Here is a 57,023-nt window from a genome sequence, read left to right on the forward strand (position 1 = left end):
GGCTTGAGCTTGGCGGCTTTTTCGAATGCGCCGGCGGCCGCGTCCTCGCGCTTGTCGCCGTGCAGCAGCAACAGCACGTTGGCGTATTCGACATGTGCGATCGGCGCATCCGGCGTCAGCTTCAGCGCTTGCTGGATATGCTGTTCGGCGGTCGCGGCCTTGGCGCCGTAGGTGAGTCCGCCGATCATCGCGCCGACCTTGCCGATGATTTCGGCGTGGTACAGCGCCAGCGCCATGTGCGCCTCGGCGTGCTTGGGCTCCAGTTCCAGCGCGGCCTCCAACGATTGCCGCACCTTGCCGGCGATGCCTTGCTTGAGCGCCTTGACGATGCTCAGCCCCTGGCTGTAACGGCCCAGCGCGAACGCGTGGCGATAGTGGCTGTTGGCCTCGTCCGGCAGCGCGGCGATCGCCGCTTCGGCCAGCGTCGCGGCCTGCTGCAGGCGTTGCAGTTTTTCCTTGTCGTCGTCGACCAGGTAGCTGGCGTGGATGCCCAGCGCCTTGACCGCGACCGAGGCGCCGAACACGCCCAGCGCCTGCCCGGCGCTGTAGGCCTGCTGGAACTGGCCCTGGTGGAAGGCGCGCCAGGCCTCGATCAGCGCTGCTGACAGCGTCTGCGCATCGTGGCCCTTGCCGGCCTTGCCGGCGGCAGCGAGCAGCGCCTGCGCGCGGGCCGGGTCCGGGAACGGCTCGCGGTCGCCGGCGTGCAGCTTGGGCCAGGCTTTCTTCAGCGCCTCGCCCGGGTAGGCGTAGGCGTTGGCGTCGTACGGAAACGGCGCCCATGCGGTCGGTTTTGCTGCCATGCCTGGCCTCCCTGGAGTTCGCGCCGAGCATGGCGCCGCGATGGCCGGCTGGCAAGCTGCACTGCGGATAGTGTGTTTGCTCAAGCCGCTGCCGCCAGCATGCGTCGCATCGGTGCCGCTGTCGGCATCCAAGGAGACCTGCGATGGCGACCAAGAAGCGTTCCACCTCTGCATCCCGATCCGAGACCCTGGCGCCGCGGCACCTATGGCTGGCCGGCCTGGGCCTGGTGTCGCTGACCCGCAAGCGTGCGCTGGCCGCGGCCGCCGATGCCGCCAGCGGCGCAACCACGTTGAAGGCGCTGGTGGCGCAGCTGGCCGACGGCGCCGAAAGCAGCGTGCGCGAGGGCGCCGCGGCGCTGCGCGGCCAGGTGCAACCGTTGAGCGCCGAGGTCGAGGCGCGGCTGCAGCCGGTGCTGGTCAAGCTGGGCCTGCAGCCCAGGCCACGCGCCACGCCGCGCAAACGTGCGGCGGCGACCAAGACCGCGAAGCGGGCGACGAAGAAGACCGCTGCGCCACGCCGCGCGGCGAAGCGCAGCGCACGCTCGCCATAACAGCGCACGGCATCGCTGCCGGATGTGGGGCGCGTCGGGTGCGGGCACGGCGATCCGCGTGCCGCGTGCTGGATGCTGTCGCGGCTGAAGCCGCTCCTACAGGGGCTTGCGGCAGGTCTGCCGGGTGCGCTGTGGGAGGGAGGTCAGTCCGGACTGTGACCGGAGCCGGGAAGATCCGCCGCTGTGCCGGTCGCGGCTGGCGCCGCGCTTGAAAGGACGGTTGCGTGCCGGGTGGAAGGCGAGTCTACAGAGGGGCGCCGCGAGCTGCTTGAACGCGTTGCGGTAGCAACAGGGCTATGCGGTCGATCCGCCAATGTGCCGATGGAGGCCGGCCACCACGTCGGCGCGCTAGCGCGGCGTCCTGACCATGCGTTCGAGCAGATGCTCGACCACGCGCTCGGGCTGGGTGGTGCGACCGACGTGCGCGGAGGACATCTGGATGATGGAGCTGCGCCGCGCGGTCAGCCAGTGGAAGCGCGCGCGCGGCGGCAGCAGTGCGATCGGGCCGGCATCGGCGTCGCCGCGGCAGATCGCCGGGATCGCGTCCAGGTACGGACGCAGGCGTTCGATGTCCAGGGTCGGGTCCAGCGCGTGCAGCCGTGCCGGCGCCAGTTCGATCGCCGCATGCAGCAGCTTGGAGGTCGGGCACGACACGATCACCCCGACGTTGACGAATTCCTCGCGCTCCACCCGCGGCACCACGCGGATGACCGCGTAGTCATACGTGTGCAGCGTGGGCACGGAGCGCCTCCTCGACGAACGCCGCGCGCAGTACCAGCCGCTGCTTGAGGTAATCGGCATAGGCCTGGCGATGCGCGTCCACGCTCGCGAAGCTGGCTTCGGCCTGCAGCCATGCGTCCGGGATCTGCGCCACGATCGCGTCGATGACCGCATCGGTCAGCCGCGGCGCCAGTTCCGCGTCGGCCTGGGCGATGGCGCTGGCGTAGGGCAGCAGCACGTGGTCGCGGATGCGCGCGAACGGCGAGGCGCAGGCGCTGCCGGCGTGCTCCCAGTCGTGGTGGAAATACAGCGCCGCGCCGTGGTCGATCAGCATCAGCTTGCCGTGCCAGACCATCAGGTTGGTGTTGCGCGCGGTGCGGTCGACATTGGTGACGAAGGCGTCGAACCAGACGATCGCCGAGGCCAGCGCCGGGTCCGGGCGCAAGGCGGCCGGGTCGTAGTTGATCGCGCCGGGCAGGTAGTCCAGCGCCAGGTTCAAGCCCTCGCTGGCGCGGATCAGGTCCTGGATTTCCGGATCCGGCTCGGTGCGCGCGAACTCGCGGTCGAGCAGCGCGAACACCAGTTCCGGCATCGGCAGGCCCAGCGCACGCGCCAGTTCGCCGCCCAGCAGTTCGGCGATCAACGCCTTCGGGCCTTGGCCGGCGCCGCGGAACTTCAGCACGTACAGGCCGTCGTCGTCGGCCTCGACCACCGCCGGCAGCGAGCCGCCTTCGCGCAGCGGGGTCACGTAGCGGGTGGCGACGACGGTTCTCACGCGGATTCCGGGCGGCGAGGGCAGGGCGGCAAGCCTAGCCGATGCCGGCCGCGCTTGGCGAATCGCTGCGCGCGGCGCACCTGGGACCTGGCGTCGCGTCGTCGCCTGCTGGGTGGGCGCGTTCCCCGCGCTCAGTCCAGATAGGCCTGCATCAGCGTGGCCAAGTGCGCGCGCTCGGCCTCGCGCAGGAACGGACTGATCAGCAGCATCACCTGCACGATGCCGTGGCGGATCGCCAGTTGCTCGTCCTTCTCGCCGCGCGCGGCGGCGTAGTTGAGCCAGAACGTGGCCACCACCAGCACGTTGGTGGCGATGCCGCCCAGTTCCTGCGCGGTGGCGCGCATCGCCCCGGCCTGCGCCAGGCCCTGGAACACCGCCTGGGTGCTGTCGTCGGCGCGGCGCAGGATGCGCGCGAAGCGCAGGCGCAGGCGTCGGCTGCGGCTGAGGATCTCGATCAGGTCCCGGTACAGGAAGCGGTAGTCCCAGATGCACTCGAACACCAGGTGCAGCTGCAGCCAGATGTCCTCCAGCCCGGGCAGGCGCGCGCTCGGCAACTCCAGCGCCGCGTCCATGCGCTCCTCGTAGCGCGCGAACAGGTGCTCGATGATGTCGTCCTTGTTGCGGAAGTGGTAGTACAGATTGCCCGGGCTGATCTCCAGCTCGTCGGCGATATGGTTGGTGGTGACGTGCGGCTCGCCCTGTGCGTTGAACATCGCCAGGGCCGTGTCGAGAATGCGCCGGCGGGTGTCGCGCGCCATCAGGCCAGCAGCTTCTTCACCAGGTCCACGTACTTCTTCTGCGCCTCGGCCTGCGGCATGCCCTTGAGCTTGGCCCAGGCCTCGTACTTGGCGGTGCCGACGAAGTCGAAGAACCCCGGCTTGGCGCCGGCGACGTCGCCTTCCGCGCCCTGTTTGTACAGCGCGTACAGGCGCAGCAAGGTGTCGTTGTCGGGACGCTCCTCGCGCTGCTTGATGTCCTTGGCCGCTTTTTCGAAGGCCGCCTTGATGTCTGCCATGTCGCTGCTCCCACCCGGATCGGGACGCATCACAGCACGCGCGACCGGTCCGGTCAACGCGGGCGCCAGGGGCGCGCGTTCGCCCGGTGGTGGTACGTCAGGCGACCGGTGCCGCGTGCAGTTCCGCGCTGGCCTGGGTCTGCGCCTGCCGCGCCAGCGATGCCTTGGCGGCGATCGAGCGGATGGCGTCGGTCACATCGGCGAGCGGGACGTGGCTGCTCAGCCGCTGGAACGTGTCGCGGCTGTTGTAGCCGGATCCGTCCTTCAGATATTGCTCGTACATCGCCAGCAGTTCGGTGCAGGCGGCGGTCAGGGTGTCCACGTTGCCCCTGGCCAGGGCGTGGCCGATCTGGTCCAGGCTGTGCAGGCAGTCGGAGAGCCAATGCAGGTCGTAGCGCGCGCTGCTCAGCTCCGGCGCGTTGTGGCCGCGGCTGTAGGCGCTGTAGCGGCGGATGCTCCGGGCCACCCGCGCCACGTGCGCGAGCAGCGTGCCGATCTCCGCGGAAATGTCCAGGCGTTCCATCACCAGGATCGGCACCGGTGGCCGCTCCACGGCCTGCTCGGCCGGCGGCGCGTCCTGCTGCGCCTGCAGTTCCAGCGTCTGCCGCAGGCTGGCGTAGGCCTGTTGCAGCGCCTCCAGCTCGCGCGCGCTGACGGCCGCACGCGCCTTCATCTGCGACAGCGCGGCCTGGTGGCGGGCGAGGCTGTCCTGCACGCTCGCCTGTTGTTGTTGTTCGCGGCGCAGGCGGCCGAAGAAAACCCAGGCGAGAACGGTGGCGGTGATCGCCCAGAGCGCGACGGCGGGAGTCAGGTAGATCAGGATGCCCATGAAGGCTCCTCGAAACGTTGCATCTCTTGTCGGCGCCGGTTCGGCGATCTTGAGCCCGCGTGTCGCAAGGCGTGACCGCGTTCCAGTTGCGCGCCGTTCGCGCGCGATCCGGGTGGCCGCGGATGCGGCGCCCGCCAGCGCGGCGGCTTGGCCTGCGCTATTTGCCCAGCCTGGTCAGGACCGCGTTGACTTCGTATTCCCTGGGCACCTCCCCGGTACAGCCGCCGGCGCGCCGATAGACGCAGTAGGCCTTGCTGGAGCACCCCAGCAGCGCGTATTCCGGGGCCAGCGGCGGGGCCTGTGCCACCGACAGCACGGTGTCGTAGGCGCTGCGGTAACGCAATGCGGCGGCGTGGTCGTCGCGCGTGTCGAACAGGTAGATCGGGGTCTGGCGACCGTACAGGGCGTAGGCGGCGCTCAGTGGATTCGGTGGCCGGTACAACGCCATTCCGCAGGTGTCAGGGTCGGCGCCGGCCAGTTGCATCGCCGCGATCAAGGGGCGCCCGGATTTCCAGTAGCGTTTCACCGGCCCGGTGGTGGCCACCAGCAGCGAGGCCAGCAGCCACAGCAGCAGCGCCTGCCCGCACAGAAGCTGCAGACGCAGATCGTCGCCGGCGGCGCGGCGCTGCAGCGCGTCGACGGTGCCGAACGCGGCCAGCACCACCAGCAGCGTGGTGGAGAGCAGGACGAAGCGGTATTCCTTGTGCGGGATCAACGAATGCATCAACAGGTTGACCAGCGCTACCGCCAGCAGGACCGGGTAGCGCCGCGCGCCGAGGATGGCCAGCGGCAGGATGCCCAGCGCCGCGAGCCGCCACTGGTTGCAGATCCGGGTCAGATACCAGTACGCCGGTTTGGTGCCGAAGCTGGCGCTTTTCTGCTCCACCAGGTTGATGTGGAAGTTGGCGTAGATCCAGCGCAACGGCGGCTGTCCTGCGACCAGCATGTCCACCGCCGCATCCACGCCCAGGCCGAGCAGGCCACCGGCTGCCAGCCACAGCCAGGCACGCCAGCGCAGGCCGCAGGCCCAGGCCGCAAGCACGAACAGCGCCGGCGCCAGCTGGAAGCGCGCCGAGAAGCACAGGCCGAGCAGCAGCCCGGCGCCTGCATAGGTGGCCCGGGTGCGCTGCGCCAACGGCCGCGTGAGCAGCAGCGCGGCCGGAAAGAACAGCGCCATCGCCACCGGTTCGGACATCGCCCGCGGCCCGAAATAGACCAGTTCGGCCCAGATCGCGGCGACCACGCCGGCCATCGCGCCATGCAGCCGCGACAGGCGCATCCCCATGCCGGTGGCGCAGGCGACGGTGGACAGCGACAGCAGCACCAGCATCAGGCGCGGCAATGCCAAGGTCAGGCCGCCATCGGGCGCCAGCCAGGCGCCCAGCCGCATCGGCATGGCCAGCAAGGCGGGGATCAGCCAGGTGCGGATGCCGTCGCGGTATTCCCATGCCACCACCCAGTGCCCGAACACGAGGCGATGCGCCGGTTCCAGGTATTGCCAGATCTCGTCGGGGTGGTGGTAGTTGCTCGGCACCATCGCCAGCAACCGCAGCAGCAGCGCCAGCCCCAGCACGCCTGCGAACATGCGCCGATCGGTGGACCACCACCACGCCAGGCGCGAGACGCCTGGCGTGCCGCCAACCGGCGGCTGGAGTTGGGCCGCAGGCGAACCGGACATGGGCGCGTGCATCAGCGCGACGACACGCGCAGCTCGACCGCCACCGCCTCGGCTTGCGGCGGATTCAACGTCGACGACCATGCCGTGCGCTTGGCCGCATGATAGTTCCACAACGCGGCAGCCACGCTGCCGGCGCCCGTCGCCAGCGCCCAGTTGACGCCGGCCGCGTGCAAGGCCCAGCCGATGCTTTCGTTGACGAACGCACCGAACATGCAGGCCAGATAGAACATCAGCAGGCCGCTGAGCATGCGTGCGCCACGTAGGCGGCAGTGGCGAAACGTCAGGATGTTGTTCATCAGGAAATTGCAGGTCATCGCCGCCATGATCGCCACCAGTTGCCCGACCCAGAACGGGCAGCCGGCATGCAGCAGCGCCCACAACGCAGTCAGATGCACTGCCAGGCCGCCCAGCCCGACCGCGAAGAACAAGGCCATCTGCGCCGGCAGCAGCCCGCGCGTGCGCTTTTCCAACAGCAGGGTCAGCAGGTCGGCCACCACGCGCGGATCCATCTTGGACACGCCGCCGCGGCGCTCGCCCAGTTGCGTGGGCACCTCGGCGGTGTTCGGGCGGCGGCGGCCGGAGGCCACCACGTCCACCAGGATCTTGAAGCCGAGCCCGGACAGGTGCGGACGCACGTCGGCGTACCAGTCGCGGGTCATCGCAAAGCAGCCGCTCATCGGATCGGCCAGCCGCGCGCCGAGCAGCAATTGGGTCAGGCGGACCGCACCGCGGCTCATCGCATGCCGCACCAGGCCCAGCCCGGAGCTGCGGCTGTGCAGATAGCGGCTGGCCACCACGACGTCCTGTCGGCCCTGCTCGAGGAGCCGGAACATCTGTGCGATCAGGCGCGGATCGTGTTGGCCATCGCCGTCCATGATCGCCAGGTACTGTCCACGCGCCGCATCCCATCCGGCGATCGCCGCGGAGGCCAGTCCTCGGCCTTCGCGCCGGCGCAGCAGGCGGATCTGGGGCGTGTGCGCGGCACAGGCCAGGACCGCCTGCGCGGTGAGCTCGTCGTGCGAATCGTCCACCACCACGATCTCGTGATCGATGCCGGCCATCGTTGCGGAGAGTTCGTCCAGGACGCCAGCGATGGCGTCCGACTCGTCCAGCGTGCAGATCACCACGGACAACCTTGGACCGGAAGAGCAGGGGGAAGCGATGCCGATGGACGACATGGATGGCCTTGGCGGACTGGAGTTCGCCGAAGGTTCAAAACCGTCTGTTGCGCTCGATTGGCGAATTGCGCCGTCCGCTGCGATGCGCCAGCACGTGACGGCGCGTGGCATCCGCAAAGCCGCCGCCGATCCGCCCGCGACCCTTGTGCCTGCAATCGATCGGCGTCCGCAGGGCGCGTGCGCGGGCATGGCCGAAAAGCTTGAATCGCCCCTGACTGCTTCGACCGGCATCCTCTCCAGGCCGACAGCCGCAGACCGCTATTGCGCGTATTTGCGCAATGTGCACAGGCTCTGGATTGGCGCGACGATGTCCGGTTTGTGGCCAATACAGCCGCAGCATCGCGGTCGGCGCCGCAGGCTGCCCGGGTCGGGCGGTCGGTGTCGGTCGGCAGACGCGTTCGCTTGCGATGTACGGCGTGTCGCTGTGTGTCCGGCCTGTTGCCACTGGCCGTCACCGGCCTCCAGCGGCTCGCGCAATCCAGCGTTCGGATCGGCCGCGCGTTTCTGCGCGGTAGGCGCGTTGCGTTGATGCCCGCGATGTCTGCGATGCGAGCCGGCATGCCATGCAGCCCCTTGCGAGGCCATGCGCACCCCGCTGCCCCGTGACGCTTGCTTGAGCACGATTGTCGCGATGCGTGGCGGCGGTCCGGTTACGCTCCAGTCGGCGCGCTTTTCGTTGCGTTTGCGCTCGCTCGAACGCGTGGACCGGCATGCAATGCATTCTGCGCAGATCTGGTTCGGGGCGGGCGGCTGTCCAGCAAACGCGACCCTAAGGAATGGGCTTGGACAGCGCCTTCGACTTCGCGTACAGCGCCTTGGCGATCTCGGCATCGCCCAGCGCGGCGCGGCATTCGGCCAGGCTGTCCCAGGCATTGACCGAGTCCGGATACAGGTCGGTGTTGAGGGTGAACACCTTCAGCGCCCTGCCTGCACCGAGACTCTCGCGGATGGCGTAGCCGCTGGCATTGATCGCGCGTTCCCGCTCACTGGCGGGGACGCCGTCGCCATCGCGCAGCCACGCACGCATGGCGTCCGCAGCGCCGGCGCGTTCGTCCATCGCGTAGGCGATCAAGCGTTCGGCGAGGACCGCATGCGGGAACTCCTTCGGCGCGACCTGCGCCATCGTGCTTTCCAACAGCGTGCTGGACCAGACATTGCGGGCGCTGCCGTTGGTGAAGTACACGAATACCCAATAGCCGCTGGCCAGGGTGCCCTTGTAGGCCAGTCTCGCCCGCACGCGGGTGCCGCCATCGTGGCCGACCTGGGTATAGCCATCGCTGCGGGTGGTATCCCATCCGGTGGAAAAGAAGTTGCTGCCGCCGCCGGTCAGCATCTGCGGTTGCCACAGTCTTTCCAGGGTTGCCGTGCGCACCAGCTTGCCGTTGGCCAGCGCCTGCAGGAATCGGTTGATGTCGCCTACGGTGGTCTGCAGGTCGGCGTGGCCCCAGCCGTAGCTCGGCCAGGGGTCTTCATTGGCCGGCTGCAGCGTGCCGTCCTTGCCGATGTACGGCACGGCCGCGCGATCCGGCGGGACGCTGGCCAGGCCCCACGACGTGCTGCGCATCTTCAGTGGCTGCAGGATGCGTTCGCGTGCGATGGCCGGGTAAGGCTTGCGGTAATGCGCTTCCAGCAGGGCAGTCAGCACCAGGTAGTTGGCCTGCGTGTACTGCACACGGCTGCCGGTGGCGAACTGCATCGGTGCCGCGCCGGCAACCTTCAGCGCAGCGGCGAGGTCGGGCGCCACGCCGGGGTAGCCCTTGCTCACCCAACGGTTGTCCACACGGTCGTAGTACTCGGCAATGCCGGAGCTGTGATTGAGGAAATCGCGCACGCGGATCGCCTGCCACGCGGCCGGCAGGTCCGGGACGTAGCGGCTGGCTGGGGCATCCATATCCACCTTGTCCTGATCCACCAGCTGCATCACCAGCGTGCTGGTCAACAGCTTGGCCATCGACTGCGCGGCGAAGATGGAATCGACGGTGGCCGGCACGTGGGTGGCCGGATCGCGTTCGCCGCTGGCGCCCTGGTAGAGCACCTGGCCATTGTGTGCGACCAGCACCGCCTGACCGGCGATGCCATAGCGTTCGCGGTTGGCCTGCAGCTGGGCGTCCAACTGCGAGGCGAGGTCGTGCGGTGTATCCCGAGCCGAAGCAGGCAGGCTGCCGAGCAGGGCGCAGAGCAGTGCGGCAGCAAAGGCGCGAGACATCGCGGTGATCCGTCAGCGGCGATCGCGCATCATCGTCACGACCGGGGACAGGGTCAAGCGTGCGTAGCCGAGCCTTTGCGCGGCTGCTCCTGGATGAGGCAGCGTGCGCCCGGATCCATTGAGCCGATGCCCGGCTCTACGGAAAGAGGGCGCTTGCAGGCAAGCGACCTGCAAGCGCCCAGCGGCACTCGGTCAGCCCACAATCCCAGGCAGATCCAGTCCCTTCTCCTTCGCGCATTCCACCGCGATCTCATACCCCGCATCCGCATGGCGCATCACACCGGTCGCCGGGTCGTTCCACAGCACGCGCGCGATGCGCTTGGCCGCCGCCTCGCTGCCGTCGCAGACGATGACCATGCCGGCGTGCTGGGAGAAGCCCATGCCGACGCCGCCGCCGTGGTGCAGCGAGACCCAGGTGGCGCCGCTGGCGGTGTTGAGCAGGGCGTTGAGCAGCGGCCAGTCGGAGACGGCGTCGGAGCCGTCGGCCATCGCTTCGGTCTCGCGGTTGGGCGAGGCGACGCTGCCTGAATCCAGATGGTCGCGGCCGATCACCACCGGCGCCTTCAACTCGCCGTTGGCCACCATCTCGTTGAACGCCAGACCCAGGCGGTCGCGGTCGCCCAGGCCGACCCAGCAGATGCGCGCCGGCAGGCCCTGGAACTTGATCTTCTCGGCGGCCATGTCCAGCCAGCGGTGCAGGTGCGGGTTGTCCGGGATCAGCTCCTTGACCTTGGCATCGGTCTTGGCGATGTCCTCCGGATCGCCGCTCAGCGCCGCCCAGCGGAACGGGCCGATGCCGCGGCAGAACAGCGGGCGGATGTAGGCGGGCACGAAGCCGGGAAAGTCGAAGGCATTCTCGACGCCTTCTTCCAGCGCCATCTGCCGCAGGTTGTTGCCGTAGTCCACGGTCGGCACGCCCAGCGCGTGGAAAGCGAGCATGGCGCGGATGTGGTTGGCCATCGAGTCGCGCGCGGCGGCCTCGACTTCCTTCGGCGCGCTGGCGCGCTTTTCGTCCCACTGCTCGACGCTCCAGCCCTGCGGCAGGTAACCGTTGACCGGGTCGTGCGCGGAGGTCTGATCGGTCAACAGGTCCGGCTTGACCCCGCGGACCAGCAGCTCGTCCAGCACGTCGGCGACATTGCCGAGCAGGCCGACCGACAGCGGTTTCTTCGCCGTGCACGATTCCTCGATCAGGCGCAGCGCTTCGTCCAGGTCGTCGGTCCAGGTGTCGAGATAGCCGGTGCGCAAGCGCATGTCGATGCTGCTCTTGCGGCATTCCACCGCCAGGCACGAGGCGCCGGCCATCACCGCGGCCAGCGGCTGCGCGCCGCCCATGCCGCCGAGGCCGCCGGTGAACAGCCACTTGCCGGCCAGGCTGCCGGCGTAATGCTGGCGGCCCATCTCGACGAAGGTTTCGTAGGTGCCCTGGACGATGCCTTGCGCGCCGATGTAGATCCAGCTGCCGGCAGTCATCTGGCCGTACATGGCCAGGCCCTTTTTATCGAGCTCGTTGAAGTGGTCCCAGGTGGCCCAGCGCGGCACCAGGTTGGAATTGGCGATCAGCACGCGCGGCGCATCGGCGTGGGTGCGGAACACGCCGACCGGCTTGCCGGATTGCACCAGCAGGGTCTGGTCGTCGTCCAGGCGCTTGAGCGCGGCCACGATCGCGTCGAAGGACTCCCAGTCGCGCGCGGCGCGGCCGATGCCGCCGTACACCACCAGTTCCTGCGGGCGTTCGGCCACGTCCGGATGCAGGTTGTTCATCAGCATGCGCAGCGGCGCTTCGGTCAGCCAGCTCTTGCAGGTGAGGGTGCTGCCGGTGGGCGCTTGGATCGTGCGGGTGGTGTCGAGGCGGGTCATGCGGATTCCTTGATCTGAAGAGTCCGCACATGCAGGTGCGGGGTTTGCGAAGGATTCGCAGCGTCAAACGTTCGTGGAGGGCGGTGCGGGTGCTGGCGAGGAATGCGCGCTGTCGCGGGCGAAGTCCAGGCACGCCTGCAGCACCTGCTGCAGCACCGCGCGCAGCGGCGCGGCGTAGTCCGGCTGCCACGGCGAGGGCCAGTTGTCCGGCGCCACCTCGGCCGGTTCGTGCATGTAGCCGCGGCAGGCCAGTTCCATCTGGATCGCATGCACGCCGCGCCGCGGCGCGGCGTGGTGGCGCGTGCTCCAGCCGCCCTTGAAGCGGCCGTTGCGCACGTGGCTGAAGCCGCTGCCGGCGCAGACCCGTTCGACCGCATCGGCCAGCGCGGGGGCGCAACTGCTGTCGTTCGCGCCGGAGGGCCCGGCGCTGCCGATATTGAACTGCGGCAGTTCGCCGTCGAACAGGTGCGGGATGCGCGAGCGGATCGAATGCGCGTCGTAGACCACGATGGCCGGGTGATGCGCACGCAGGCGCTCGATCTCCGCGTCGAGCGCGGCATGGTAGGGGTCGAACCAGTGCGCACGGCGCGCCGCGATCTCGTCCGCGTCCGGCTCGGCGCCGGGGCGATACAGCGGTTGCGCGTCGAAGGTGGTCAGCGGGCACAAGCCGGTGGTGTTCTGCCCCGGATACAGCGACGTGCCGCCGGGATCGCGATTGACGTCGATGACCGACCGCGAGATCGCGGTGCGCACGGTGGTGGCGCCGAGCGCGGCGGCGAAGGCGTACAGCTGGTCCACCCACCAGTCGGCATCGCGTTGCGCCAGCCACGGCGACACGAAGCGATCGGCCAGCGCTGCCGGCAGCTCGGTGCCGGTATGCGGAAAGCTGACGATCAGCGGCGCATCGCCGCGATGGAGGGTGAGCCAGTCGGGGAGGGTGGTCATGCGGGGCCTCGCTTTTTTTTGTAGGAGCGGCTTCAGCCGCGACCGGGTTTTACCGGTAAGGCCCGGTCGCGGCTGAAGCCGCTCCTACAGGGTCATGATCCGGACGTTGCGTCGGGCAGGGACACATCGACCGCTTCGGCCAGCGCGCCGCCGCGCACCAGCGCCGTGGCGGCCAGCATGTCCGGATGGAAATAGCGGTCGTCCTGCAGCGCCGGCACCTGCGCGCGCAGCAGCGCGCGCGCCGCTTCCAGCGCGGCGCTGGAGGTCAGCGGCGCATGGAAGTCGCAACCCTGCGCGGCGGCCAGCAGTTCGATGCCGACCACGTTGGCCGCGTTCTCGGCCATCGCCAGCAGCCGCCGCGCGCCGTGCGCGGCCATCGACACGTGGTCTTCCTGGTTGGCCGAGGTCGGGATCGAATCGACGCTGGCCGGGTAGGCGCGCTGCTTGTTCTCCGACACCAGCGCGGCGGCGGTGACCTGCGGGATCATGAAGCCGGAGTTGAGCCCCGGCTTCGGAGTCAGGAACGCCGGCAACCCGGACAGCGCCGGATCCACCAGCATGGCGACGCGGCGTTCGCTGATCGAGCCGATCTCGCACACCGCCAGCGCCAGCATGTCGGCGGCGAAGGCCACCGGCTCGGCGTGGAAGTTGCCCCCGGACAGCGCCTCGCCGGTGTCGCTGAACACCAGCGGATTGTCGGACACGCCGTTGGCCTCGATCGCCAGCGTGGTCGCGGCCTGGCGCATCACGTCCAGCGCCGCGCCCATCACCTGCGGCTGGCAGCGCAGGCAGTACGGATCCTGCACGCGCACGTCGTTGTCGCGGTGCGAATCGCGGATCGCCGAGCCGTGCATCAGTTCGCGCAGCGCGGCGGCGGTGGCGATCTGCCCGCGCTGCCCGCGCAAGGCGTGGATGCGCGGATCGAACGGCGTGTCCGACCCCTTCGCCGCTTCGGTGGACAGCGCGCCGGCGACCAGCGCGGCATGGAACACGCGTTCGATCTCGAACAGCCCGGCCAACGCGTAGGCGGTGGAATACTGGGTGCCGTTGAGCAGCGCCAGACCTTCCTTGGCGCCCAGCGCCAGCGGCTGCAGCCCGGCCTGCGCCAACGCCTGCGCGGCGGGCAGGCGCTGGCCGCCGACGAAGGCCTCGCCGACCCCGATCATCACCGTGGCCAGATGCGCCAGCGGCGCCAGGTCGCCGGAGGCGCCCACCGAACCCTGGCACGGCACCACCGGGATCACGTCGTGCCGCAACAACGCTTCCAGCAGCGCCAGCGTGGCCGGGCGCACGCCGGACGCGCCCTGCGCCAGGCTGGCCAGCTTCAGCGCCAGCATCAGCCGCACCACCGGCACCGGCATCGGCTCGCCGACACCGGCCGCATGCGACAGCACGATATTGCGCTGCAGGGTATCCAGGTCTTCGCGCTCGATGCGCACGCTGGCCAGCTTGCCGAAGCCGGTATTGATGCCGTACACCGGCGCACCCTTGGCGACGATCGCCTCCACCGTCTGCGCGCTGCGCAGCACCGCCTCGGCGCAGGCAGGATCCAGGCGCACGCCGGCGCCGCGGTACACGGCGCGCCACTGTGCCAGGCTCACTGCGCCCGGGCGCAGCACGATCTCGTTGCTCATTGTCCCCTCCAGATGCGCGCATGCAGCGGGTTGAAGCCCATGCGATAGACCAGTTCGGCCGGTTGTTCGATGTCCCAGATCGCCAGGTCGCACTGCAGCCCGGCGCGCAGCCGGCCGACCTGTTCGTAGCGTCCGAGCGCGCGCGCCGCCTCGCGGGTGAAGCCGGCGATGCATTCGGCCACGCTCATGCGGAACAGCGTCGCCGCCAGGTTCATCGCCAGCAGTGGGCTGGTCAGCGGCGAGGTGCCGGGATTGCAGTCGGTGGCCAGCGCGCGCGGCACGCCGGCGGCGCGCAGTGCGGCGATCGGCGGCAGCTGCGTGTCGCGGGTGAAGTAGAACGCGCCCGGCAGCAGCACCGCCACGGTGCCGGCGGCCGCCATCGCGGCGATGCCGGCGTCGTCCAGGTACTCGACGTGGTCGGCCGAGCGCGCGCCGTAGCGCGCCGCCAGCGCCGCGCCACCCTGATTGGATAGCTGTTCGGCATGGATCTTCAGCGCCAGGCCATGCCGCTGCGCGGCCTGGAACACCTGCTCGGTCTGCGCCGGGGTGAAGGCGAGATGCTCGCAGAACACGTCCACCGCCTCGGCCAGGCCTTGTGCGGCGACGGCGGGAATCATCCGCTCGCAGACTTCGTCGATATAGGCCTGCGCCTCGGCGCCCGGCGGCACCGCGTGCGCGCCGAGGAAGGTCGGCGCCACCGCGACCGCGCGCAGTTCGCCCAGGCGCCGCGCCACCCGCAGCATGCGCAGTTCGTCGTCCAGAGTCAGTCCGTAGCCCGACTTGATCTCCACCGTGGTTACGCCTTCGGCGAGCAGCGCGTCCAGCCGTGGCAGGCTGGCGGCGAGCAGTGCAGCTTCGTCCGCGGCGCGGGTGGCGCGCACGGTGGCGACGATGCCGCCGCCGGCACGGGCGATGTCGGCGTAGCTGGCGCCGAGCAGGCGTTGCTCGAACTCGCCGGCGCGGTTGCCGGCGTAGACCAGGTGGGTATGGCAGTCGATCAGGCCCGGGCCGATCCAGCGTCCGCCGCAATCGACGCTGTGCTGCGCGGCCAACGGTTCCGGCAGCGCCGCGGCGGCGCCGGCATAGACGATGCGTCCGTCGCGGCAGGCGACCACGCCGTCGCGGACCAGGCCCAGGCCGCCGTCGTCGGCGTCCAGGGTCATCAGGTGAGCGTTGTGCCAGAGCGTGTCGCAGGGCATGGTCACGGGCGGGCTCGTCGGTTATTTTGTATATACAATATTGTGGTCGACGGAGGGTGTCCAGTGCAGACCCTGGCGCAGCAACAGGCAGGCGGGAACGAGGCGGCGAGCGGTTTCTGGTGCGCGCAGGCGCTGCTGCCGGACGGCTGGGCGCGCGACGTGCGGATCGAGGTGCGTGGCGGGCGCATCGCCGCGGTGCAGTCCGGCGTGGCCGCGGCGTCCGGCGACCATGCGCTGGCGATCGCCGTGCCCGGGCTGGGCAACCTGCACAGCCACGCGTTCCAGCGCGGCATGGCCGGGCTGACCGAGGTCGGCGGCCGCAGCGGCGACAGTTTCTGGAGCTGGCGCGAGCTGATGTACCGCTTCCTGCAGCGGCTGGACCCGGACAGCATGCAGGCCATCGCCGAACAGGCCTACGTGGAAATGCTCGAGGCCGGCTTCACCCGGGTCGGCGAATTCCATTACCTGCACCACGCCGCCGATGGCCGGCCATATGCCGACCGCGCCGAAATGGCGCAGCGCCTGGCCGCCGCCGCGCACAACAGCGGCATCGGCCTGACCCTGCTGCCGGTGTTCTACGCGCATGCCGATTTCGGCGGCGCCGCGCCGAACCCGGCGCAGCGGCGGCTGATCCACGACGTGGACGGTTACGCCGAACTGCTCGACGGCAGCCGCCGCGCGCTGCGCGGCCTCGACGACGCGGTGCTGGGCATCGCCCCGCACAGCCTGCGCGCGGTGACCCCGGACGAACTGGCCGCGCTGCTGCCGCTGTGCGACGGCCCGGTGCACATCCACATCGCCGAGCAGACCCGCGAGGTCGAGGCCTGCCTGGCCTGGAGCGGGCAGCGGCCGGTGCAGTGGTTGCTGGCGCATGCGCCGGTGGACGCGCGCTGGTGCCTGGTCCATGCCACTCACGTCGACGCCGCCGAAGTGCAGGCCATCGCCGCCAGCGGCGCGGTGGTCGGCCTGTGCCCGATCACCGAGGCCAACCTCGGCGACGGACTGTTCCCGATGCGCGCGTTCGTCGAGGCCGGTGGCCGCTTCGGCGTCGGCTCCGATTCCAACGTGCTGATCGACGCGGCCGAAGAGTTGCGCCTGCTCGAGTACGGCCAGCGCCTGCAGCTGCGCGGGCGCAACGTGCTCGCTGGGGACGCCGCGCAGTCCAGCGGCCGTTTCCTGTTCCAGTCCGCGGCGCAGGGCGCGGCGCAGGCGCTGTGCGTGGAACAGGGCCTGCGCGTCGGCGTGCCGGCCGATCTGGTCGAACTGGATCCTGCGCATCCTGCGCTGTGCGCGCGCAGCGGCGACGCCTTGCTGGACAGCTGGATCTTCGCCGCGCGGCGCGGCGCGGTGCGCTCGGTCTGGCGCAACGGCCGCGCACTGGTGCGCGAGGGCCGCCATCCTCGCCGCGATGCGGTCGCTGCGGCTTATGCGCGCGCGCTGACCGCGCTGTTGGACGCATGATCCGGCAGCGCCTGCGGCACGCTGCCGCGCGGACGCGCCGATGAGCCCGTCCCGGCCCGCGGCGACGCTCAACCACCGCATCCGCAGCGATATCGAAGGCCGCATCCGCAGCGGCGAATGGCCGCCGGGCCATCGCATCCCGTTCGAGCACGAACTGATGGCGCAGTACGCCTGCTCGCGGATGACGGTCAACAAGGTGCTGGCGCTGCTCGCCGACGCCGGCATGATCGAGCGCCGCCGCCGCGCCGGCTCGTTCGTGGCGCGGCCGCATCCGCACATGGAACAGGTGGCGCTGGAGATCCCCGACATTCCGGTCGAGGTCGCCGCGCGCGGCCATGCCTATCGCTTCGAACTGCTGGATCGGCGCCAGCGCGCGCCGCGCGCCGAACTGCCGCAGGAGGCCGAGGTCGCTGCCGCCGGCACGCTGCTGTCGCTGCACTGCCTGCATTTCGCCGACGGGCGCCCGTTCGCGCTGGAGGAGCGGGTGATCAATCCGGTGGCGGTGCCGGAAGCGCTGCGGATGGATTTCGCGGTCGTCGTGCCCGGCAGCTGGCTGCTGCAGCACGTGCCGTGGACTCGCGCCGAGCACCGCATCAGCGCCGTCGGCGCCAACCCCGCGCAGGCGGCGCGGCTGCAGGTGGCCGCCGGCACCGCCTGCCTGCTGATCGACCGGCAGACCTGGCGCGGCGAACAGGCCGTCACCTTCGTGCGCCAGGTGTTCCTCGGCGACACCTACGACCTGGTCGCGCGCTTCTCACCGGGCGTGCGTTGAGCGCCACGCGGCATGCGAAACCCGCCGTGTCGCAGGCGACCGATGCTGCGCTGCCGCACGCTGCGCGTCCGCGCCGTACCCCGGCGTGCGTTTGTCCTGCCTGCCGCACTCTGGCAAGTTAGCGGCCAGGACGGGGCGAGGGGCCGCGGCCGCAGCACGAGGGATGGTTCGGCATGACGTATTTCGTTACGGGCGCCACCGGTTTCATCGGCCGTTATCTGATGGCCAACCTGATGCGGCGCAAAGGCCTCATCCACGTCCTGGTCCGCAAGGAGTCGCAACGCAAGTTCGATGCGCTGGTGCGCGAGCAGGGCTGGGACGCCAAGCGCCTGGTCGTGCTGCACGGCGATGTCGGTGCCGACTGTTGCGGCCTGGACGAGGCGCAACGCAAGACGCTGCACGGCAAGGTCAAGCACTTTTTCCATCTGGCCGCGCTGTACGACCTCACCGCCAAGGCCGAGGCGCAGCGCGTGGCCAATCTCGACGGCACCCGCAACGCGCTGGAGCTGGCCGCGCAGATCGGCGCCGGCGTCTTCCACCACACCAGTTCGATCGCGGTGGCCGGGCTGTACCCGGGCATCTTCCGCGAAGACATGTTCGAAGAGGCCGAAGGCCTGGACGATCCCTACCTGCGCACCAAGCACGACGCCGAGGCGCTGGTGCGCGCGGAAACCCGGATCAAGTGGCGGATCTACCGCCCCGGCATGGTGGTCGGCGATTCGCGCACGGGCGCGATCGACAAGATCGACGGGCCGTACTACTTCTTCCCGCTGATCAAGAAGCTGCGCCAGCTGCTGCCGCCGTGGGCGCCGATGCTGGGCATCGAGGGCGGGCGCATCAACCTGGTGCCGGTGGATTTCGTCGCCGATGCGATGGACCACATCGCGCACAAGCCCAAGCTCGACGGCCACACCTTCCATCTCACCGATCCGGAGCCGCTGCGCGTGGGCGAGGTGCTCAACGTGTTCTGCCGCGCCGGCCATGCGCCGGAAATGACCTTGCGGGTGGATGCGCGGATGTTCGCGTTCGTGCCAGCGGGGATCCGTGCCGCGGTCGGCGGGCTGCCGCCGATCCGCCGCTTCACCGGCATGCTGCTGCGCGATTTCCGCATCCCGCGCGAGGTGCTGAAGTTCATCACCTATCCCACGCGCTTCGACAGCCGCGAGACCGAGCGCGCGCTGAAGGGCAGCGGCATCGCCGTGCCGCGGCTGGAAGACTATGCCTGGCGCCTGTGGGACCACTGGGAACGGCACCTGGACCCGGACCTGTTCGTGGACCGCACGCTGAAGGGCAAGGTGCGCGGCAAGGTGGTGCTGATCACCGGCGGCTCCTCCGGCATCGGCCTGGCCACCGCGCAGCGCGTCGCCGAAGCCGGCGCCACCACGATCATCGTCGCCCGCGGCGAACAGGAACTGTTTGCCGCACGCGATGCGATGAACGCCAAGGGCGGCAAGGTGTTCGCCTATACCGCCGACCTGTCCGACCTGGCCGGCTGCGATGCGCTGCTCAAGACCGTGCTCGAAGCGCACGGCCACGTCGACGTGCTGATCAACAACGCCGGCCGCTCGATCCGCCGCTCGATCGAACTCAGCTATGACCGCTTCCACGATTTCGAGCGCACCATGCAGCTGAACTACTTCGGCAGCCTGCGCCTGATCATGGGCGTGCTGCCGGGCATGACCGGGCGGCGCAAGGGCCACATCATCAACGTCAGCTCGATCGGCGTGCTGGCCAATTCGCCGCGTTTCTCCGCCTACGTGGCCTCCAAGGCGGCGCTGGACGCGTGGAGCCGCTGCGCGCAGGGCGAGCTGTCCGGCAAGGGCATCAGCTTCACCACGGTCAACATGCCGCTGGTGAAGACGCCGATGATCGCGCCGACCAAGATGTACGACAGCGTGCCGACGCTGAGCGTGGAGGAAGCCGCCGATCTGATGGTCAAGGCGATCATCGAGCGCCCGAGCCGGGTGGCGACGCGGCTGGGCATCTTCGCCGCGCTGGTCAACGCGGTGGCGCCGAAGGCCTACGAGGTGGTGATGAACACCGCCTTCGAACTGTTCCCGGATTCGGCCGCGGCCAAGGGCGACCGCAAGGCGCTACGCGAGGCCAAGCCCAGCCAGGAGCAGATCGCGTTCGCGGCGCTGATGCGGGGCGTGCATTGGTGATGGGCCGGGATTTGGGATTGGGGATTCGCAAGAGCGATAGCACCTGCGAGTCCATCTTCCCGCTGCTGCATCCGGCGCGGCAAAAAGCGCTTTTACCAATGAGCCGGGATTTGGGATTTGGGATTCGCAAGAGCGTTAGCATCTGCAAGTTCATCGTCCCGCTGTTGCATCCGGCGCGGCAAAGCCGCTTTTACCAATCCCGAATCCCGACTCCCCAATCCCGGCTCAAAACGTCCTACATTGCCGCCAACGCACCGGCTCGTCGCGGTCCGGGCGTGGATTGAGCTGGATGCGCACGGTGCGCAGCGAGGGATAGCGCTCCACTTCCTTGCAGATCCGCGGCCACACCCGCGCGTCGTCGTCGCTGCGGTCGATCACCAGCGTCATCTGGGTCTGCCAGATGCCGCGGATCACGCCGGGCGTGCTGGCCAGGGCCTTGGAGACCGAATGGCGATACTCGGCCTCGGTGGCCGGGTCGGGGTCTGCGCTTGCCGGCGGTGCTTCGGTGACGGATGCGGCAGCGGCAGCGGCCGCTGCCGCAGGCGCGGCCACCGGCGTGGTGCCTGGTGCCGGCGGCGCTGCCGGCGTGGGCGCGGCGGGCGCGTGGGGCGCGGCCACGGACGTGGCATCGGCGCTGCGCTGCTGCAGCGCCAGCCCGCCCAGTCCCACCAGCAGGCCCAGGGTCAGCGCGGCCAGTGCGGCGATCGCGGTATGCCGCTGCGCACGCCGGCGACTGGCGCCGATCACCCCGTCCTCCAGTTCGCTGGGCAGGTAGCGCTTGAGCATCGGCCAGATGCGGCGGCCGTCGAGGATCTCCACCGACTGCTTGTCGGCCGCGGCGATGCCGTCGCGCTGCACCTTGCCCTCGGTGACCAGGATGCCGCCCTGCGCGCCCATCAGCCGTGCCGCGGCCCCCAGTTCGTTGACCGCGGCCGAGCCGATCCGGTAGGCGCGACCGTGCTTGCACGACAGCAGCCAGCGCGCATCGCCGCGGGTCATCACGAAATCGCTCTGCGGTTCCTGGGAAACGTCCTCGTCGGCCACCGCGTCGTGCAGGTCGCGCTGCTCGCGCATCGCGCGCCGCACCATGCGCGAGAAATCGCGCCAATGCAGTCCGGCCAGCGCATGCAGCCCGGCGGTGGTTTCGTTCTCGCGGCGCCGGACCACCCACAGGTAGAGCGTGGCAGCGAGCCATGCTCCAACTGCCAAGACCGTTGCCACTATCCAGGAAAACATGCTCGCACCCGCGTAACGCTATTCGATGACGCCAGTCTATCGCCAGCGTGTCACAGCGCCGGCAAGGCGACAGCGGGGAACGGCGGACAGGAGAAGACCCGCCAGTCCGAAGCCGAGAGGGGAGGGGAGCAAACGGTCTTCAGATGGACTGGCGGGTCCGTCCCGATTGTCGGAAAAAATCTGCTGCTTTGCAACAAAACCTTATTCGGCCGCTGCCGGTGCCGCTGCACGCTTGCGGCTGGCGCGTTTCGGCGCGGGCGCGGCGCTGGCCACGACCGGACCGGCACGGCGTCGCGCCGGCGCTGCCTGCTTGGCCGGGCGGGATTTGGGCGCGGCGGTCTTTGCCGCCTTCTTGGCTGCCGGCGCCTTGCCCGGCGCCTGGCGTGCGCGACGGCCGCTGCCGAGGTTGCGCAGTTCGGCATTCAAAGCGTCTACGCGGTCGACCAGCGTGCCGAGGTCTTCGCGGCTGGGCACTTCCAGTCTGCGCAACGCGCGCTGCACCCGGTCCTCGAACACCTTCTCCAATCGGTCCCAGGTGTCGGCGGCGCGCTCGCGCGCCTGGCCGACCCGGTTCTCCACCACGTCGCGCACCGCATCGACGCCGCCGCCGGCCAGCTTGCGCGTGCTCTGCTCCAGGGTCAGGCCTTCCTTGACCAGGGTTTCGAACAGCTTGCCGCCTTCGGCCTGGGCACGGCCGAACGCGCCGACCCCGGCCAGCCACACCTGCTGCGCGGATTCGCCCAGACGCTTGGACAGCTTTTCCGCCTGCGCCTGCAGGCCCTCGTCGGCAGCGGCGGCAGACTTCTTCTTGCGTGCGGATTTCTTCAGGGTGGCCATGACGGTGCGGTTCCTTCGGCGGTTGGGTGGCTGGATTCGAGACTCACGGCGTTGGTTAGAGTAATCACACCAGCGCCGGCGCCTCAGTCGGCGGAAAGCGGCGGCGCGCGCCGGGTGCGGCGGGTGGCGCGGCGCCGCGCAATGACCTGGTCGACGTCGTCGAGCGCGCGGCGCAGGCGCGCGGTGGTTTCGGTGGTGCGCCCTTGCTGCACGTCCACGCCGTCGATGAAGGTGCGTTGGCGATCGTTGAGGATGTCGTGGCGCAGCGCGATGCCGTGCGCGGCCAGCATCGGCTCCAGCACGTCGGCGTTGCGGCGCAGGTCGGCCAGCGTGTTGCGATAGGCCAGCTGGCAGACGCGGTGGCGTGCGGCATAGCTGAACAGATTGGTGAAGAACAGTTCGCTGTTGTCGGCGTTGGGTTCGAACACCAGCTGGTCCACGCGCGGATATTGCCGCGCGTACTTCTCCAGCCCTACCTGCATGCGCGACTGCAGGAGGGTGCGGAAGGTCTGCGACAGCACCGCCGGCAGGCCGCCGTTGAGCAGCCGCGCGCGGTCGATCTGGCCGTTGCGGCGCGGCGCGTGGGTCGCGTCGTAGGGCACCAGCGGGTTGATCCCGATCATCAGGTCGATGCCGCGCTCCAGCAGGGTGGAGGCATGCATCGTGCGCCGCAGCGCGCCGTCGACGTAGTGGTGGCCGTCGATCTCCACCGGCGGGTACAGCCCCGGCAGCGCGGCGCTGGCCTGCACCGCCAGCGAGATCGGCACCTGGTCCAGGCCCGATTCGCCGAAGCGCACGGTGCGGCCGCTGTCCAGGTCCACCGCGACCACGAACAGGTCGGTGTCCAGCGCGCGGAAATCGTTGCTGCGGCCGCGGCGGCTGAACACGTCCTGCATGAAGCGCTCGACCCCGGCGTTGTCGAACAGCCCGCTGGGCACCAGTCCGCCGAAGCGGGTGATCAGATCCGACCAGCGGGTCTTGCGCGGCTCGGTCAGCAGGTCGTGCCACCAGCCGTAGGCGAGCTTGGGCAGGGTCGCGGCGCGGCGCAGGTATTCATAGACGTTGGGGCGCAGGAAATCCTCTGGCCGGAAGTGCGCATCGTCGCTGTTGCCGGTGACGAAGATCCGGCAGATCTCGGCGCTGCTGATGCGATTGGCCAGGCCGGCGGTCAGGAACGCGCCGGAACTGACGCCGACGTAGCAATCCAGCCGGGTCAGGTCGAGTCCGTCCAGGGCCTCGTCCAGCGCGCGCAGCGCGCCGAGTCCGTACATGCCGCCGATCGGGCCGCCGCCGGCGATGGCCAGGCCGATACGGCCGTGGGAACGGGGGCGTGGCGAGGCGCTGTGGAGGGAAAGCATGCGCGGTCCGCGAAGGGCGTTGGCCGGAGTGTAGCCGAGCGGCATGATGCTTGCGGTCACGCGCGGCGACCAGCATCATCGGCGCCCATGGCGCGCAGCAATCCCGTCCTGGAACGACTCGGCCGCCGTCTGGCGTGGCATCAGGCCGTGCACGATCCGGCGCACGAGCCGCGCAATGCGCTGCGTTGGCTGCAGGAACTGCGGCGCTGGCAGACGCAACGGCTGGAGCGCAGCTTCGAACACTTCCTGGAGGACCCGCAGCGGCGCCCGGCGGCGATGTTCTTCCTGACCGACGTCTATGGCGACCGCGATTTCAGCCGGCGCGATGCCGACATCGTCAAGGTGCTGCCGATGATGCAGCGGCTGATGCCGGCCACGCTGCTGGACACGGTCGCCGACGGCATCGAGCTGGGCGTGCTGACCCACGCGCTGGACCTGCGCATGGCCGAAGCGCTGCAGGCGCTGGCGCCGCGCCGCAAGCGCCTGGACGACGAGCTGTACGCCGAGGCCTACCGGCACACCGGCCTGCGCCGCCTGCGCCTGCATCAGATCGACCTGATCGCCAGCGTCGGCCTGGGCCTGGCCACCGCGGTGCACACCCCCGGCGTGCGCATGCTGCTGCGCTTCGCGCGCGGCCCGGCCAAGGCGGCGGGGCTGTCGGAGCTGCAGGGGTTCCTGGAACGCGGTTTCGACGCGTTCTCCAAGCTTGGCGACGCGGAAGGCTTCATCGGCGACATCGAGACCACGGAGCGCGAAGTCTCGCGGCGCCTGTTCGCCGGGCACCCGCAGCCGTTCGCGTTCGACTGAGCGGGCCGGACCCTCACCCCAACCCCTCTCCCGGTGGGAGAGGGGCTAAAGCGCTGCGGTTGTTCCCTTCTCCCATCGGGACCATGGCCCCCTTTTCGGGGGAAGGTGGCCCGCAGGGCCGGATGAGGGTACGGGCGAAGCCTCGCGCGCCCAAACACAGCGAGCCGCTTCGCGCCGGACCCTCACCCCACAACCCCGCTCCCGACGGGAGAAGGGCTTTGCCGCTCAGCCCAGCTTTTCCGCCAGCACGCGGCGGATCTCGCTTTCCACCGTGCCTTTCAGCGCCGACAGCAGGAAGCCCAGCTCGGCGGTGACGTGCACCTGCTTGGGCAGCAGTTCGATGCGCCCGTCCACGCCGGAGCGCGAGAACAGCAGCGCATCGCCGTCCCAGCGCGATTCCAGGTCGAAACGTTCGGACAGCTTCTTGGCGGCGTCTTCGATCGCCTTGCGCGCCTGTGCGGGGGTCTTGCCGTGGTCGTGGCGGATGTCGATGCTGGACATGCTGGCTCCTGTGCGGGCATGCGGCCCGCGGAAAAGATCAGGCATTGTGCGTATGCGCGGAGTGTTGTCCAGGTGCGGCGCGCTTCTTCAAGCGCGGGCAACCTGCTAGGCTCCCCGCCGTGCCCGACCTGCAAGTCCATTTCAGCAACCGCCAGCAACCCGACCGGCCCTTGCGCGCGGGCGTGCACCGCATCGTGCGGCAGGCGTCCGGGCATGTGCGCGTGGTCGACGACACCCAGGGCGCGCTGCTGCTGGCGCAGTTCTGCCTGGACCGGCGCGGGCTGTGGCTGCAGGTGGCCAACGGCGTCCGCGGCATCCACGTGAACGGGCGTCCGGTGCGGCGCATGGCGCTGCTGCGCGCCGGCGATGCGGTCTATGCCGATGGCGTGGAAATGGTGGTCCGGGGCGTGTGCGAGCCGCTGCAGCGCCTGCCCGATGCGGCGGAAGGCGAGGGCGACGATCCGCGGCTGGTGTTGCGCGGGGTCGGCGGCCAGCATCATGGCCGCAGCTATACCCTGGACCGGGTGCGCAGCATCGGCCGCCTGCGCGACTGCGATATCTGCATCGACGATCCCGCTTTCGCCGAACGCCACGCGCGCCTGGAGCGCCATGGCGAACGCGTGCTGCTGCGCGGGCTCGGCGATGCGCAGACCCAGGTCAACGGCAATGCGGTACGCGATTGCTGGCTGCAGCCTGGCGACCAACTGGTGTTCGACACGCAACACCGCTTCGTGCTGGAAGTGCCGCAGGCGGCGGCCGGCGAACCGCTGAAGCACGATCCGGCCAGCGTCCCGCTGGCTGCCGCAGCGGAGCCCGCACCGCGCCCGGCCACCGCGCTGCGCTGGCCGTGGCTGCTGCTCAGCGCCTTGCTGCTGGCGGCCGCGCTCAGCGGGCTGCTGTGGTTCGGCGCGCGCTGAGCGCCCGCCAGCCGCGCCAGCCCAGCAGCAGCGCCAGGATCGCCGCGTACAGCAGCGGTTCGCGGATGTCCGATTTCACCAGCCACCAGAAATGCAGCACCGCGAGCACGCCGATCGCGTAGATCGCCTTGTGCAGCTTGCCCCAGTTGCGCTTGAGCCGGCGCATCCAGCCCTGGGTGGAGGTGATCGCCAGCGGGATCAGCAGCAGCCAGGCGAGGAAGCCGACGGTGATATAGGGACGCTTGACGATCTCTTCGAAGATCTGCGCCCAGTACCCGCGCAGGTCCAGACCCAGATACACGCCCAGGTGCACGCAGGCGTAGAAGAACGCATATAGCCCGAGCATGCGCCGGAAGCGCAGCAGCACCGATTGCCCGCTCAGCTGCCGCAGCGGCGTGATCGCCAGGGTCAGCAGCAGCAGGCGCAGTGCCCACAGCCCGGTGCGGTGCTCGATCTCGGCGACCGGATCGGCACCGAGCGCATCGCTGCCGCTCTGCCACACCTGCCAGAACTGCCAGCCCAGATAGGCCAGCGGCGCCAGCGCGAGCGCATGCACCAGCGTCTTGGCCGCGATCAACGAAGCGGATGTCTTAGCCATGCGCCATCATCGAGCCGCGTTGGAGCGACAGGCGCGAACCGCAACCGCGGCGCGCCCAGGCTGCATGGCGTTCCGCAGCACAACCAGGCGCCACGCTTTTCCCATTCCCGATTCCCGGTTCCCCATTCCCAGTCTCTACTCAATACCATTTCTTCAGATCCATCCCCGCGTACATCCCCGCGACCTGCTCGGCATAGCCGTTGAACGGGCGGGTCGGGATGCGTTCGGCGAACAGCTTGCTGGCCTTGCCGGCGATGCGGCGTTCGGTCTTCTGGCTCCAGCGCGGATGGTCCACCGCCGGATTGACATTGGAGAAGAAGCCGTACTCGGAGGCCTGCAACTCGTGCCAGGCGGTTTCCGGCATGCGTTCGACGAAGCGGATCTCGACGATCGACTTGATGCTCTTGAAGCCGTATTTCCACGGCACCACCAGCCGCAGCGGCGCGCCGTTCTGCTGCGGCAGCGGCTTGCCGTACAGGCCGGTGGCGAGCAGGGTCAGCGGGTTCATCGCCTCGTCGATACGCAGGCCTTCCTTGTAAGGCCAGTCGATCGAGCGGTAGCGGATGCCGGGCATCTGCTGCGGATCGGCCAGCGTGGTGAAGGCGACGTACTTGGCCTTGGAGGTCGGTGCGAAGCGCTTGAGCACCGCGGCCAGCGGTACCCCCAGCCACGGGATCACCATCGACCAGCCCTCGACGCAGCGCAGCCGGTAGATGCGCTCCTCCGGGCTGCTGCCCTTGAGCAGGTCGTCCAGCGCCAGGGTGCCGGGCTTTTCGCATTCGCCGGAGACCTTCACCGACCACGGCGCGGTGCGCAGGGTCTTGGCCGCCTTCGACGGATCGGTCTTGTCGGTGCCGAATTCGTAGAAGTTGTTGTAGCTGGTGACGTCCTCGTAGCGGGTCAGTTCTTCGCTGGTGCGAAAGCCGCTGCGCGCCTGCTCCGGGGTCACCACGGTCTTCGGCGGGGCCGGCGGCTCGGCCTCGGCGCAGCCGACCAGGCCCATCGCCGGCGCCAGCGCCAGGGCCTGCAGCAGGCGTCGCCGATCGCGGTAGACCGCCTCGTCGGTGATCTCGCGGCTGGGGATGTTGAGCGCATCGCGCAATGACATGGCTGACTCCTGGAGGGGGCGGGCGACCGTTGGCGGCTTCTTGGCAAAGACTACGCTTGCGCCGGGCCAATGGATGCAAATGCAACCTAAATTGCCCGGGCCGCAAGCTGGTGCGCTGCGGCATACTAGGCGTCTTGTCCGATAGGTGCCCCATGACACGCGCGTTCAATTTCAGTGCCGGCCCCGCTGCATTGCCGGAATCGGTCCTGCGCCAGGCGCAGGCGGAGATGTTGGAGTGGAACGGCGTAGGCGCCTCGATCGTGGAGTTGAGCCACCGCGGCGCCGAGTTCATGGCGGTGGCGGCCGAGGCCGAAGCCGACCTGCGGCGCCTGATCGGCATCTCCGACGACTACGCGGTGCTGTTCCTGTCCGGCGGCGCCACCACCCAGCAGGCGCTGCTGGCGCTGAATTTCGCCGCGCCCGGGCAGACCGTGGACTACGTGGTCACCGGGCACTGGGGCAAGACCGCGATCAAGCAGGTCACCCCGTACGCCAACGTGCACGTCGCCGCCAGCAGCGAGGCCGGCGGCTTCCATGACATCCCGCCGCGCGACAGCTGGCAGCTCAGCGCCGATGCCGCCTACGTGCACATCACCGCCAACGAGACCATCCACGGCGTCGAATTCCGCGACGCGCCGGACGTGGGCGCGGTACCGCTGTTCGCCGACTTCAGTTCCAGCATCGCCGCCGAGCCGATCGACGTGTCCAAGTACGCGGTGATCTACGCCGGCGCGCAGAAGAACCTGGGGCCGGTCGGGGTGGCGGTGGTCATCATCCGCAAGGACCTGTTGCAGCGCAGCGGCCAGCCGCGCGCCGACATCTTCGACTACCGCTCGCACGCCGCGCGCGATTCCATGCTCAACACGCCGCCGACCTGGAACTGGTACCTGGCAGGGCTGGTGTTCAAGTGGATGCTGGCCGAGGGCGGGGTGGAGGAATTCGCGCGCCGCAACCAGGCCAAGTCGGCGCTGGTGTACGCGGCGATCGACGGCTCCGGCGGCTTCTACCGTAACGAAGTGGTGGCCGATGCGCGCTCGCGGATGAACATCCCGTTCTTCCTGCCGGACGAGACCCTCACCGCGCGCTTCGTCGCCGAATCCAAGGCGGCCGGATTGCTGGCGCTGAAAGGACACAAGGCGGTCGGCGGCATCCGCGCCTCGCTGTACAACGCGATGCCGGTGGCCGGCGCGCAGGCGCTGGTCACCTTCATGCGCGACTTCCAGCAACGCAACGGCTGAGCCGTCCCCCTGTAGGAGCGGCTTCAGCCGCGACCGGATGCTTCACAGGCGCTCCGGAACATCGAGGAACCACGATCCATGGCCGCAAAGCCGAACAAATCCCGAACCGCTGACGCCGAATCGAGCAAGCCGACCAGGAAGGCCAAGCCGGACAAGCCGAAATCGACGGCGATCGCCGAGCCCGCCGCGGCGGCGCCGGCGCTGGCCGACGTGCGCGCCAAGATCGACCAGATCGACCGCACCATCCAGGCGCTGATCGCCGAGCGCGCGCAGTTCGCGCACCAGGTCGGCAAGGCCAAGGGCAAGCTCGCCGCAGCGGTGGACTACTACCGTCCCGAGCGCGAGGCGCAGGTGCTGCGCATGGTGGTGGACCGCAACCAGGGGCCGCTCAGCGACGAAGTGCTGGTGCACGTGTTCCGCGAGATCATGTCCGCCTGCCTGGCGCAGCAGGAGCCGCTGAAGATCGGCTATCTCGGTCCGGAAGGCACCTTCAGCCAGCAGGCGGTGCTCAAGCATTTCGGCCGTTCGGCGGTGGGCCTGCCGATGGCGACGATCGAGGAGGTGTTCCAGGAAGTGGAGAGCGGCAACGCCGATTTCGGCGTGGTGCCGGTCGAGAATTCCGGGCAGGGCACGATCCAGGTCACGCTGGACATGTTCCTGACCTCGAACCTGAAGATCTGCGGCGAGACCGAGCTGCGCGTGCACCAGTATCTGCTGTCGCGCACCGGCCGGCTCGATGCGATCGAGCGCATCTATGCGCATCCGCAGTCGTTCGCGCAGACCGCGGGTTGGCTGCGCGCGCACCTGCCGAAGGTGGAGAAGATTCCGGTGTCGAGCAATGCCGAGGGCGCGCGGCGCGCACGCAATGCGGAGGATGCGGCGGCGATCGGCGGGGAGAGTGCGGCGCATGTGTATGCGCTGAAGAAGGTGATCATGAAGTCGATCGAGGACGACGACGACAACACGACGCGCTTTCTGGTGATCGGCCGGCAGATCTTTCCGCCGTCGGGGCACGATCGGACGTCGGTGCTGGTGTTCATCCACGACAAGCCGGGTGCGCTGTTCGATGTGCTGAGCCCGTTCGCGCGGCATGGGATCAGCATGAACCGGATCGAGTCGCGGCCTTCGCATCAGGCGAAGTGGGAGTATGGGTTCTTCATCGATCTGGCTGGGCATGTGGAGGACGAGTCGATGAAGCAGGCGCTGGCGGAGTTGAAGGCGCATTCGGCGCAGATCAAGGTGTTGGGGTCGTATCCGGTGGCGGTGCCCTGATCTGATGGTTTGCTTACGGGCGGCTTTAGCTGGAAACCAAAGCCAGAGCTAGAAGCCGGAGCTAGAAGCAAAGGCTTTCGCGCGTTGCGCGACTTACTTTTCTTTGTACGGCCAAAGAAAAGTAAGCAAAAGAAAGGCCGCCCCAGTCGGGTCGCCCCGCGCTGCGCGCGGGGTCCGCGAGCAACCTGGGATTTTTCGATGGCACATCCATGTGCCAGCGAAAAACGTCGCGCATCCTGCGCGCCGCCCCTGCGGGGTTCTTCCCAGGCCGCTCGCCGACCCTCAATGGGGACCCCTGAAAAGCGAAGGGCAACAACAGCAACAACAACATCAGCAACAGCAGCAGCAAAAGCAACAGCAGCAAAAGCAACAGCAGCAAAAGCAACAGCAGCAAAAGCAACAGCAGCAGCAACAGTGGAATCGGCTGCAACAACAAGATCAACAGCGCGGGGCCCGCTTGCGGGTGACGACGGCAATCTCAGGAACGGTGATGAGCAACGAGCAGTACTGGATCGCGACGAAGGGCTCTGCCTTGCAGGGGACGTTGAATGTGCCGGGCGACAAGTCGGTCTCGCATCGGGCGGTGATGTTCGCGGCGCTGGCCGATGGGGTGTCGCATATCGATGGGTTCCTGGAGGGTGAGGACACGCGGTCGACCGCGGCGATCTTCGCCAGGCTCGGGGTCAGGATCGAGACGCCGTCGCCGTCGCAGCGGATCGTGCATGGTGTCGGCGTCGATGGCTTGCAGGCGCCGCAGGGCGAGCTGGATTGCGGCAATGCCGGGACCGGCATGCGCCTGCTCGCTGGTTTGCTGGCGGCGCAGCCGTTCGACAGCGTGCTGGTCGGCGACGCGTCGCTGTCCAAGCGGCCGATGCGCCGCGTGACCGAGCCGCTGGCGCTGATGGGCGCGCGCATCGACACCGACGCCAACGGCGTGCCGCCGCTGCGTATCCATGGCGGGCAGCCCTTGCACGGCATCGAGTTCGCCTCGCCGGTGGCCAGTGCCCAGGTCAAGTCGGCGGTGCTGTTGGCCGGGCTGTATGCCGACGGCGTCACCTCGGTGCAGGAACCGCATCCGACCCGCGACTACACCGAGCGGATGCTGTCCGCGTTCGGCGTGGAGATCGCGTTCGAACCCGGCCAGGCGCGCCTGCGTGGCGGCCAGCGGCTGCGCGCCACCGACATCGCGGTGCCTGCCGATTTCTCTTCGGCGGCGTTCTTCATCGTCGCCGCCAGCATCGTTCCGGGTTCGGACATCACCCTGCGCGCGGTCGGCCTCAATCCGCGCCGCACCGGCCTGCTCGCGGCGCTGCGGCTGATGGGCGCGGACATCGTCGAGCACAATCACAGCGAACACGGCGGCGAGCCGGTGGCCGATCTGCGGGTGCGCTACGCGCCATTGCGCGGAGCGCAGATTCCCGAAGCGGTGGTGCCGGACATGATCGACGAGTTCCCGGCGCTGTTCGTCGCTGCCGCCGCAGCGCAGGGCCAGACCGTGGTCACCGGCGCGGCCGAGCTGCGGGTCAAGGAATCCGATCGCCTGGCCGCGATGGCCACCGGTCTGCGCAGCCTTGGCATCGTCGTCGACGAGACGGCCGATGGCGCCACGATCCATGGCGGCCCGCTGGGTAGCGGGGTGATCGAAAGCCATGGCGACCATCGCATCGCGATGGCGTTCGCGATTGCCGGCCAGCTGGCCGATGGCGAGGTGCGGATCAACGATGTGGCCAACGTGGCGACCTCGTTCCCGGGCTTCGACACGCTGGCGCGCAATGCCGGATTCGGGCTGGTCGCTGCCGGTTGAGAGGGGCCGCGGCCTGCCAGGCGCAGGCCGCGACGCGTGCATCGTTTGCCGGCCGCAAGGCGGTCCGGCGAGCGCGTCGCTACGGAGCGCGTGGAGGATCGTTGGCAGGCGTCGCCGGCGCGGGGACATTGGTAGGCATGTCGTCGCCGCGATCGCGGCTGAGCCACCAGCCGCCGGCGGCCAGCACCAGCGCGACGACAAGGATCCATGCCCAAGGCGAACCCCGGTGGGCATGCGAACGGGCCTTGGTGTCGTTTTCCCGCGTGTACAGCTCCTGGGTATCGTGCGGTCTCGACATGGTCGTGCTCCTGCGTCTTGAGGACGCGACCAGTCTTGCCTCGATCCTGTTCAAGGTGTGTCAGCCACCTGTGAACGCGCAGCGCGCGCCGCAAGCTTTGTTCAGCTTACTGAGCCGGCTTGAAGTCGAACGGAATCTCAAGGCTGCCGGCGACCGCCTGGCCCTTCTGCTGCGCCGGGCGGAAGCGCCAGCGACGCACGGCTTCCATCGCGGCGCGATCCAGTTCGCGCGAGCCGCTGCGCTTGACCAGGGCCACGCCACCGGGGTTGCCGCTGGCGTCCACCTCGACCCGCACCACCACCGTGCCGCTGTCGCCGCGGCGCAAGGCCGCCGACGGATAGCGCGGCGGCGGTTGCCCGTCCAGCGGCACCGGACGATCGCCCGGTGCCAGTGCGGTGGCGTTGGTTCCCGCAGCAGCGCCTTCGGTGCCGCCGGGCACCGGCGCCATCGCATCGGCGGGCGGCGGGGCCGGCGGCGCGGTCTCCACCAGTTTCGGCGCTTCTTCCGCTGCCGGCGGCTTGGCCTGCGGCATGTCGCTGGCGCCGCTGCCGGCGGGCAGGGGTTCGGGCAGCGGCTTGATCTCTGCCGCATCCTGCTGCACCTGCGCCGGCTGCGGCTTGTAGAAGTCGTTGTCCTTGCGCCCGACCAGCCATACCGCCAGGAACAGCAGCAGCCCTGCGCAGAAGGCGATGCCGACGATCACGAGGAGGCGGCGCGGCAGGCGCAGCACGATGCCGGTGTTGGAGGACGGAGGCGACGTGGACATGGGACTCACCGTAGGGAACCGCTGGATTCTGGCATAGCCGCGGTTAATCGGGTGCGCAGCGCGGCGCAGCCTGGCTGTTTCGGCAAAAGCGCGGCCGACAGGCGATAATGCGCGGCTCCGATCCATCCACGTGCCGCGCCCATGCTCGATCCCGTCCTGCTCCGCCAACAGCCCGCCGACCTCGCCGAGCGCCTGCGCACCAGCCGCGGCTATGCGCTGGACGTGGCCGCCCTGGAAGCGCTGGAGGCCGACCGCAAGCGCATCCAGGTGCGTACCCAGGAATTGCAGAGCCTGCGCAACAGCCGTTCCAAGGCGATCGGCCAGGCCAAGGCCAAGGGCGAGGACGTGGCCGCGCTGATGGCCGAAGTCGCCGGAGTCGGCGACGAACTGAAGGCCTCCGAACAGCGCCTGGACGAAATCCGCGCGCAGCTGGAGACGCTGGCGCTGGAGATTCCCAACCTGCCGCAGGCCGACGTGCCGGCCGGCAAGGACGAGGCCGACAACGTCGAGGTGCAGCGCTGGGGCACGCCGCGCGCCTTCGATTTCGAGGTCAAGGATCATGTGGAACTGGGCGCGCGCCATGCCTGGCTGGACGGCGAGACCGCGGCCAAGCTGTCGGGCGCGCGTTTCACCGTGCTGCGCGGGCCGATCGCGCGCCTGCACCGCGCGCTGGCGCAGTTCATGCTCGACCTGCATACCGGTCCGCACGCCTACCAGGAAATCAACGTGCCGGTGATCGTCAACGCCGACAGCCTGTACGGCACCGGCCAGCTGCCCAAGTTCGAAGAGGACATGTTCGCCACCCAGCTCGGCGAGCAGAAGCGCTACCTGATCTCCACCTCGGAGATCTCGCTGACCAACCTGGTCCGCGACGAGATCGTCGAGGCCGAGCGCCTGCCGCTGCGCATGACCGCGCACTCGCTGTGCTTCCGCTCCGAGGCCGGCAGCGGCGGCCGCGACACGCGCGGCATGATTCGCCAGCACCAGTTCGAGAAGGTGGAACTGGTCAGCATCTGCCGTCCCGAGGACAGCGCTGCCGAGCACGAGCGCATGACGCGCTGTGCCGAAGTGGTGCTGGAAACGCTGGGGCTGCCGTACCGCAAGGTGCTGCTGTGCACCGGCGACATGGGCTTCTCGGCGACCAAGACCTACGACCTGGAAGTGTGGCTGCCGTCGCAGCAGACCTACCGCGAGATCTCCTCGTGTTCCAACTGCGGCGATTTCCAGGCGCGGCGCATGCAGGCGCGCTGGCGCAATCCCGCCACCGGCAAGCCGGAACTGCTGCACACGCTCAACGGCTCCGGCACTGCGGTCGGCCGCGCGATGATCGCGGTGATGGAGAACTACCAGAACGCCGACGGCTCGATCGACGTACCCGACGCGCTGCGTCCGTACATGGGCGGTATCGACCGCATCGGTTGAGCTTCAGGCCCCTGCGCAGGCGGCGCGGCGGCCGGTCTTGCGGCAGTCTCCGGCGGTAAGTGCGGGAGCGAGGTCAGTCGCGACGGGCATTGCCGGGAACGCCTGTCGCGACTGACCTCGCTCCCGCCGTCGTTGCCGGTTGACGAAAGCCGCTCCGGCGTGGCGTCCTGTGCCTTGCCGCTGTGCGGATGCGGTGGCTGCGCATTCGCCCGCCCCCAGGCAAGATTTCCATCCGACCTGGCATCCCTGGCACGTCGCTCGTCTGCGTTAGGGTCAGGCGCATTCGATCGCATCGGCGCACCGGCAACCAAGACGCCGGTGTTGCTGCATGCTTGAATGGCTGCGAACGACCCAACAGCCACGTGCCGATGCAAGGCTCAGGGCCGGGGCAGGGCGTTCACGTGATCACTCTGTCGCGAACCGGGAGCTGCTGCGTCGTTGCTGCCGGACGGGCCGCCGCGACGCGCTCGGGGATGCGTCATGCCAGGCAGGCCCGATTGCACAGCCCGGATCGTTGTGGGAGTAGAATGAATCCAACGCGATTTCATCCATCGTTCTAAATATCGAAAGAACATGCACGATCTCAACGACCTGTACTACTTTGCGATGGTGGTCGATCACGGCGGTTTCGCCGCCGCCGAGCGCGCCCTGGGCATTCCCAAGTCGCGCCTGAGCCGCCGCATCAGCCAGCTGGAAACCGATCTGGGCGTGCGCCTGCTGCAGCGCTCCACGCGCCGCTTCGCGGTCACCGACCTGGGCATGAGCGTGCATCGCCACGCGCAGACGATGCTGGCCGAGGCGCAGGCCGCGCGCGAGGTGGTGGATCGGCTCAGCGCCGAGCCGCGCGGTCTGGTACGGGTCAGCGTGCCGGTGTCGCTGGCGCAGATGCAGCTGCCCAAGCTGCTGCCGATGTTCCTCGACCAGTACCCGAAAGTGCGCCTGCAGTTGAACATCAGCAACCGCCGCGTGGACATCATCAACGAAGGCTACGACGTCGCGCTGCGGGTGCGCTCGCGCCTGGACGACGACGGCAGCCTGGTGATGCGCAGCTTCGGCCAGGTGCAGGAACTGCTGGTCGCCAGCCCCAAGTATCTCGACCGCGCCGGGCGTCCCAAGGATCCGGAAGAGCTGGCCTCGCACGTGACCTTGAGCATCAGCGAGGACGAGGCGCGGCAACGCTGGGAACTGCACGGACCGGCCGGCGAAGTGCGCCGCGTCGACCTGCAGCCGCGCGTGGCCGGCTTCGATTTCCCGTTGCTGCAGTCGATGGTCAAGGACGGTTTCGGCATCACCTTGCTGCCCGAAACGGTCTGCGCCGACGCGGTGCGCAACGGCGAACTGGAAGTGGTACTGCCGGAATGGTCGCTGCCGCAGGGCATCTGTCACGCCGTGTTCGCCTCGCGCCGCGGCCTGTTGCCGGCGGTGCGCGTGTTCATCGACTTCCTCGCCGAGCACCTGCCGCGCCAGATCGAGGCCTCGCGCCTGGACTGCAGCGGCTGCCCGGAGCGGATCAAGGTCAAGCATTCGACCCTGGGCGCGATGGCGGTCGAGGCCGGCTGAGCAAAACCGGCGCGGTCGTGCGAAAATGCGCGGCAGCAGCGCTACGCCAACGCTGTGAGCCGTTCTAATCAGTTGCAAGCGCATGCCAGGCAATCTGGCATGCAGCGTGAAGTGGTGTAGTCGCAATCGGAGAGATGGCCGAGCGGTTTAAGGCACCGGTCTTGAAAACCGGCGAAGGGTCAAACCTTCCGTGGGTTCGAATCCCACTCTCTCCGCCAGTCGGTTCGACCCTGTTTCTTCGACAAGCGCCGAGCGCGCCCTTTGCGCGTGCGATTGCGCTGGTTGCATGCGCCATGCACGCCTGACATGTGGTCGTTGTGGAGCGTCAGAAAATTCCGCTTCGGTACGGCGTACAACTGTTGCATCGAAACTCGGATTTCGGGTCGAGCGAGGTCAGGAAAATCTGACCCGACATCAGGCTTTGTCCTGATAACGTTGTCGCGGGTTGGCCGCGATACTGCGCTTGCCTGACGCAGGTACCGCCGCGCTTTCCTAGAGGAGCGAACAGGCTGGTCACTCGCCCTGCGTGCCGAGCCTTGAGTAAGCTCGGTGTGGTGTTTTTTTCAGCATGATGACAGTGCGGCGTGGCTAGCTGAGCAGGCTGTGAAGTCTGGATGATTTTGTCTACAAATTGTAGTTGCCCTGAACAATTCACGCCGCTAGTCTGACTATGCGGCGTTCGCTGCGTTGGGGTTATACGAGATGGCCATTAGAGTTTTTTTGGTCGACGATCACGCTCTTGTCCGTACCGGCATGAAGCTGATCCTTTCGAATCAGACCGATATCGAGATCGTCGGTGAGGCCGAGAGCGGCGAGGCCGCGATGCCGCAGATCCGCCAGCTCAAGCCGGACATCGTGCTCTGCGATCTGCACATGCCTGGCGTCAGCGGGCTCGAGGTCACCGAGCGCATCGTCAAGGGCGATCACGGCACCAAGGTCATCATCGTGTCGGTGCTGGAGGACGGTCCGCTGCCCAAGCGCCTGCTCGAGGCCGGTGCGTCCGGCTATGTGGGCAAGGCCGGCGACGCGCAGGAGCTGTTGCGCGCGGTGCGCGACGTGGCGATGGGCAAGCGCTATCTCGGTGCCAACATCGCGCAGAACCTGGCACTGGCCAATCTGGAAGGCGGCGGTTCGCCGTTCGATGCGCTGTCTCCGCGCGAACTGGAAGTCGCGCTGCTGCTAACCCGCGGACTGCGTCAGGAAGACATCGCCAAGCGTTTGAGCCTCAGCGCCAAGACGGTCAACACGCACAAGGCGCGGCTGTTCGAGAAGGTCGGCATCCACGACAACATCGCGCTGGCGCGGCTGGCGACACAGTACGGTCTGCTGGATCCGGCGCATCCGCTGTAGCGCCACGGATTTTCCTTGCGCAAAGGAAAGCGACCTGACGGGTCGCTTTTTTTGTGTCCGGCGTGTGCATGCGGTGCCGTCGGACGTCGCCAGTTTGCAGGGTTTGCTTCGGGTGTCCGCCCCCGGCATCATCCGCGGCATGCAAATCGTTGCCTCCATCCTGTGGCGCAGGCTCGACGCACCGGGCCATGACGCTTGCCGGCTGCAGCGCAACGCCAGCGCATGGCAGCTCGACGGCGCCGCCGTGTTCCGCCTCGAACATGGCCGCATCGGCCAGTTGCAGTACCGCGTGCAATGCGATCTGCACTGGCACACGCAATGGGGCACCGTGCGCGGCTGGCTCGGCGGCGGGACGGTCGACCTCGCGATCGCGCGCGATGCGCGTGGCCACTGGACGCTCAACGGCCGGCCGGTGGCCGACGTGTCGCACTGCATCGACCTCGACCTCGGCTTCACGCCGGCCACCAACCTGCTGCAACTGCGCCGGCTCCGCCTGGCAGTGGGCGAGGGCGCCGACGCCCCGGCGGCCTGGGTCGACCTCGACGGCGGCGGCACGCTCAGCGAGCTCATGCAGCGCTACGCGCGCACCGCCGACGATGCCTACGCCTACCAAGCGAAGCGCTTCGGTTATTCGGCGACGCTGCATGCGACCGGCGAGGGCTTCGTGCGCGACTATCCGGGGCTCTGGACCGCAGAGGCCTGAGCGGTCGCTCCAACGGCGAGCGTCTCCCGCCATCGGTTCCCGATTCCGTGTTCGGTCCGCTCCGATCGCGTGCGCCCAAGCTGCCCACGGCCAAGATGTGGTGCGCGAATAGAGATGGATCCACGCCCAGACAAAAAAAGCGGCCCGAAGGCCGCTTTTTTCTGCTGCGAAGAACGGCGCCGGATCAGCTGGCGCGTTCCTTGTGCTCCTTGTCGTCGTCGCTTTCGCCTTCGCCGGACTTGCTGGCATGCGGCTGGTGCTGAGCGACGCTGACCGGCGCGTCTGCCGGAGCAGCGGGCGGCGCATCGAACAGGCCATTGCCAGCCGCAGCGGCAGGTGCCGGTTCGGCATCGCCGACGTGGCGGCTTTCGGCGCTGTCCCTGTCCGACACCGGAGCAGCAGCGACCGGCGCGTGCACCTGCGTCGGTTCGACCGCGGCGGCCGGCTGCTCTTCATGGAAGACGTCCAGCAGGGTGGTCTGCACCGGTACGTAAGCCGGCTTGCTGGGCGCTTCTTCCTCGGCGAGCGGTTGCTGCGTCGTGGTCGTGGCGTCCTGCTGCGGCTTGCTGTCTGTCGTGGATGCCGTGACCGGTTCCGCGACCGGCGCGGCCGGCGCTGCAACAGTCTCCATTCCGGCGTCGCGCCTGGTCGTGGCGGCCGGGACGGGCTGCTCGACGATCGGCGCCGGTGTCGGCTGCAGTGCGTCCTCGATGGTTTCCGGAGACGCCGTTGCGGAAGCGGCCGACTCGGTGACGATCGACGGAGCAGGCTCCGCGGCAGTCGCGGCCTCGGAACGCGCCGCTGGCGCCTCGGCGACGACGGACGGCAGCGGTGCCGCCGCTACCGGCGCCACCGTTTCCGCCTGCGCGGTACCGACCGATGCTGCGTCGACCGCCGCCGTCTCGGCAACGGAAGGCGTGGTTGCGATCGCTGCGGCTGCGGCCACCGGCGCGGCCTGCACCTGCACGGTGCGGTCCTCGGTCTGCGGCGCTGCGGTTGCGGCGACCGGTGCGACCTGCTGCGCGGGGGCAGTATCGCCCTCGGCCTGCGGCACCACGCTTGCAGCTGCGACGACCGGCGCCGGGGCGCTGGCGGCCTGCTCGTGACGCGGCGGCCGCGGCTCGCGCTTCTCCCGCGGCGCACGCGGCGCTTGCTGCGGCTTGGCCTCGGCGGCCTCGGCGGGCGCTGCGTCGTCGTCGAAGTCGAACTCCGGCTGGCTGCGGCTCGGCGCCGGCGCGGTTTCGCCGTCGCCGTCGCTGTCGCCGGCATCCAGGTCGTTGTCGTCGAACGCTGCACCCTCGCTGCCGCTGCCGGCTTCGCCATTGCCGCGACGACGGCGACGGCCGCCACGACGGCCGCGGCGGCGGCGGCCACCGGCCTCGCCATTGGCGTCGTCGGCTTCGCCGTTCTCGCCGACCGGTACGGCCTGCGCGGTTTCCGCAACGCTCTCGCGCTCGTCGACGCCTGCCGGTGCCGGGTTCGGCTGTGCCGTCACCGGAGTCGAGGCCGTGGTGTTGGCCTCGCTGGCCGGCGCATCGCCGCTCAGCGCGACGGCACCGCCGGCCACGGCAGCGGCCGCGATCGTGGTGGCGTCCTGCGTTGCGGCGGCAGGTGCGGTAACGGGCTTGGCCGCGACTTCATCCTGGCGCGGCTGACGCTGCGGCTTGTCGCCCTGCAGGGCGGCCTGCGCCGGATCCTGCTGCGGCTTGGGCTGGCGCGGCGGGTTCTGCGGCTGCTGCTGCTTCGGCGCCTTCGGCTGCTGCTGCGGGTTCTGTTGCTGCGGCTTGGCCTGCTGTGGCGCCTGCTCGTTGCGCGGCGGCTTGGGCGCAAGGTTCTGCTGGCCGCCCTGCGGGTTGCCGCCGCCGTTGCCTGGACGACGCTCGTCGCGGCGCACGTTGCCGCCGTTGCCGCGCGCGGCATTGCCGCCCTGGCCGCCGTTGCGGTTGCCGCCGTCGCGACGCGCGTTGCGGTCGCCGCGGTCGTTGCGGTTGCGGTTGCCGTCATGGGCACGCTGGCGTTGTGCCGGCTCGCTCGCGGCCGGGGCCGGCGCCGGGCTTTCGCCGGCACCGAAGATCCGCTTCAGCCAGCCGACCACGCCGGTGGCCGGAGCCGCGACCGGGGCGGGCGCCGGTGCCTGGACCTGCACGGGCGCAGCGACCGGTTCCGGTGCCTCGACCACTTCGCGCACCGGGGCCGGCTGCGAGTGCTTCACGTTGGTCACCGCCGGCGCCGGAATATTCAGCTGCGCCTTGGTCAGCGCATGCACCGGCAGCTTGCGCGGGGTGTTGCGCTGGTAGCTGGGCTTGGCGCTTTCCTCGCCGAGCTCGTTCTCGCGCAGGCGGGTCACTTCGTAGTGCGGGGTGTGCAGCTGCTCGTCGGCGACGATGACGATCGGCGCGTCGTGGCGCTTCTCGATCTCGCTGAGCGCGCGGCGCTTCTCGTTGAGCAGGTAGTTGGCGATCTCCACCGGGGCCTGCACCAGCACCTGTCCGGTGTTCTCCTTCATCGCATGCTCTTCGGCGACGCGGATGATCGACAGCGACATCGACTCGACGCTGCGCATGCGGCCATGGCCGTCGCAGCGCGGACACACGATCTGGCTGGACTCGCCCAGCGACGGACGCAGGCGCTGGCGGCTCATTTCGAGCAGGCCGAAGCGCGAGATGCGGCCAATCTGCACCCGCGCGCGGTCGTACTTGAGCGCGTTCTGCAGGCGATTCTCGACCTCGCGCTGGTGCTTGTTGGAGGCCATGTCGATGAAGTCGATGACCACCAGGCCGCCGAGGTCGCGCAGGCGCAGCTGGCGCGCCACCTCTTCGGCGGCCTCCAGGTTGGTCTGGAACGCGGTGTCCTCGATGTCGCTGCCCTTGGTCGCGCGCGAGGAGTTGACGTCCACCGCGGTCAGCGCTTCGGTCTGGTCGACCACGATCGAGCCGCCGGACGGCAGGCGCACGCTGCGCTCGTAGGCCGCCTCGATCTGCGATTCGATCTGGAAGCGGTTGAACAGCGGGATGTCGTCGGTGTAGTGCTTGAGCTTGCGCAGGCTCTGCGGCATCACCTGCTGCATGAACTCCTGGGCATCGCCGTACATCTCGGGGGTATCGACCAGGATCTCGCCGATATCGGCGCGCAGGTAGTCGCGCAGGGCGCGGATGATCAGCCGCGATTCCTGGTAGATCAGGAACGGCGCCGGCTTGGCCAGCGCGGCCTCGGCGATCGACTTCCACACCTGCAGCAGGTAGTCCAGGTCCCACTGCAGTTCTTCGGCATCGCGGCCGACGCCGGCGGTGCGGATGATCACGCCCATGTCGTCGGGGATATTCAGCTTGTCCAGCGCTTCCTTCAGCGCGGCGCGGTCCTCGCCCTCGATCCGGCGCGAGACGCCGCCGGCGCTGGGCGAGTTCGGCATCAGCACCATGTAGCGCCCGGCCAGCGAGATGAACGTGGTCAGCGCGGCGCCCTTGTTGCCGCGTTCTTCCTTGTCCACCTGGACCACCACCTCCTGGCCCTCGCGCAGCAGTTCGCGGATCGTCGCCTTGTTGTGGTCGACGCCGGCCTGGAAGTAGTCGCGGGAGATTTCCTTCAGCGGCAGGAAGCCGTGGCGCTCGCCGCCGTATTCGACGAAGGCGGCTTCGAGCGAGGGTTCGAGCCGTGTGATCCGGCCCTTGTAGATGTTGGACTTCTTCTGTTCCTTGGACGGCTGCTCGATGTCGATGTCGTACAGGGTCTGGCCGTCCACGATGGCCACACGCAGTTCTTCCGCCTGCGTGGCGTTGATCAGCATTCGCTTCATTGTTGCGTTCCTCGCGCTGCTACCGCGCGGAACGCCATGGGGTTTCGCTTCTGGTCACGCTTCGCCGCCCATCGCGCAGGCGCGGGGAGGGCGGCTTGGGTTTCCAGCGCTACGACACCACGGCGAGCCGCGGGAGCGCTTCTTTCTTTTAGGTGGTTCAGGACCGGCGGCGACTCCAGCCAGGCTGGGCGCCGCACGGGGCATGTTCAGCGCGGACGCTTGTGGCATCCGGCGATGGCCGGGTAGGCCGGTGAGCCGCTAACATGGCCGCCCCGGGGGCGGTGGTCGCGCACTGTGCCGGAATCGTCGCAAGCCGGGCTTCTGGCCCTGAGCTAACTTCCAACGAAATCAAACCCTTATCTCGCCCCCCGAGTGTAACAGAATAAACTGCCTGATGACTTCTTCCCCGATCCCTCCCAAGCCGCGCGACGTCGCAACCAGCGCGGTGCGCATTCTCAAGGTCCCGGAAGACAGGGCTGGACAGCGTGTAGACAATTTCCTGCTCGGCCAGCTCAAGGGCGCCCCGCGCAGCCTGATCTACAAGCTGATGCGCAGCGGCCAGGTCCGGGTCAACGGCGGCCGCACCAAGGCCGAGCGCAAGCTGGAGGCGGGCGACGAGGTGCGCATCCCGCCGGTGAAGCTGCACGAGGAGGGCGAGAAGACCGCGCCGCCGGACGCGTTCATGGCCCGGCTGGAGGCGGCGATCGTCTATGAGGACGCCCGCTTGCTGGCGCTGAACAAGCCGTCCGGGGTCGCCAGCCATGGCGGCAGCGGGATCAGCTTCGGCGCGATCGAGACCTTGCGCGCCCTGCGCCCGAACCAGACCCTGGAACTGGTGCACCGGCTCGACCGCGACACCTCCGGGCTGCTGATCGTGGCCAAGAAGCGCTCGGCGCTGACCGAGATGCAGGCGCTGATGCGCGAGGACGACCGGGTCGAGGGCCGCGGCATCAGCAAGCGCTACCTGACCCTGCTGGTCGGGCGCATGCCCGACGGGGTGATGAGCGTGGATGCGCCGCTGCACATCGGCCTGCGCCAGGGCGGCGAGCGCCATGTGCAGGTGAACGCGGCCGGCAAGGAGTCGCTGAGCCATTTCCGGGTGCTGGAGCGGCGCGGCGGGCATTCCTATTGCGAGGTGCGGATCGAGACCGGCCGCACCCACCAGATCCGCGTGCATGCCCAGCACCTGGGGCATGCGGTCGCCGGCGACGACAAGTACGGCGATCCGGCGGTCAACAAGCGCCTGCGCGAGCAGATCGGGCTCAAGCGCCTGTTCCTGCATGCCGCGTCGCTGGAATTCACTCTCGACGGCGGCAAGACCCCGTATCTGCTGAATGCGCCGCTGGCCGACGAACTGGCCGAGGCGCTGAGCCGCCTGGGCGGCTGAGCCAGGCGCGGACGGGCGGCGGTGTGTACGCCGCCCGCCGGTGCCGTCTATCCGTTGTGCTTTTCGTGGTCGTGCTCGTGGTGCGGCTCGGAATGCGCTTGTGGCGGACGCGAAGCGGGGCGCGGCTCGGTCGCGTGCATCGGCTGCGGCCGCGGCGATGCGACCCGCGCCATGCGCTGCTCCTGCATCGGCGGCCGCTGCTGTTCCTGTCGCGACATGGCCTGAACGCGCTCAGGGAACTCGCGCATCGGTGCCTCCCGGTGCGCGGGTGCCGGCTGCTGCGCATTGAACGCGGCGAACTGGTGCGGCGCCTGCCGTGCCGGCTCGGGCTGGGCGAATCGGGCCTGCTGCGCACGCGGATCCTCGTGGTGCGGTGCCGGCATCGACATCGCCCGCGGCTGTGCGGCATGCGCCATCTGCATGTTTCCCATCGGCATCGGCGCGTTGGCGCGCGGCGCCTGCGGCATGTCGCGGCGCGGCGCTGCGGCAGCGTTGGCCATCGGCATGGCATGGCGGGAATCGGCCGCGGACATCGGCATCGGCGCGTGCGGCGGTTGCGCGAAGGGCGGCTGCGCACGCGCATCGCGTGCGGCACTCATTGCGTTCGGGCCGTTCAGCCCGGGCAGCGGCGACCGCTGCGCCGCATTGGCCACGACCGGACGACCCGGCTGCAGCATCCGTTCGTTGAAATGCGGCGTGGACAGCTGTGCATAGTCGACTGGGTGGCGCGCCGCCGCCGCCGGTGCGAACTGCGGCGTGGGGCCGCGCGGGTTCTGGGCCAGATGCGGCGCCAACGCGGCAGTGGCGGCCGCCGCAGGCATCGCCGCCAGCGCTGCCCGCTGCGGGAAGCTGCGGTTGTCGTTGTGCACGAAGCTGCGCGCGTCGATCCGGTTGTTGCTGATGTTATTGGTGATGTTGTTATTGATGATGGTGGTACGCGGCGCGTACACGCGGTTCTGGTAGACCACGTAGTGCGGTGCCGAGGGCGGGGCGTTCCAGTTCATGCCCCAGCTGTTCCAGCCCCAGCGGTGCCAGGCCGGTTCCGGTTCCAGCCAGCCCAGCGGGCCGTGGTGATGGTGTTCCAGCGCGTCGCCGACCAGCACGCCGACGCCGAAGGAGATGATGCCGGCGGTCACCAGATCGCCTTCGCTGTAGTACCGCGGACGGTAGCGGTACTCGCGGTACACGTCGACCGGGGCGCCGTAGACCACGTCCGGATCGTAGCGCGGCACATAGACGACATCCGGCTGCGCCGGTTCGATGACGATGGTCTGGCGCGGCGGCGGGATCCGCTCGTCTTCATAGGCCGGTTCCACCACTGTGCGTTGCACCACCTGCACCCGTTGTTGCGGCGTGCTGCGCAGATGGCCCTGCGCCTGCGCCCGCCCGCGCATGACCTGGATCGCGTCGAGCACCTCGTTGGGGTCGTGCGCATAGGCATCGCCGAGCGCACGGGTCCAGTCGCCGTTGCTGGCCAACTGCTCGATCACGTCGGGAAAGGCGATCAGCGCCTTGACGCTGGGATCCCATGGCTGCGCTGCCGCCGCCTGCAGACGGTCCGCCGCGGCCAGGCCGCTGTTGCTATGCAGCCAGCCCTGGGCATCGCCGACCTGGTCCGGATACACCGAGGCGGCCAGGGTCTGCGCGAGCAGCTTGTCGGGAAACAGCGCGATCGGCGCGACCAGCTTGTACAACTGATCGGCGCTGGGCGGCACGTAGGGTGCGGGCGCGGCGGCGGTCGCCGCGGCCGGTGCCGGTGCCGGTGCAGGCGTCGGTTGCTGTTGGCACGCACTCAGCGCCAGCACGCTCACCGCGGTGACCAGCGCCAGCGTCAACTTCGTTGATGGCAGGGAGCGGATATCCATGCTGCACCTTTTCGACGTGGTGTTCGGAAGTTGCGCGCAGGATGCTCTGTGTTGCATGTCTGCAAGCTTTCTGCGAAGCGCTGCAACACGGGCGCGCCAGCGTTCGTTCAGCCGGGCCGCCGCTGCCGGCTCAGGGCGTGGTGGACAGGCGGAACAGCACCAGGCTCAGCGCCAGCGTGGCCATGCCGGCGACCAGTCCGTACACGGTTTCGTGGCCCTTTGCGTAGCGCTTGGCCGCCGGCAGCAATTCGTCCAGGGCCAGGAACACCATCACCCCGGCGATGACCCCGAACACCGAGCCGAAGATCGCCTCGGACAGGAATCGCGACAGCGCCACGTAGCCGATGATCGCGCCGATCGGCTCGGCCAGGCCCGACAGCAGGCTGGCGGCGAAGGCATAGGATTTGCGCCCGGTGGCGTAATGCACCGGCACCGCGATGGCGATGCCTTCGGGGATGTTGTGCACGGCGATCGCGAACGCCAGCGGCATGCCCACGGTGGGGCTTTCCAGGGTGGCGAAGAAGGTCGCCAGGCCTTCCGGAAAGTTGTGCGCGGTGATCGCCACCGCGGTCAGCAGGCCGACGCGCTTGACGTAGGCGCGGTTGTCGGCGCGGAACAGCGGGTCCTGGGCATTGAGGCTTTCGTGCGGATTGGGTACCAGCCGGTCGATCACCACGATCAGCGCCATGCCGGCCAGGAACGCCAGCGTGGCATAGGCGTAGCCCAGGCGCGGATCGAACGCGTGGCTGAAGGAGGCGACCGACTTGCCGAGGATCTCGGTCAGCGACACGTACACCATCGCGCCGCCGGCGAAGGCCAGGCCGAAGGCGAGCAGGCGCGGATTGGGGCCTTTGGTGAACAGCACCAGCACACTGCCCAGGCCGGTGGCCAGGCCGGCGGCCAGGGTCACCGCCAAGGCGATCCATACGTTGTGCGACGGAATATCCAGCATGCGCCAGGCGGCTCCTGTGTCGAGACGGGGATGGAGACAGGGATGAAAGCGGGCGCGAGGCTGGCGGAATGTGAAGGCGGCGTACCGCCAAGGCCGGCGGCGCGCGCAAGCGGCCCGCGGGCCGCGTTCAGCTGGAGTGGTGCGCCTGCGCGTCGAGCGCGAAGCAGCGGTCCGGCCGCGGTTGCGGCGGATTGAAGTTGACCGGCACCTGGATCGTGCGCGGCACCGCCTTGCCGTCGCGCGTGGCGGGCTTGAAGATCCACTCGCGCACCCGCTGCTGCGCCGACGCGTCGAGTTTGGGCTGGCCGCTGCTGCTGACCAGCTGCACGTCGGTGGGCTTGCCCTGCACGCCGACCACCACGCTCAGCACTGCCTTGCCGCCGAGCCCGGCGCAGGCCAGTTCGATCGGGTAGTCCGGCGGCGGGGTCTGCACCGCGGCGACTTCGGTCGGCGCGGCGGCCACGCTCTGGGTCTGCGATTGCCCGGACTTGCCGCAGCCGCCGAGCAGCAGGACGGCAGCGAGCGGCAGGCAGGAGGCGGCGAGGATGGAACGGCGGGATGCGGCAGGCATGGGGATCATTCCGGTAGGGCCGAGGCTTTGGCGGCGCAGATGAAGTCGTTTTCGCTGAGGCCGCCGACGTCGTGGGTGGAATAGCGCACCACCACGCGGTCGTAGTGCACGCCCAGGTCGGGGTGGTGGTCTTCGCGGTGCGCGATCCAGGCCAGCGCGTTCACGAACGCCAGGGTGCGGTAGTAGTCGGGGAAGCGGAACGTGCGGCTGATCGCCATGCCGTGTTCGACCAGCTCCCAGCCGGGCACCTGCGGCAGCAATTCGGCCAGGCGCGCCTGGGTGAGCTTGTATTCGTTGCCCTTGCAGGGCGAGCAATGGGCCTGTGCGAGCGGGATCAGGTCGTTCATTGTTGGAGCCTCCGCGGCAGGCTGGCTGAACGCGCCGCCGATGGGAAAAGTTCGCGATGAGCCGGTCGCGTGGAAGCGTTAGAATAACCGCATGATCCAGATCTCCGACAACGCGCAGACCCATTTCCGCAAACTGCTCGAACGCGAGGCCGTGCCCGGCATGGGCGTGCGCCTGAGCGCGGTCGATCCCGGCACCGCACGCGCCGACGCGCGGCTGGAGTTCGCCGAGCCGGCGGACCTGGCTGGCGACGAATGGGCGATCGACTGCGCCGGCTTCACCCTGTATGTGGCCGCCGACAGCGTCGGCTGGCTGGACGGCGCCGAGATCGACTACGTCACCCAGGGCACCGGCCAGCAATTGACGATCAAGGCGCCGAAGATCAAGGGCGAGGCGCCGGGCGAGGCCGCCTCGCTGGTCGAGCGGGTGCGCTGGGTGGTCGAGAACGAGGTCAATCCGCAGCTGGCCCAGCACGGCGGCCGCGTGGCGGTGCAGGAAGTGTCGGCCGAGGGCGTGGTGCTGCTGCGCTTCGGCGGCGGCTGCCACGGCTGCGGCATGGCCGACGTGACCCTGAAGCAGGGTATCGAGAAGACGCTGATGGGACGCGTGCCGGGCATCACCGCCGTGCGCGACGCCACCGACCACGACAGCGGCAGCGCCCCGTACATCCCGCGCGATTCCGCGGCCTGATTCCTCCGCTACGCCGGTGACGCGCGCCGCCGACATCCTCGCCGCGCTGTTGGCGCGCTCGCCGCGCAAGCTGCTGCGCGATCGCCGCACCGGCCTGCCGTACGGCTGGGCGCACTGGATCTCCTCGCAGCCGGTCAAGCCGCGTCCGTTCGTCTCCTCCGAGTTGATCGCGGCGTTGCCGCAACCGGTGCCGGCACCGACCTCGCGCCTGCCCGCACTGAGTCCATGGCAGGCATTCCGCCGCCTGTGGTGGCAGGACTGGGACCCGGCCCCGTACGACCAGCGCTGGTGGCGGCGGATCGCGGCACTGGTCAGCCTGGCCTTGCATCTGCTGTTCGCGCTGTTCCTGCTGTGGGTCGCCTTCGTGCGCCTGTTGCCGCCGCGCCCGGACGCGAGCGAGGCCGGGCGCGTGCAGGTGGAATTCGTCGGCCGCGGCACGCCGGCCGAGACCGGTGGCGGCGCGGACGCGCAAGACCCGGCGGCCGCAGCCGCCGCGCAAGCCGCAGCGGCGAGTGCGCAGCGGGCAGCGGCGACGACTGCCGTCACCCAGCCCAAGACCGCAGCCGTGGCGCCGGCCGCCTCCGCCACGCCAGCGGCGAGCACCGCGCAGGCGGTGTCCAGTCCCCCACCGCCGCCGCCGGATCAGCCGCTGCAGGTCACGGAGACCACGCAGCCGAGCAGCGATTTCGTGCTGCCGCCGCCCAGCGTGCGCGAACCGACGCTGACCCTGCGCGAGATCGCGCCGCCGAGCGTGCAGGTGCCGGAGCGCGAAGTCGAAGTGGTCACCGAGATTCCGACGGTGGCGCAGATCCGTCCGCGCGAAGTGCCGGTGCCGCGCCCGTCGGAACCCCAGTTGCAGGTACGCGAGCGCGAAGTGCCCGAGCCGCTGCCGCAGGTCCAGGTGCAGATGCCGCAGATCCGCGCGCGCGATCCCGCACCGACGCTGCGCACGCCGGAGGCGCCGCAGGTGCGGCAGATCGAACTGCCGACGCCTGCAACGGCGGCGACGCCGACGCCGCCAGCGGCGGTGCAGCCCGAGGTGCCGGCAAGCGCATCGGCAACTGGCGCGGCCTCGGCGCAGGCGGCGGCCCAGACCAGCGCCGCGGTGCAAGGCAAGGCCGAGTCGCGAACGCCAGCTGGCAGCGGTGCCGCGCCGCCGGGCAGCCAGGCCGCCGCGCCGGGCAGTGGTCCGGCGGCGGTCGCGCACGACGGCGGCTGGGCGACGCCGCAACGCGGCGACGTCTGGGGCGCTTCGGCGCGCAACCGCGCCGGCGACGCCGGAGCCGGCGCCAGCCAGCGCAATGGCATGTTCAACGGCGATGGCAGCGTGCGCGTGCCTGGCGGCGAAGGGCAAGGCAAGGCGCCGCCGCGCGGCGCGCCCGGCAGCGAGACCGACAGCTGGTCGCGCGACCAGATCGCCAACGCCGGGCAGTGGCTCAAGCGTCCGCCGTACGACTACAAGCCGACCTCGTTCGACAAGTATTGGTTGCCGAACGCGACGCTGCTGGAAGAGTGGGTGCGGCGCGGCATCAAGACCGTCAACATCCCGATTCCCGGCACCACCAGCAGCATTTCCTGCGTGGTCTCGATCCTGCAGCTGGGCGGCGGCTGCGGCATCACCGATCCGAACCTCAACGACCAGCCCGCCGGCGCTCGGCCGCCGCCGGCGGTGCCGTTCAAGCCGGGCCTGCAGGAAGACAACGGCAGCGTGAAGTAGGCGCCGGGAGTTCGCGCATCTGCGCTGTGGCGTCCAGCCAGCCGTGATTGCCCGGCACGCATGCGGCAGCGATTCGCCAACATGCAGACGCCTGCCTCCTGCATTCTGCAGGCGCGGCCATCTTGCTGATGCGGCCATCCTGCAGGTACGGCTTCAGCCGCGACAGAATCTATCGGTAAATGCCTGTCGCGGCTGAAGCCGCTCCTACAGAACTCGCGGCCGACGGGTTGAATGCACAGTAGGAGCGGCTTCAGCCGCGACCGATCGCCGAAACCGGCTTAACGCCGGATTGCGTTCGCCGCGGCTACAGAAGAGTGGCTCGCCGCCGACATGCGGGCGATCGCGCTCAATCCAGATGCGCACACACCGCCTCGCCGATCTCGGCCGGTCCGGCACGAAGCCGGGCACCTGACGCCGGCTATGCCGCGTTTGGCGTGCGGACTTGCGGTGGAAACCGGTGCCGGCAAGATGCCGGCGCCGCGATCACTTCACGCCGTGCAGGTCGCGCAGCTGGGTGGCGCGCGATCCGAAATACGCCGCCAGGTCGGCGATGTCCTGGTCGCTGAGTGGCGCCGCCTGCGGGGTCATCAGCGGATGCTGGCGATCGCCGGCACGGTACGCCTGCAGGGCATGCGCGACATAGTCGCCGTACTGGCCGCCGAGCTTGGGGTAGCTCGGGTCGATCGGCGCGTTGCCGTCGGCGCCGTGGCAGTCGATGCAGCTCTGCCCGGTGGCCTTGCCCTTGGCGTGGGCCAGTTTCTCGCCGGCGGCGGCGCGCCCGCTCGGCAGGCCGGCGGACGAGCCGGACCCATGTTCGCCACTGGCGTGGCCGGGGTCGCCGGCGGACTGGCTGGTGGATTCCACCTGCGATTGCGAACACGCCCCCAGGCACAGGGCAGCAAGCAGGACGATGGCGGGACGCAATGCGTGCGCGGCTTTCGGCATGGGATGGCTACTTGAGGGTGGTCAGGTAAGCGGCGATGTCGGCGATGTCCTGGTCGGAGAAGCTCTCCGCCTGGGCCTGCATGGTCGGATGCTTGCGCTTGCCGAGCCGGTATTCGGTCAGCGCCTGGGTCAGGTACTGCGCCGACTGGCCGCCGATCTTGGGAACGCGGTAGCTCGGGTAGGCATTCTTGTAGCCGGTGACGCCGTGGCAGCCCTGGCAGGTATAGGTCAGCAGTCTGCCGTTGTCGGCATGGCCGACGGCGGCAGCGGGCGCCGCCGGGGCGGCGGCTGGGGCGGGAGCGGCGGGCGCCGGCGCGGTCTGCGCCGCGGCCGGGGCAACCCCGAGAGAAACGAGTACGGCCAAAGCAAAACAAGCGGCTAGCGGCTGCGTGCGCATGGTTTCGTGGTCCGGAGGACGGGACTGGGAGTTCCGGCGTGGGGGAACACGGAACGACCCGAGTATAGCCTGGCCTTTCGCGGCTCCGAAACAGGCCTTGGGAATCCTCCACGCCGCACCGTGCGGTGGACCATGACCTTTGGCTCATTCACCTGGGCGTCATCAGGTGATCTACTTACCTACAACACCATTCACGCCATCCACCAGGGACACGACGATGACGCGATATTCCACGCGCCGACGCACCGCCAGCTGCGCCGCCGCGCTGTTGATCACCTCCACGCTGTTGCTCGGCGGCTGCAAGCCGGCGGCCGGCGATGCGCAGGCCAAGGCCAAGGAGGCCGAGAAGGCGCCCGACGCGGTCCCGGTCGAGGTGGCCAAGGCCAGCCGGCGCGCGGTGGCGGCCAGCTACAGCGGCACCGCGGCGCTGGAGGCGCGCGCCGAATCGCAGGTGGTAGCCAAGACCTCCGGCGTGGCGCTGGCGGTGCTGGCCGAGGATGGCCAGCAGGTCCGCGCCGGGCAGCCGCTGGTGCGGCTGGATCCGGACCGCGCGCGGCTGGCGGTGGCGCAGAGCGAGGCGCAGCTGCGCAAGCTGGAGAACAACTACCGGCGCTCGGAGCAACTGGTCGGCCAGCAACTGGTCAGCGCCGCCGATGTCGACCAGATCAAGTACGACCTGGCCAACGTGCGCGCGCAGCACCAGCTGGCGTCGCTGGAGCTGTCCTACGCGACGGTGGTCGCGCCGATCTCCGGAGTGATCGCGTCGCGTTCGATCAAGACCGGCAACTTCGTGCAGATCAATACGCCGATCTTCCGCATCGTCGACGACTCGCGCCTGGAAGCCACGCTCAACGTGCCGGAGCGCGAGCTGGCCACGCTCAAGGCCGGGCAGCCGGTGACGCTGCTGGCCGATGCCCTGCCGGGCAAGCAGTACCTCGGTAAGGTCGATCGCATCGCGCCGGTGGTGGATTCGGGCAGCGGCACGTTCCGCGTGGTGTGCGCGTTCGAGGAAGGGGCCGAAGCCTTGCAGCCTGGCATGTTCGGGCGCATCCGCATCGACTACGACCAGCGCGCCGATGCGCTGGTGGTGCCGCGCCTGGCGCTGCTCGACGACGGCGAGCCGGCGGTGTTCCGGGTCAGTGCCGGCAAGGTCACGCGGGTGCCGGTCAAGCTGGGCTACTCCGAAGGCCCGTGGGTGGAGATCCGCGACGGCCTGCAGCCCGGCGACCAGGTGGTCACCGCCGGCAAGGTCGCCTTGCGCGACGGCAGCCGCGTGCAGGTGATCGCGCCGCAGCGCGAGGTCGCCGAGGTCGGCGGCGGCGCCGCGGTCGGAGCGCACTGATGACCAGCGCCGGTTCCGATCACGGCAGCGATCCGCACGAACATTCGCCGCCGGGCGTGCGCGGCGGTGGGCTGGTCGAATTCGCCACGCGCCGCCGCGTCACCATCGCGATGGCCACGGTGACGCTGCTGCTGTTCGGCGTGATCGCGCTGAACAGCCTCAAGGTCAACCTGCTGCCCGACCTGAGCTATCCGACCCTGACCGTGCGCACCGAGTACACCGGCGCGGCGCCGTCGGAGATCGAGACGCTGGTGACCGAGCCGGTCGAGGAAGCGGTCGGCGTGGTCAAGAACCTGCGCAAGCTCAAGTCGGTGTCGCGCACCGGGCAGAGCGACGTGGTGCTGGAGTTCGCGTGGGGCACCAACATGGACCAGGCCAGCCTGGAGGTGCGCGACAAGATGGAGGCGCTGGAGCTGCCGCTGGAAGCCAAGGCGCCGGTACTGCTGCGCTTCAATCCGTCCACCGAGCCGATCATGCGCCTGGTGCTGGCGAGCAAGGCGACGCCGGCCAGCGACGCCGATGCGGTGCGCGCGCTGACCCAGTTGCGCCGCTATGCCGACGAAGACCTGAAGAAGAAGCTGGAGCCGGTGGCCGGCGTGGCCGCGGTCAAGGTCGGCGGCGGGCTGGAAGACGAGATCCAGGTCGACATCGACCAGCAGCGGCTGGCGCAGCTGAGCCTGCCGATCGACAACGTCATCACCCGGCTCAAGGAAGAGAACATCAACATCTCCGGCGGGCGCCTGGAGCAGGGCTCGCAGCGCTACCTGGTGCGCACGGTCAACCAGTTCGTGGATCTGGACGAGATCCGCAACCTGCTGCTGACCACGCAGGGCGCGGGCAGCAGCGCCGCCGACTCGGCGATGCAGCAGATGTACGCGATCGCCGCCTCGACCGGCTCGGAAGCGGCGCTGGCCGCGGCCTCGGCGGCGCAGAGCGCCTCGTCCAGTTCCACCACCACCATCGCCAACGGCATGCCGGTGCGGCTGAAGGACGTGGCCGAGGTGCGCCAGGGCTACAAGGAGCGCGAGGCGATCATCCGCCTGGGCGGCAAGGAAGCGGTGGAACTGGCGATCTACAAGGAAGGCGACGCCAACACCGTGTCCACCGCGGCGGCGTTGCGCAAGCGCCTGGAGCAGCTGAAGACGCAGATCCCGCCGGACGTGGAACTGACCACGCTGGAAGACCAGTCGCGCTTCATCGAGCACGCCATCGGCGACGTCAAGAAGGACGCGGTGATCGGCGGCCTGCTGGCGATCCTGATCATCTTCCTGTTCCTGCGCGACGGCTGGAGCACGTTCGTGATCAGTCTGTCGCTGCCGGTGTCGATCGTGGCCACGTTCTTCTTCATGGGCCAGCTCGGGCTGAGCTTGAACGTGATGTCGCTGGGCGGACTGGCGCTGGCCACCGGGCTGGTGGTGGACGATTCGATCGTGGTGCTGGAGAGCATCGCCAAGGCGCGCGAGCGCGGCCTGAGCATCCTCGATGCGGCGATCGCCGGCACCCGCGAGGTGAGCATGGCGGTGGTCGCCTCGACCCTGACCACGATCGCGGTGTTCCTGCCGCTGGTGTTCGTCGAGGGCGTGGCCGGACAGTTGTTCCGCGATCAGGCCCTGACCGTGGCGATCGCCATCGCGATCTCGCTGGTGGTGTCGATGACCCTGATCCCGATGCTCAGTTCGCTGAAGGGACGCCCGCCGCTGGCGTTCCCGCCCGAACCCGAGCAGCCGCAATGGCAGCCGCAGCGCGGCTGGCTGAAGCCGGTGGCGTGGGGCCGGCGCGGTGCCGCCGCGGCGGTGCGCGGCGGTTTCTTCGGCGTGGCGTGGCTGGTGGTGCGGCTGTGGCGCGGCGGCGTGGCGGTGATCGCGCCGGTGATGCGCAAGGCCAGCGACCTGGCGATGGCGCCGTATGCGCGCGCCGAACGCGGCTATCTGCGGTTGCTGCCGGGCGCGTTGGCGCGGCCGTGGCAGGTGCTGGGACTGGCTGCGCTGGCATTCGCGGCGACCTTGGCGGTGGTGCCGATGCTCGGCGCCGACCTGATCCCGCAGTTGGCGCAGGACCGCTTCGAGATGACGGTGAAGCTGCCGGCCGGCACGCCGTTGCGGCAGACCGATGCGCTGGTGCGCGAACTGCAGGAAACCCACGGCAAGGACGCCGGCGTGCAGGCGCTGTACGGCGTCAGCGGCAGCGGCACGCGGCTCGATGCCAGCCCCACCGAGAGCGGCGAGAACATCGGCAAGCTGACCATCGCCATGGCCGGCGGCGGCAGCGCGCAGTTCGAGGCGCAGCAGAGCGACCGCATGCGCGCCACGATGCGCAAGCATCCGGGCGTGCAGGTCGGTTTCAGTCGCCCGGAACTGTTCAGTTTCTCCACGCCGCTGGAAATCGAGCTGCGCGGGCAGGACCTGGAGACGATCCAGCACGCCGGCCAGAAGCTGACCGCGATGTTGCGCGGCAATGGCCACTACGCCGACGTGAAATCGACGGTGGAAGAGGGTTTCCCGGAAATCCAGATCCGCTTCGACCAGGAACGTGCCGGTGCGCTGGGCCTGACCACGCGGCAGATCGCCGACGTGGTGGTGAAGAAGGTGCGCGGCGACGTCGCCACCCGCTACAGCTTCCGCGACCGCAAGATCGACGTGCTGGTGCGCGCGCAGCAGAGCGACCGCGCCAGCGTCGACAGTATCCGCCGGCTGATCGTCAATCCCGGCAGCAGCAAGCCGGTGACGCTGGATGCGGTCGCCGACGTGGTCGCCACCACCGGTCCCAGCGAGATTCACCGCGCCGACCAGATCCGCGTGGCGATCGTGTCGGCCAACCTGCGCGACATCGACCTGGGCGGCGCGGTGCGCGAGGTGCAGGACATGGTCGCGCGCGAGCCGCTCGGTGCCGGCGTCGGCATGCACATCGGCGGGCAGGGCGAGGAACTGGCGCAGTCGGCCAAGTCGCTGCTGTTCGCGTTCGGCCTGGCGATCTTCCTGGTGTACCTGGTGATGGCCTCGCAGTTCGAATCGCTGCTGCACCCGTTCGTGATCCTGTTCACCATCCCGCTGGCGATGGTCGGCGCGGTGCTGGCGCTGCTGCTGACCGGCAAGCCGGTGTCGGTGGTGGTGTTCATCGGCCTGATCCTGCTGGTCGGGCTGGTGACCAAGAACGCGATCATCCTGATCGACAAGGTCAACCAGCTGCGCGAAGAGGGCGTGGCCAAGCGCGAGGCGCTGATCGAGGGCGCGCGCTCGCGTTTGCGGCCGATCATCATGACCACGCTGTGCACGCTGTTCGGCTTCCTGCCGCTGGCGGTGGCGTCGGGCGAGGGCGCCGAAGTGCGCGCGCCGATGGCGATCACCGTGATCGGCGGCCTGCTGGTGTCCACGCTGCTGACGCTGGTGGTGATTCCGGTGGTCTACGACCGCCTGGATCGTCGCGCCGACGGCTATTACGCCGAGCGCGGGCAGCGCGCGCGGCGGCGTCTGGAAGGGCTTGGCCAGGGCGCAGGCGACGGCGCGGGTGAACGGGCATGAGCGTCGCCGAGTTCAGCATCCGCCGTCCGATCACCACCATCATGTGCTTCGTGTCGCTGGTGGTGGTCGGATTGATCGCGGCGTTCCGGTTGCCGCTGGAGGCGTTGCCGGACATCTCCGCGCCGTTCCTGTTCGTGCAGTTGCCCTACAGCGGCTCGACCCCGGACGAGGTCGAACGCAACCTGGTGCGGCCGACCGAGGAAGCGCTGGCGACGATGACCGGGATCAAGCGCATGCGCTCGACCGCGACCGCCGACGGCGCCAACATCTTCATCGAGTTCTCCGATTGGGATCGCGACATCGCCATCGCCGCCTCCGACGCGCGCGAGCGCATCGACGCGATCCGCGCCGACCTGCCCGACGACCTGCAGCGCTACCACGTGTTCAAGTGGTCCAGCAGCGACGAGCCGGTATTGAAGGTGCGCCTGGCTGGCGCGGCCGACCTGACCGGCGCCTACGACATGCTCGACCGCGAGTTCAAGCGGCGCCTGGAACGCATCCCCGGCGTGGCCAAGGTGGAAGTGTCCGGCGCGCCGCCGAACGAGGTGGAGATCGCGATCGCGCCGGACCGGCTCAGCGCGCACAACCTCAGCCTCAACGATCTCAGCGAGCGCCTGGGCAAGCTCAATTTCTCGCTGTCGGCCGGGCAGATCGACGACCACGGCCAGCGCCTGCGGGTGCAGCCGGTCGGCGAACTGCGCGACCTGCAGGAACTGCGCGACCTGGTCATCGACAACAAGGGCCTGCGCCTGGGCGATATCGCCGACATCCGGTTGAAGCCGACCCGGATGAACTACGGCCGGCGCCTGGACGGGCGCCCGGCGGTGGGCCTGGACGTGTACAAGGAACGCAGCGCCAACCTGGTCGAGGTGTCGCGCGCGGTGCTGGCCGAGGTGGAGCAGATCCGCACCCAGCCGGCGCTCAGCGACGTGCAGGTCAAGGTCATCGACAACCAGGGCAAGGCGGTGACCTCGTCGCTGACCGAACTGGCCGAGGCCGGCGGGGTCGGCCTGCTGCTGTCGGTGACGGTGCTGTTCTTCTTCCTGCGCCACTGGCCGTCGACGCTGATGGTGACCCTGGCGATCCCGATCTGCTTCACCATCACCCTGGGCTTCATGTACTTCGCCGGGGTGACCCTCAACATCCTGACCATGATGGGCCTGCTGCTGGCGGTGGGCATGCTGGTGGACAACGCGGTGGTGGTGGTGGAGAGCATCTACCAGGAACGCGAGCGCATGCCGGACCAGCCGCAGCTGGCATCGATCATCGGCACCCGCAATGTGGCCATCGCGCTGTCGGCCGGCACCCTGTGCCACTGCATCGTGTTCGTGCCGAACCTGTTCGGCGAAACCAACAACATCAGCATCTTCATGGCGCAGATCGCGATCACCATCTCGGTGTCGCTGCTGGCCTCGTGGCTGGTGGCGGTGAGCCTGATCCCGATGCTGTCCGCGCGCATGCGCACGCCGGCGCTGGTCCGCTCCGAGCGCGGCCTGATCCCGCGCCTGCAGCGCCGCTATGCCCGCGTGCTGCGCTGGTCGCTGGCCCATCGCGGTTGGAGCGTGGCCGCGATCGCGCTGATCACCGCGCTCAGCGTGGTGCCGATGCTGCAGACCAAGAAGGACATGTTCGGCGGCGACGGCGGCGAGCAGATCTTCATCGGCTACCAGTGGAAGGGGTCGTATACGCGCGAGCAGCTGTCCACCGAGGTCGCCAAGCTCGAACGCTTCATCGACGCGCGCCGCCAGCGCTACCACGTCACCCAGGTGTATTCGTGGTTCAGCGAAGTGGAAGGCAGCAGCACCACGCTGACCGTGGACCTCAAGCAGGTGCGCGACCTGCAGGCGCTGATCGAGCAGATCCGCAAGGAGCTGCCGCGCTCGGCGCTGGCCGACTACAGCGTCGGCAGCAACGGCAACGGCAATGGACAGGGCAGCGGCG

Annotated in this window: 47 protein-coding genes, 1 tRNA gene and 1 pseudogene (2 of these 49 cut by a window edge); 20 read left to right on the forward strand and 29 right to left on the reverse strand. The window is 69.2% G+C overall.

What is annotated here, in order from left to right:
* A protein-coding gene (locus tag H9658_RS01490; protein ID WP_191824100.1) for a tetratricopeptide repeat protein crosses the window boundary here: on the reverse strand, window positions 1-800 show its 5' portion. Its footprint begins 55 nt before the window's first position; the window shows 800 of its 855 coding nt (coding positions 1-800); the start codon lies at window positions 798-800; its stop codon lies off the left edge, out of view.
* Window positions 801-943: 143 nt separating this feature from the next.
* Between H9658_RS01490 and H9658_RS01495 the strand changes: the two genes are divergently transcribed.
* Entirely contained in the window at window positions 944-1,351 is a 408-nt protein-coding gene (locus H9658_RS01495) for a hypothetical protein (RefSeq protein WP_191824101.1), read from the forward strand.
* Window positions 1,352-1,699: 348 nt separating this feature from the next.
* Here the strand turns inward: H9658_RS01495 and H9658_RS01500 are convergent, their stop codons facing one another.
* The 12 genes from H9658_RS01500 to hutI form a co-directional block, all read right to left on the reverse strand.
* Window positions 1,700-2,092 (reverse strand): DUF3037 domain-containing protein, encoded by a 393-nt coding sequence (locus H9658_RS01500; RefSeq protein ID WP_179565029.1) that lies wholly within the window; start codon window positions 2,090-2,092, stop codon window positions 1,700-1,702.
* The gene (locus H9658_RS01505; RefSeq protein ID WP_191824102.1) at window positions 2,070-2,846 is read right to left on the reverse strand and encodes a HipA family kinase; all 777 of its coding nucleotides are present in this window, start codon (window positions 2,844-2,846) and stop codon (window positions 2,070-2,072) included. The genes H9658_RS01500 and H9658_RS01505 overlap by 23 nt, the downstream gene beginning before the upstream one ends.
* 131 nt (window positions 2,847-2,977) lie before the next feature.
* Window positions 2,978-3,604, reverse strand: a complete 627-nt coding sequence (locus H9658_RS01510; protein WP_179565027.1) for a TetR/AcrR family transcriptional regulator — start codon at window positions 3,602-3,604, stop codon at window positions 2,978-2,980.
* Window positions 3,604-3,861, reverse strand: a complete 258-nt coding sequence (locus H9658_RS01515; protein ID WP_184410100.1) for an acyl-CoA-binding protein — start codon at window positions 3,859-3,861, stop codon at window positions 3,604-3,606. Before H9658_RS01515 ends, H9658_RS01510 begins: the two co-directional genes overlap by 1 nt.
* Window positions 3,862-3,958: 97 nt before the next feature.
* Window positions 3,959-4,690 (reverse strand): hypothetical protein, encoded by a 732-nt coding sequence (locus H9658_RS01520; RefSeq protein WP_179565023.1) that lies wholly within the window; start codon window positions 4,688-4,690, stop codon window positions 3,959-3,961.
* 157 nt (window positions 4,691-4,847) lie between these two features.
* Window positions 4,848-6,368 carry a glycosyltransferase family protein gene (locus H9658_RS01525; RefSeq protein ID WP_191824103.1) on the reverse strand — a complete coding sequence of 507 codons (1,521 nt, stop codon included), beginning with the start codon at window positions 6,366-6,368 and terminating at the stop codon, window positions 4,848-4,850.
* A gap of 11 nt (window positions 6,369-6,379) precedes the next feature.
* Complete coding sequence (locus tag H9658_RS01530; RefSeq protein WP_191824104.1) at window positions 6,380-7,735, reverse strand: glycosyltransferase; 1,356 nt, start codon at window positions 7,733-7,735, stop codon at window positions 6,380-6,382.
* 580 nt (window positions 7,736-8,315) lie between these two features.
* Window positions 8,316-9,752, reverse strand: a complete 1,437-nt coding sequence (locus H9658_RS01535) for a serine hydrolase domain-containing protein (protein WP_191824105.1) — start codon at window positions 9,750-9,752, stop codon at window positions 8,316-8,318.
* A 192-nt stretch (window positions 9,753-9,944) separates the two neighbouring features.
* A complete protein-coding gene (gene hutU / locus H9658_RS01540) occupies window positions 9,945-11,612 on the reverse strand; it encodes a urocanate hydratase (protein WP_191824106.1) in 1,668 nt (555 codons plus the stop codon).
* Between the two features lie 63 nt (window positions 11,613-11,675).
* A complete protein-coding gene (gene hutG / locus H9658_RS01545; RefSeq protein ID WP_191824107.1) occupies window positions 11,676-12,557 on the reverse strand; it encodes an N-formylglutamate deformylase in 882 nt (293 codons plus the stop codon).
* A 92-nt stretch (window positions 12,558-12,649) separates the two neighbouring features.
* Window positions 12,650-14,191 carry a histidine ammonia-lyase gene (gene hutH, locus H9658_RS01550; RefSeq protein ID WP_191824108.1) on the reverse strand — a complete coding sequence of 514 codons (1,542 nt, stop codon included), beginning with the start codon at window positions 14,189-14,191 and terminating at the stop codon, window positions 12,650-12,652.
* On the reverse strand, window positions 14,188-15,390 hold the full coding sequence (hutI, locus tag H9658_RS01555) for an imidazolonepropionase (protein ID WP_191824269.1): 1,203 nt from the start codon (window positions 15,388-15,390) through the stop codon (window positions 14,188-14,190). The genes hutH and hutI overlap by 4 nt, the downstream gene beginning before the upstream one ends.
* 63 nt (window positions 15,391-15,453) lie before the next feature.
* Between hutI and H9658_RS01560 the strand changes: the two genes are divergently transcribed.
* The 3 genes from H9658_RS01560 to H9658_RS01570 all read left to right on the forward strand — a co-directional run bounded on the left by H9658_RS01560 (window position 15,454) and on the right by H9658_RS01570 (window position 19,785).
* Window positions 15,454-16,851: a formimidoylglutamate deiminase gene (locus H9658_RS01560; RefSeq protein WP_191824109.1), complete on the forward strand. Its 1,398-nt coding sequence runs from the start codon at window positions 15,454-15,456 to the stop codon at window positions 16,849-16,851.
* Between the two features lie 40 nt (window positions 16,852-16,891).
* Window positions 16,892-17,623, forward strand: a complete 732-nt coding sequence (gene hutC / locus H9658_RS01565; RefSeq protein ID WP_191824110.1) for a histidine utilization repressor — start codon at window positions 16,892-16,894, stop codon at window positions 17,621-17,623.
* Window positions 17,624-17,796: 173 nt separating this feature from the next.
* Window positions 17,797-19,785: an SDR family oxidoreductase gene (locus H9658_RS01570; RefSeq protein WP_191824111.1), complete on the forward strand. Its 1,989-nt coding sequence runs from the start codon at window positions 17,797-17,799 to the stop codon at window positions 19,783-19,785.
* Window positions 19,786-20,010: 225 nt separating this feature from the next.
* Here the strand turns inward: H9658_RS01570 and H9658_RS01575 are convergent, their stop codons facing one another.
* From H9658_RS01575 to H9658_RS01585, 3 genes are all read right to left on the reverse strand, one after another.
* Window positions 20,011-20,994 (reverse strand): restriction endonuclease, encoded by a 984-nt coding sequence (locus H9658_RS01575; protein WP_225209663.1) that lies wholly within the window; start codon window positions 20,992-20,994, stop codon window positions 20,011-20,013.
* Between the two features lie 228 nt (window positions 20,995-21,222).
* Window positions 21,223-21,858: a phasin family protein gene (locus H9658_RS01580; protein WP_191824113.1), complete on the reverse strand. Its 636-nt coding sequence runs from the start codon at window positions 21,856-21,858 to the stop codon at window positions 21,223-21,225.
* A gap of 83 nt (window positions 21,859-21,941) precedes the next feature.
* The gene (locus tag H9658_RS01585) at window positions 21,942-23,216 is read right to left on the reverse strand and encodes a patatin-like phospholipase family protein (protein ID WP_191824114.1); all 1,275 of its coding nucleotides are present in this window, start codon (window positions 23,214-23,216) and stop codon (window positions 21,942-21,944) included.
* Window positions 23,217-23,303: 87 nt separating this feature from the next.
* Here H9658_RS01585 and H9658_RS01590 point away from each other — a divergent pair, with 87 nt between their 5' ends.
* Window positions 23,304-24,023, forward strand: a complete 720-nt coding sequence (locus tag H9658_RS01590; RefSeq protein ID WP_179564995.1) for an FFLEELY motif protein — start codon at window positions 23,304-23,306, stop codon at window positions 24,021-24,023.
* A 225-nt stretch (window positions 24,024-24,248) separates the two neighbouring features.
* Here the strand turns inward: H9658_RS01590 and H9658_RS01595 are convergent, their stop codons facing one another.
* The gene (locus tag H9658_RS01595; RefSeq protein ID WP_003473856.1) at window positions 24,249-24,524 is read right to left on the reverse strand and encodes a polyhydroxyalkanoic acid system family protein; all 276 of its coding nucleotides are present in this window, start codon (window positions 24,522-24,524) and stop codon (window positions 24,249-24,251) included.
* 467 nt (window positions 24,525-24,991) lie between these two features.
* Here H9658_RS01595 and H9658_RS23265 point away from each other — a divergent pair.
* Window positions 24,992-25,441: pseudogene (locus H9658_RS23265) on the forward strand (FHA domain-containing protein); the annotation flags it as partial.
* On the opposite strand, the gene msrQ reads toward H9658_RS23265, so the two are convergent.
* Window positions 25,410-26,039 (reverse strand): protein-methionine-sulfoxide reductase heme-binding subunit MsrQ, encoded by a 630-nt coding sequence (msrQ, locus tag H9658_RS01605; protein WP_191824115.1) that lies wholly within the window; start codon window positions 26,037-26,039, stop codon window positions 25,410-25,412. The pseudogene H9658_RS23265 and the gene msrQ overlap by 32 nt on opposite strands.
* 139 nt (window positions 26,040-26,178) lie before the next feature.
* On the reverse strand, window positions 26,179-27,147 hold the full coding sequence (gene msrP, locus H9658_RS01610) for a protein-methionine-sulfoxide reductase catalytic subunit MsrP (protein WP_179564992.1): 969 nt from the start codon (window positions 27,145-27,147) through the stop codon (window positions 26,179-26,181).
* 152 nt (window positions 27,148-27,299) lie between these two features.
* On the opposite strand from msrP, the gene serC reads away from it, so the two are divergent.
* Window positions 27,300-28,385 carry a 3-phosphoserine/phosphohydroxythreonine transaminase gene (gene serC, locus H9658_RS01615; protein WP_191824116.1) on the forward strand — a complete coding sequence of 362 codons (1,086 nt, stop codon included), beginning with the start codon at window positions 27,300-27,302 and terminating at the stop codon, window positions 28,383-28,385.
* Window positions 28,386-28,463: 78 nt separating this feature from the next.
* Window positions 28,464-29,657 carry a prephenate dehydratase gene (pheA, locus tag H9658_RS01620; protein ID WP_191824117.1) on the forward strand — a complete coding sequence of 398 codons (1,194 nt, stop codon included), beginning with the start codon at window positions 28,464-28,466 and terminating at the stop codon, window positions 29,655-29,657.
* 61 nt (window positions 29,658-29,718) lie between these two features.
* Here the strand turns inward: pheA and H9658_RS01625 are convergent, their stop codons facing one another.
* Window positions 29,719-30,069, reverse strand: coding sequence for a hypothetical protein (locus tag H9658_RS01625; RefSeq protein WP_191824118.1), 351 nt, complete (start codon window positions 30,067-30,069; stop codon window positions 29,719-29,721).
* Window positions 30,070-30,147: 78 nt separating this feature from the next.
* Here H9658_RS01625 and aroA point away from each other — a divergent pair, with 78 nt between their 5' ends.
* Window positions 30,148-31,461: a 3-phosphoshikimate 1-carboxyvinyltransferase gene (aroA, locus tag H9658_RS01630; protein WP_191824119.1), complete on the forward strand. Its 1,314-nt coding sequence runs from the start codon at window positions 30,148-30,150 to the stop codon at window positions 31,459-31,461.
* Window positions 31,462-31,540: 79 nt separating this feature from the next.
* On the opposite strand, the gene H9658_RS01635 is transcribed toward aroA, so the two are convergent.
* The gene (locus H9658_RS01635; RefSeq protein ID WP_179564985.1) at window positions 31,541-31,759 is read right to left on the reverse strand and encodes a hypothetical protein; all 219 of its coding nucleotides are present in this window, start codon (window positions 31,757-31,759) and stop codon (window positions 31,541-31,543) included.
* A gap of 106 nt (window positions 31,760-31,865) precedes the next feature.
* Window positions 31,866-32,525 (reverse strand): energy transducer TonB, encoded by a 660-nt coding sequence (locus tag H9658_RS01640; RefSeq protein WP_191824120.1) that lies wholly within the window; start codon window positions 32,523-32,525, stop codon window positions 31,866-31,868.
* 141 nt (window positions 32,526-32,666) lie between these two features.
* Between H9658_RS01640 and serS the strand changes: the two genes are divergently transcribed.
* From serS to H9658_RS01665, 5 genes are all read left to right on the forward strand, one after another.
* Window positions 32,667-33,947 (forward strand): serine--tRNA ligase, encoded by a 1,281-nt coding sequence (serS, locus tag H9658_RS01645; protein ID WP_191824121.1) that lies wholly within the window; start codon window positions 32,667-32,669, stop codon window positions 33,945-33,947.
* A gap of 573 nt (window positions 33,948-34,520) precedes the next feature.
* Window positions 34,521-35,507, forward strand: coding sequence for a LysR family transcriptional regulator (locus H9658_RS01650; RefSeq protein WP_179564979.1), 987 nt, complete (start codon window positions 34,521-34,523; stop codon window positions 35,505-35,507).
* A gap of 128 nt (window positions 35,508-35,635) precedes the next feature.
* A tRNA-Ser gene (locus H9658_RS01655) sits at window positions 35,636-35,725 on the forward strand.
* A 484-nt stretch (window positions 35,726-36,209) separates the two neighbouring features.
* On the forward strand, window positions 36,210-36,857 hold the full coding sequence (locus tag H9658_RS01660) for a response regulator (RefSeq protein WP_145706360.1): 648 nt from the start codon (window positions 36,210-36,212) through the stop codon (window positions 36,855-36,857).
* Window positions 36,858-36,930: 73 nt separating this feature from the next.
* Window positions 36,931-37,560 carry a putative glycolipid-binding domain-containing protein gene (locus H9658_RS01665; protein WP_318241161.1) on the forward strand — a complete coding sequence of 210 codons (630 nt, stop codon included), beginning with the start codon at window positions 36,931-36,933 and terminating at the stop codon, window positions 37,558-37,560.
* Between the two features lie 184 nt (window positions 37,561-37,744).
* Here H9658_RS01665 and H9658_RS01670 read toward each other — a convergent pair whose 3' ends face one another.
* Entirely contained in the window at window positions 37,745-41,353 is a 3,609-nt protein-coding gene (locus H9658_RS01670; protein ID WP_191824122.1) for an Rne/Rng family ribonuclease, read from the reverse strand.
* A gap of 394 nt (window positions 41,354-41,747) precedes the next feature.
* Here H9658_RS01670 and H9658_RS01675 point away from each other — a divergent pair, with 394 nt between their 5' ends.
* Window positions 41,748-42,740: an RluA family pseudouridine synthase gene (locus H9658_RS01675; RefSeq protein ID WP_179564973.1), complete on the forward strand. Its 993-nt coding sequence runs from the start codon at window positions 41,748-41,750 to the stop codon at window positions 42,738-42,740.
* Between the two features lie 47 nt (window positions 42,741-42,787).
* Here the strand turns inward: H9658_RS01675 and H9658_RS01680 are convergent, their stop codons facing one another.
* From H9658_RS01680 to H9658_RS01695, 4 genes are all read right to left on the reverse strand, one after another.
* Window positions 42,788-44,605, reverse strand: a complete 1,818-nt coding sequence (locus H9658_RS01680) for a DUF3300 domain-containing protein (protein WP_191824123.1) — start codon at window positions 44,603-44,605, stop codon at window positions 42,788-42,790.
* A 130-nt stretch (window positions 44,606-44,735) separates the two neighbouring features.
* Complete coding sequence (gene zupT, locus H9658_RS01685) at window positions 44,736-45,557, reverse strand: zinc transporter ZupT (protein ID WP_191824124.1); 822 nt, start codon at window positions 45,555-45,557, stop codon at window positions 44,736-44,738.
* Window positions 45,558-45,684: 127 nt separating this feature from the next.
* Window positions 45,685-46,128, reverse strand: coding sequence for an energy transducer TonB (locus H9658_RS01690; protein WP_225209664.1), 444 nt, complete (start codon window positions 46,126-46,128; stop codon window positions 45,685-45,687).
* A gap of 5 nt (window positions 46,129-46,133) precedes the next feature.
* On the reverse strand, window positions 46,134-46,475 hold the full coding sequence (locus H9658_RS01695; protein ID WP_191824125.1) for a 4a-hydroxytetrahydrobiopterin dehydratase: 342 nt from the start codon (window positions 46,473-46,475) through the stop codon (window positions 46,134-46,136).
* 91 nt (window positions 46,476-46,566) lie between these two features.
* Between H9658_RS01695 and H9658_RS01700 the strand changes: the two genes are divergently transcribed.
* Together H9658_RS01700 and H9658_RS01705 are read left to right on the forward strand one after the other, a co-directional pair.
* Window positions 46,567-47,163 carry an NfuA family Fe-S biogenesis protein gene (locus H9658_RS01700; protein WP_003468698.1) on the forward strand — a complete coding sequence of 199 codons (597 nt, stop codon included), beginning with the start codon at window positions 46,567-46,569 and terminating at the stop codon, window positions 47,161-47,163.
* Window positions 47,164-47,179: 16 nt separating this feature from the next.
* Window positions 47,180-48,880, forward strand: a complete 1,701-nt coding sequence (locus H9658_RS01705; RefSeq protein WP_191824126.1) for a hypothetical protein — start codon at window positions 47,180-47,182, stop codon at window positions 48,878-48,880.
* Window positions 48,881-49,363: 483 nt separating this feature from the next.
* Here H9658_RS01705 and H9658_RS01710 read toward each other — a convergent pair whose 3' ends face one another.
* Both H9658_RS01710 and H9658_RS01715 read right to left on the reverse strand, forming a co-directional pair.
* Window positions 49,364-49,825, reverse strand: a complete 462-nt coding sequence (locus tag H9658_RS01710) for a c-type cytochrome (protein ID WP_179564965.1) — start codon at window positions 49,823-49,825, stop codon at window positions 49,364-49,366.
* 7 nt (window positions 49,826-49,832) lie between these two features.
* The gene (locus H9658_RS01715) at window positions 49,833-50,222 is read right to left on the reverse strand and encodes a c-type cytochrome (RefSeq protein WP_179564963.1); all 390 of its coding nucleotides are present in this window, start codon (window positions 50,220-50,222) and stop codon (window positions 49,833-49,835) included.
* A 217-nt stretch (window positions 50,223-50,439) separates the two neighbouring features.
* Between H9658_RS01715 and H9658_RS01720 the strand changes: the two genes are divergently transcribed.
* The 3 genes in view from H9658_RS01720 to H9658_RS01730 are tightly spaced (each overlapping or abutting the next) and all read left to right on the forward strand, a layout consistent with a single transcriptional unit that may run on beyond the window.
* The gene (locus tag H9658_RS01720; protein ID WP_191824127.1) at window positions 50,440-51,564 is read left to right on the forward strand and encodes an efflux RND transporter periplasmic adaptor subunit; all 1,125 of its coding nucleotides are present in this window, start codon (window positions 50,440-50,442) and stop codon (window positions 51,562-51,564) included.
* Window positions 51,564-55,082 carry an efflux RND transporter permease subunit gene (locus H9658_RS01725; RefSeq protein WP_191824128.1) on the forward strand — a complete coding sequence of 1,173 codons (3,519 nt, stop codon included), beginning with the start codon at window positions 51,564-51,566 and terminating at the stop codon, window positions 55,080-55,082. Before H9658_RS01720 ends, H9658_RS01725 begins: the two co-directional genes overlap by 1 nt.
* Window positions 55,079-57,023 carry the 5' portion of an efflux RND transporter permease subunit gene (locus H9658_RS01730; protein WP_191824129.1) on the forward strand. It continues 1,142 nt past the right edge of the window, so only the first 1,945 of its 3,087 coding nucleotides appear in the window; it begins with the start codon at window positions 55,079-55,081; its stop codon lies beyond the right edge, outside the window. Before H9658_RS01725 ends, H9658_RS01730 begins: the two co-directional genes overlap by 4 nt.

It is taken from the genome of Xanthomonas bonasiae (genome assembly GCF_014836395.1).
Taxonomy (GTDB): Bacteria; Pseudomonadota; Gammaproteobacteria; order Xanthomonadales; family Xanthomonadaceae; genus Xanthomonas_A; species Xanthomonas_A bonasiae.

Bases quoted from the DNA above. Each gene is read 5' to 3' on its own strand.
- H9658_RS01495 (WP_191824101.1), top strand. From the start codon at position 944: ATGGCGACCAAGAAGCGTTCCACCTCTGCATCCCGATCCGAGACCCTG.
- H9658_RS01510 (WP_179565027.1), bottom strand. From the start codon at position 3,604: ATGGCGCGCGACACCCGCCGGCGCATTCTCGACACGGCCCTGGCGATG.
- H9658_RS01515 (WP_184410100.1), bottom strand. From the start codon at position 3,861: ATGGCAGACATCAAGGCGGCCTTCGAAAAAGCGGCCAAGGACATCAAG.
- H9658_RS01520 (WP_179565023.1), bottom strand. From the start codon at position 4,690: ATGGGCATCCTGATCTACCTGACTCCCGCCGTCGCGCTCTGGGCGATC.
- H9658_RS01525 (WP_191824103.1), bottom strand. From the start codon at position 6,368: ATGTCCGGTTCGCCTGCGGCCCAACTCCAGCCGCCGGTTGGCGGCACG.
- H9658_RS01530 (WP_191824104.1), bottom strand. From the start codon at position 7,735: ATGCCCGCGCACGCGCCCTGCGGACGCCGATCGATTGCAGGCACAAGG.
- H9658_RS01535 (WP_191824105.1), bottom strand. From the start codon at position 9,752: ATGTCTCGCGCCTTTGCTGCCGCACTGCTCTGCGCCCTGCTCGGCAGC.
- hutU (WP_191824106.1), bottom strand. From the start codon at position 11,612: ATGACCCGCCTCGACACCACCCGCACGATCCAAGCGCCCACCGGCAGC.
- hutG (WP_191824107.1), bottom strand. From the start codon at position 12,557: ATGACCACCCTCCCCGACTGGCTCACCCTCCATCGCGGCGATGCGCCG.
- hutH (WP_191824108.1), bottom strand. From the start codon at position 14,191: ATGAGCAACGAGATCGTGCTGCGCCCGGGCGCAGTGAGCCTGGCACAG.
- hutI (WP_191824269.1), bottom strand. From the start codon at position 15,390: ATGCCCTGCGACACGCTCTGGCACAACGCTCACCTGATGACCCTGGAC.
- hutC (WP_191824110.1), top strand. From the start codon at position 16,892: ATGAGCCCGTCCCGGCCCGCGGCGACGCTCAACCACCGCATCCGCAGC.
- H9658_RS01570 (WP_191824111.1), top strand. From the start codon at position 17,797: ATGACGTATTTCGTTACGGGCGCCACCGGTTTCATCGGCCGTTATCTG.
- H9658_RS01580 (WP_191824113.1), bottom strand. From the start codon at position 21,858: ATGGCCACCCTGAAGAAATCCGCACGCAAGAAGAAGTCTGCCGCCGCT.
- H9658_RS01585 (WP_191824114.1), bottom strand. From the start codon at position 23,216: ATGCTTTCCCTCCACAGCGCCTCGCCACGCCCCCGTTCCCACGGCCGT.
- H9658_RS01590 (WP_179564995.1), top strand. From the start codon at position 23,304: ATGGCGCGCAGCAATCCCGTCCTGGAACGACTCGGCCGCCGTCTGGCG.
- H9658_RS01595 (WP_003473856.1), bottom strand. From the start codon at position 24,524: ATGTCCAGCATCGACATCCGCCACGACCACGGCAAGACCCCCGCACAG.
- msrQ (WP_191824115.1), bottom strand. From the start codon at position 26,039: ATGGCTAAGACATCCGCTTCGTTGATCGCGGCCAAGACGCTGGTGCAT.
- msrP (WP_179564992.1), bottom strand. From the start codon at position 27,147: ATGTCATTGCGCGATGCGCTCAACATCCCCAGCCGCGAGATCACCGAC.
- serC (WP_191824116.1), top strand. From the start codon at position 27,300: ATGACACGCGCGTTCAATTTCAGTGCCGGCCCCGCTGCATTGCCGGAA.
- pheA (WP_191824117.1), top strand. From the start codon at position 28,464: ATGGCCGCAAAGCCGAACAAATCCCGAACCGCTGACGCCGAATCGAGC.
- aroA (WP_191824119.1), top strand. From the start codon at position 30,148: ATGAGCAACGAGCAGTACTGGATCGCGACGAAGGGCTCTGCCTTGCAG.
- H9658_RS01635 (WP_179564985.1), bottom strand. From the start codon at position 31,759: ATGTCGAGACCGCACGATACCCAGGAGCTGTACACGCGGGAAAACGAC.
- H9658_RS01640 (WP_191824120.1), bottom strand. From the start codon at position 32,525: ATGTCCACGTCGCCTCCGTCCTCCAACACCGGCATCGTGCTGCGCCTG.
- serS (WP_191824121.1), top strand. From the start codon at position 32,667: ATGCTCGATCCCGTCCTGCTCCGCCAACAGCCCGCCGACCTCGCCGAG.
- H9658_RS01650 (WP_179564979.1), top strand. From the start codon at position 34,521: ATGCACGATCTCAACGACCTGTACTACTTTGCGATGGTGGTCGATCAC.
- H9658_RS01660 (WP_145706360.1), top strand. From the start codon at position 36,210: ATGGCCATTAGAGTTTTTTTGGTCGACGATCACGCTCTTGTCCGTACC.
- H9658_RS01670 (WP_191824122.1), bottom strand. From the start codon at position 41,353: ATGAAGCGAATGCTGATCAACGCCACGCAGGCGGAAGAACTGCGTGTG.
- H9658_RS01675 (WP_179564973.1), top strand. From the start codon at position 41,748: ATGACTTCTTCCCCGATCCCTCCCAAGCCGCGCGACGTCGCAACCAGC.
- H9658_RS01680 (WP_191824123.1), bottom strand. From the start codon at position 44,605: ATGGATATCCGCTCCCTGCCATCAACGAAGTTGACGCTGGCGCTGGTC.
- zupT (WP_191824124.1), bottom strand. From the start codon at position 45,557: ATGCTGGATATTCCGTCGCACAACGTATGGATCGCCTTGGCGGTGACC.
- H9658_RS01690 (WP_225209664.1), bottom strand. From the start codon at position 46,128: ATGCCTGCCGCATCCCGCCGTTCCATCCTCGCCGCCTCCTGCCTGCCG.
- H9658_RS01695 (WP_191824125.1), bottom strand. From the start codon at position 46,475: ATGAACGACCTGATCCCGCTCGCACAGGCCCATTGCTCGCCCTGCAAG.
- H9658_RS01700 (WP_003468698.1), top strand. From the start codon at position 46,567: ATGATCCAGATCTCCGACAACGCGCAGACCCATTTCCGCAAACTGCTC.
- H9658_RS01710 (WP_179564965.1), bottom strand. From the start codon at position 49,825: ATGCCGAAAGCCGCGCACGCATTGCGTCCCGCCATCGTCCTGCTTGCT.
- H9658_RS01715 (WP_179564963.1), bottom strand. From the start codon at position 50,222: ATGCGCACGCAGCCGCTAGCCGCTTGTTTTGCTTTGGCCGTACTCGTT.
- H9658_RS01720 (WP_191824127.1), top strand. From the start codon at position 50,440: ATGACGCGATATTCCACGCGCCGACGCACCGCCAGCTGCGCCGCCGCG.
- H9658_RS01725 (WP_191824128.1), top strand. From the start codon at position 51,564: ATGACCAGCGCCGGTTCCGATCACGGCAGCGATCCGCACGAACATTCG.